The 56,772-nt window shown below is 65.2% G+C and carries 53 protein-coding genes (2 of these 53 running past the window's edge); 34 read left to right on the forward strand and 19 right to left on the reverse strand.

Annotated elements, in window-relative coordinates; all coding sequences use genetic code 11:
- The 4 genes in view from QTI05_RS17215 to QTI05_RS17230 are tightly spaced (at most 17 nt apart) and all read right to left on the reverse strand, a layout consistent with a single transcriptional unit that may run on beyond the window.
- Window positions 1–314 carry the 5' portion of a protein-L-isoaspartate O-methyltransferase family protein gene (locus tag QTI05_RS17215; RefSeq protein WP_286622373.1) on the reverse strand. 370 nt of this gene lie to the left of the window's left edge, so the window shows 314 of its 684 coding nt (coding positions 1–314); the start codon lies at window positions 312–314; its stop codon lies beyond the left edge, outside the window.
- A gap of 17 nt (window positions 315–331) precedes the next feature.
- Window positions 332–3,547, reverse strand: coding sequence for an efflux RND transporter permease subunit (locus QTI05_RS17220; protein WP_286622374.1), 3,216 nt, complete (start codon window positions 3,545–3,547; stop codon window positions 332–334).
- Window positions 3,548–3,562: 15 nt separating this feature from the next.
- The gene (locus QTI05_RS17225) at window positions 3,563–4,741 is read right to left on the reverse strand and encodes an efflux RND transporter periplasmic adaptor subunit (RefSeq protein ID WP_286622376.1); all 1,179 of its coding nucleotides are present in this window, start codon (window positions 4,739–4,741) and stop codon (window positions 3,563–3,565) included.
- Entirely contained in the window at window positions 4,738–5,415 is a 678-nt protein-coding gene (locus QTI05_RS17230) for a TetR/AcrR family transcriptional regulator (RefSeq protein WP_286622377.1), read from the reverse strand. The genes QTI05_RS17225 and QTI05_RS17230 overlap by 4 nt, the downstream gene beginning before the upstream one ends.
- A gap of 103 nt (window positions 5,416–5,518) precedes the next feature.
- Between QTI05_RS17230 and msrA the strand changes: the two genes are divergently transcribed.
- The 4 genes from msrA (at window position 5,519) to QTI05_RS17250 (ending at window position 10,079) form a co-directional block, all read left to right on the forward strand.
- On the forward strand, window positions 5,519–6,070 hold the full coding sequence (gene msrA / locus QTI05_RS17235) for a peptide-methionine (S)-S-oxide reductase MsrA (RefSeq protein WP_286547328.1): 552 nt from the start codon (window positions 5,519–5,521) through the stop codon (window positions 6,068–6,070).
- A 26-nt stretch (window positions 6,071–6,096) separates the two neighbouring features.
- A complete protein-coding gene (locus QTI05_RS17240) occupies window positions 6,097–6,465 on the forward strand; it encodes a hypothetical protein (RefSeq protein ID WP_286657829.1) in 369 nt (122 codons plus the stop codon).
- Window positions 6,466–6,545: 80 nt separating this feature from the next.
- On the forward strand, window positions 6,546–8,639 hold the full coding sequence (locus tag QTI05_RS17245; protein ID WP_286622379.1) for a TonB-dependent receptor: 2,094 nt from the start codon (window positions 6,546–6,548) through the stop codon (window positions 8,637–8,639).
- Window positions 8,640–9,122: 483 nt separating this feature from the next.
- Window positions 9,123–10,079 (forward strand): AEC family transporter, encoded by a 957-nt coding sequence (locus tag QTI05_RS17250; protein WP_286545407.1) that lies wholly within the window; start codon window positions 9,123–9,125, stop codon window positions 10,077–10,079.
- Window positions 10,080–10,190: 111 nt separating this feature from the next.
- Here QTI05_RS17250 and pdxH read toward each other — a convergent pair whose 3' ends face one another.
- Window positions 10,191–10,838, reverse strand: a complete 648-nt coding sequence (gene pdxH / locus QTI05_RS17255) for a pyridoxamine 5'-phosphate oxidase (protein WP_286624928.1) — start codon at window positions 10,836–10,838, stop codon at window positions 10,191–10,193.
- A gap of 28 nt (window positions 10,839–10,866) precedes the next feature.
- Here pdxH and QTI05_RS17260 point away from each other — a divergent pair, with 28 nt between their 5' ends.
- Window positions 10,867–11,433, forward strand: a complete 567-nt coding sequence (locus QTI05_RS17260) for a nucleotidyltransferase family protein (RefSeq protein ID WP_286545408.1) — start codon at window positions 10,867–10,869, stop codon at window positions 11,431–11,433.
- On the opposite strand, the gene QTI05_RS17265 is transcribed toward QTI05_RS17260, so the two are convergent.
- Together QTI05_RS17265 and QTI05_RS17270 are read right to left on the reverse strand one after the other, a co-directional pair.
- Window positions 11,420–11,965 carry a superoxide dismutase family protein gene (locus tag QTI05_RS17265; RefSeq protein ID WP_286545409.1) on the reverse strand — a complete coding sequence of 182 codons (546 nt, stop codon included), beginning with the start codon at window positions 11,963–11,965 and terminating at the stop codon, window positions 11,420–11,422. The two genes, QTI05_RS17260 and QTI05_RS17265, sit on opposite strands and share 14 nt — an antisense overlap.
- The gene (locus QTI05_RS17270; RefSeq protein WP_444812914.1) at window positions 11,962–12,606 is read right to left on the reverse strand and encodes a gamma-glutamylcyclotransferase; all 645 of its coding nucleotides are present in this window, start codon (window positions 12,604–12,606) and stop codon (window positions 11,962–11,964) included. The genes QTI05_RS17265 and QTI05_RS17270 overlap by 4 nt, the downstream gene beginning before the upstream one ends.
- Before the next feature lie 138 nt (window positions 12,607–12,744).
- Between QTI05_RS17270 and QTI05_RS17275 the strand changes: the two genes are divergently transcribed.
- The 16 genes from QTI05_RS17275 (at window position 12,745) to QTI05_RS17350 (ending at window position 35,128) form a co-directional block, all read left to right on the forward strand.
- Window positions 12,745–13,278, forward strand: a complete 534-nt coding sequence (locus QTI05_RS17275) for an OmpA family protein (RefSeq protein ID WP_286545410.1) — start codon at window positions 12,745–12,747, stop codon at window positions 13,276–13,278.
- A gap of 72 nt (window positions 13,279–13,350) precedes the next feature.
- Window positions 13,351–15,183 (forward strand): phosphogluconate dehydratase, encoded by a 1,833-nt coding sequence (gene edd, locus QTI05_RS17280; protein ID WP_286545411.1) that lies wholly within the window; start codon window positions 13,351–13,353, stop codon window positions 15,181–15,183.
- Window positions 15,184–15,225: 42 nt separating this feature from the next.
- A complete protein-coding gene (eda, locus tag QTI05_RS17285; RefSeq protein WP_286545412.1) occupies window positions 15,226–15,861 on the forward strand; it encodes a bifunctional 4-hydroxy-2-oxoglutarate aldolase/2-dehydro-3-deoxy-phosphogluconate aldolase in 636 nt (211 codons plus the stop codon).
- Complete coding sequence (locus QTI05_RS17290; protein ID WP_286545413.1) at window positions 15,858–16,583, forward strand: haloacid dehalogenase type II; 726 nt, start codon at window positions 15,858–15,860, stop codon at window positions 16,581–16,583. Before eda ends, QTI05_RS17290 begins: the two co-directional genes overlap by 4 nt.
- A gap of 152 nt (window positions 16,584–16,735) precedes the next feature.
- Complete coding sequence (locus tag QTI05_RS17295) at window positions 16,736–18,496, forward strand: ShlB/FhaC/HecB family hemolysin secretion/activation protein (RefSeq protein ID WP_444812915.1); 1,761 nt, start codon at window positions 16,736–16,738, stop codon at window positions 18,494–18,496.
- Between the two features lie 23 nt (window positions 18,497–18,519).
- The gene (locus QTI05_RS17300; protein WP_286624927.1) at window positions 18,520–26,466 is read left to right on the forward strand and encodes a two-partner secretion domain-containing protein; all 7,947 of its coding nucleotides are present in this window, start codon (window positions 18,520–18,522) and stop codon (window positions 26,464–26,466) included.
- On the forward strand, window positions 26,453–27,190 hold the full coding sequence (locus tag QTI05_RS17305; protein ID WP_286657830.1) for a hypothetical protein: 738 nt from the start codon (window positions 26,453–26,455) through the stop codon (window positions 27,188–27,190). The genes QTI05_RS17300 and QTI05_RS17305 overlap by 14 nt, the downstream gene beginning before the upstream one ends.
- A 531-nt stretch (window positions 27,191–27,721) precedes the next feature.
- Window positions 27,722–28,990, forward strand: a complete 1,269-nt coding sequence (locus tag QTI05_RS17310; protein WP_444812916.1) for a hemagglutinin repeat-containing protein — start codon at window positions 27,722–27,724, stop codon at window positions 28,988–28,990.
- Between the two features lie 53 nt (window positions 28,991–29,043).
- Entirely contained in the window at window positions 29,044–30,522 is a 1,479-nt protein-coding gene (locus QTI05_RS17315; RefSeq protein ID WP_286624930.1) for a DUF637 domain-containing protein, read from the forward strand.
- A 213-nt stretch (window positions 30,523–30,735) separates the two neighbouring features.
- A complete protein-coding gene (locus QTI05_RS17320) occupies window positions 30,736–31,056 on the forward strand; it encodes a hypothetical protein (protein ID WP_286547338.1) in 321 nt (106 codons plus the stop codon).
- Between the two features lie 92 nt (window positions 31,057–31,148).
- The gene (locus QTI05_RS17325) at window positions 31,149–31,577 is read left to right on the forward strand and encodes a hypothetical protein (protein ID WP_286624925.1); all 429 of its coding nucleotides are present in this window, start codon (window positions 31,149–31,151) and stop codon (window positions 31,575–31,577) included.
- A 297-nt stretch (window positions 31,578–31,874) separates the two neighbouring features.
- Window positions 31,875–32,177: a hypothetical protein gene (locus tag QTI05_RS17330; RefSeq protein ID WP_286547341.1), complete on the forward strand. Its 303-nt coding sequence runs from the start codon at window positions 31,875–31,877 to the stop codon at window positions 32,175–32,177.
- A gap of 1,046 nt (window positions 32,178–33,223) precedes the next feature.
- The gene (locus QTI05_RS17335; RefSeq protein WP_286547344.1) at window positions 33,224–33,424 is read left to right on the forward strand and encodes a hypothetical protein; all 201 of its coding nucleotides are present in this window, start codon (window positions 33,224–33,226) and stop codon (window positions 33,422–33,424) included.
- Between the two features lie 178 nt (window positions 33,425–33,602).
- Window positions 33,603–34,106: a hypothetical protein gene (locus tag QTI05_RS17340; protein ID WP_286624924.1), complete on the forward strand. Its 504-nt coding sequence runs from the start codon at window positions 33,603–33,605 to the stop codon at window positions 34,104–34,106.
- A 66-nt stretch (window positions 34,107–34,172) separates the two neighbouring features.
- Window positions 34,173–34,475: an Imm42 family immunity protein gene (locus tag QTI05_RS17345; RefSeq protein ID WP_286624923.1), complete on the forward strand. Its 303-nt coding sequence runs from the start codon at window positions 34,173–34,175 to the stop codon at window positions 34,473–34,475.
- A gap of 254 nt (window positions 34,476–34,729) precedes the next feature.
- Window positions 34,730–35,128 (forward strand): hypothetical protein, encoded by a 399-nt coding sequence (locus QTI05_RS17350; protein ID WP_286624922.1) that lies wholly within the window; start codon window positions 34,730–34,732, stop codon window positions 35,126–35,128.
- Window positions 35,129–35,182: 54 nt separating this feature from the next.
- Here QTI05_RS17350 and QTI05_RS17355 read toward each other — a convergent pair whose 3' ends face one another.
- The 7 genes from QTI05_RS17355 to QTI05_RS17385 all read right to left on the reverse strand — a co-directional run bounded on the left by QTI05_RS17355 (window position 35,183) and on the right by QTI05_RS17385 (window position 41,091).
- Window positions 35,183–35,710 (reverse strand): DUF1697 domain-containing protein, encoded by a 528-nt coding sequence (locus tag QTI05_RS17355; protein WP_286624921.1) that lies wholly within the window; start codon window positions 35,708–35,710, stop codon window positions 35,183–35,185.
- Between the two features lie 13 nt (window positions 35,711–35,723).
- Complete coding sequence (gene gloA / locus QTI05_RS17360) at window positions 35,724–36,134, reverse strand: lactoylglutathione lyase (RefSeq protein WP_286624920.1); 411 nt, start codon at window positions 36,132–36,134, stop codon at window positions 35,724–35,726.
- A 35-nt stretch (window positions 36,135–36,169) separates the two neighbouring features.
- On the reverse strand, window positions 36,170–36,859 hold the full coding sequence (locus QTI05_RS17365; protein ID WP_286624919.1) for a glutathione S-transferase family protein: 690 nt from the start codon (window positions 36,857–36,859) through the stop codon (window positions 36,170–36,172).
- A gap of 101 nt (window positions 36,860–36,960) precedes the next feature.
- Window positions 36,961–37,644, reverse strand: coding sequence for an ABC transporter ATP-binding protein (locus QTI05_RS17370; RefSeq protein ID WP_286624918.1), 684 nt, complete (start codon window positions 37,642–37,644; stop codon window positions 36,961–36,963).
- Window positions 37,641–39,356: an ABC transporter permease gene (locus QTI05_RS17375; RefSeq protein WP_444812930.1), complete on the reverse strand. Its 1,716-nt coding sequence runs from the start codon at window positions 39,354–39,356 to the stop codon at window positions 37,641–37,643. Before QTI05_RS17375 ends, QTI05_RS17370 begins: the two co-directional genes overlap by 4 nt.
- 5 nt (window positions 39,357–39,361) lie before the next feature.
- Window positions 39,362–40,411, reverse strand: a complete 1,050-nt coding sequence (locus tag QTI05_RS17380) for a Fe(3+) ABC transporter substrate-binding protein (RefSeq protein WP_286624917.1) — start codon at window positions 40,409–40,411, stop codon at window positions 39,362–39,364.
- 137 nt (window positions 40,412–40,548) lie between these two features.
- Window positions 40,549–41,091 (reverse strand): PaaI family thioesterase, encoded by a 543-nt coding sequence (locus tag QTI05_RS17385; protein WP_286624916.1) that lies wholly within the window; start codon window positions 41,089–41,091, stop codon window positions 40,549–40,551.
- A 52-nt stretch (window positions 41,092–41,143) separates the two neighbouring features.
- Between QTI05_RS17385 and QTI05_RS17390 the strand changes: the two genes are divergently transcribed.
- From QTI05_RS17390 to QTI05_RS17400, 3 genes are read left to right on the forward strand one after another with little or no spacing between them, the layout of a single operon-like run.
- Window positions 41,144–41,611, forward strand: a complete 468-nt coding sequence (locus QTI05_RS17390) for a MarR family winged helix-turn-helix transcriptional regulator (RefSeq protein ID WP_286624915.1) — start codon at window positions 41,144–41,146, stop codon at window positions 41,609–41,611.
- On the forward strand, window positions 41,604–42,863 hold the full coding sequence (locus tag QTI05_RS17395; protein ID WP_286624914.1) for an MFS transporter: 1,260 nt from the start codon (window positions 41,604–41,606) through the stop codon (window positions 42,861–42,863). Before QTI05_RS17390 ends, QTI05_RS17395 begins: the two co-directional genes overlap by 8 nt.
- Window positions 42,860–44,266, forward strand: coding sequence for an MATE family efflux transporter (locus QTI05_RS17400; protein WP_286624913.1), 1,407 nt, complete (start codon window positions 42,860–42,862; stop codon window positions 44,264–44,266). The genes QTI05_RS17395 and QTI05_RS17400 overlap by 4 nt, the downstream gene beginning before the upstream one ends.
- A 12-nt stretch (window positions 44,267–44,278) precedes the next feature.
- Here the strand turns inward: QTI05_RS17400 and QTI05_RS17405 are convergent, their stop codons facing one another.
- The 4 genes from QTI05_RS17405 to QTI05_RS17420 all read right to left on the reverse strand — a co-directional run bounded on the left by QTI05_RS17405 (window position 44,279) and on the right by QTI05_RS17420 (window position 46,995).
- Complete coding sequence (locus tag QTI05_RS17405) at window positions 44,279–44,587, reverse strand: hypothetical protein (protein WP_286547362.1); 309 nt, start codon at window positions 44,585–44,587, stop codon at window positions 44,279–44,281.
- Window positions 44,588–44,694: 107 nt separating this feature from the next.
- Entirely contained in the window at window positions 44,695–45,462 is a 768-nt protein-coding gene (locus QTI05_RS17410; RefSeq protein ID WP_286624912.1) for an aldolase, read from the reverse strand.
- A gap of 1 nt (window position 45,463) precedes the next feature.
- Complete coding sequence (locus tag QTI05_RS17415) at window positions 45,464–46,108, reverse strand: 2-dehydro-3-deoxy-6-phosphogalactonate aldolase (protein ID WP_286624911.1); 645 nt, start codon at window positions 46,106–46,108, stop codon at window positions 45,464–45,466.
- Window positions 46,105–46,995, reverse strand: coding sequence for a 2-dehydro-3-deoxygalactonokinase (locus tag QTI05_RS17420; protein ID WP_286624910.1), 891 nt, complete (start codon window positions 46,993–46,995; stop codon window positions 46,105–46,107). The genes QTI05_RS17415 and QTI05_RS17420 overlap by 4 nt, the downstream gene beginning before the upstream one ends.
- Window positions 46,996–47,140: 145 nt before the next feature.
- Here QTI05_RS17420 and QTI05_RS17425 point away from each other — a divergent pair, with 145 nt between their 5' ends.
- The 10 genes from QTI05_RS17425 (at window position 47,141) to QTI05_RS17470 (ending at window position 56,419) form a co-directional block, all read left to right on the forward strand.
- Window positions 47,141–48,115: a Bug family tripartite tricarboxylate transporter substrate binding protein gene (locus tag QTI05_RS17425; RefSeq protein WP_444812917.1), complete on the forward strand. Its 975-nt coding sequence runs from the start codon at window positions 47,141–47,143 to the stop codon at window positions 48,113–48,115.
- Complete coding sequence (locus tag QTI05_RS17430) at window positions 48,112–49,056, forward strand: 2-hydroxyacid dehydrogenase (protein ID WP_286547369.1); 945 nt, start codon at window positions 48,112–48,114, stop codon at window positions 49,054–49,056. The genes QTI05_RS17425 and QTI05_RS17430 overlap by 4 nt, the downstream gene beginning before the upstream one ends.
- Before the next feature lie 7 nt (window positions 49,057–49,063).
- Window positions 49,064–49,810: a FadR/GntR family transcriptional regulator gene (locus QTI05_RS17435; RefSeq protein ID WP_286547370.1), complete on the forward strand. Its 747-nt coding sequence runs from the start codon at window positions 49,064–49,066 to the stop codon at window positions 49,808–49,810.
- A gap of 65 nt (window positions 49,811–49,875) precedes the next feature.
- A complete protein-coding gene (locus tag QTI05_RS17440; protein ID WP_286624909.1) occupies window positions 49,876–51,252 on the forward strand; it encodes an ABC transporter substrate-binding protein in 1,377 nt (458 codons plus the stop codon).
- Between the two features lie 90 nt (window positions 51,253–51,342).
- Window positions 51,343–52,206 carry a carbohydrate ABC transporter permease gene (locus QTI05_RS17445; protein WP_286547373.1) on the forward strand — a complete coding sequence of 288 codons (864 nt, stop codon included), beginning with the start codon at window positions 51,343–51,345 and terminating at the stop codon, window positions 52,204–52,206.
- Window positions 52,203–53,054: a carbohydrate ABC transporter permease gene (locus QTI05_RS17450; RefSeq protein ID WP_286547376.1), complete on the forward strand. Its 852-nt coding sequence runs from the start codon at window positions 52,203–52,205 to the stop codon at window positions 53,052–53,054. Before QTI05_RS17445 ends, QTI05_RS17450 begins: the two co-directional genes overlap by 4 nt.
- Window positions 53,055–53,073: 19 nt before the next feature.
- The gene (locus QTI05_RS17455) at window positions 53,074–54,144 is read left to right on the forward strand and encodes an ABC transporter ATP-binding protein (protein ID WP_286624908.1); all 1,071 of its coding nucleotides are present in this window, start codon (window positions 53,074–53,076) and stop codon (window positions 54,142–54,144) included.
- A gap of 10 nt (window positions 54,145–54,154) precedes the next feature.
- The gene (locus tag QTI05_RS17460; RefSeq protein WP_286547378.1) at window positions 54,155–54,538 is read left to right on the forward strand and encodes a cupin domain-containing protein; all 384 of its coding nucleotides are present in this window, start codon (window positions 54,155–54,157) and stop codon (window positions 54,536–54,538) included.
- A 44-nt stretch (window positions 54,539–54,582) separates the two neighbouring features.
- Window positions 54,583–55,356 carry an SDR family NAD(P)-dependent oxidoreductase gene (locus QTI05_RS17465; protein ID WP_286624907.1) on the forward strand — a complete coding sequence of 258 codons (774 nt, stop codon included), beginning with the start codon at window positions 54,583–54,585 and terminating at the stop codon, window positions 55,354–55,356.
- 28 nt (window positions 55,357–55,384) lie between these two features.
- Entirely contained in the window at window positions 55,385–56,419 is a 1,035-nt protein-coding gene (locus QTI05_RS17470) for an L-idonate 5-dehydrogenase (RefSeq protein ID WP_286622341.1), read from the forward strand.
- A gap of 17 nt (window positions 56,420–56,436) precedes the next feature.
- On the opposite strand, the gene QTI05_RS17475 is transcribed toward QTI05_RS17470, so the two are convergent.
- Window positions 56,437–56,772: the end of an endonuclease/exonuclease/phosphatase family protein gene (locus QTI05_RS17475; RefSeq protein ID WP_286547385.1), read on the reverse strand. 678 nt of this gene lie beyond the right edge of the window; 336 of the gene's 1,014 nt are visible here — the last part of the coding sequence; its start codon lies off the right edge, out of view — the gene reads right to left on this strand; its stop codon occupies window positions 56,437–56,439.

Here is a 56,772-nt window from a genome sequence, read left to right on the forward strand (position 1 = left end):
AGCAGGGCGGCCATGAAGCCGGAGCCGGTGCCGATCTCGAGCACCGTTTCATCCTTTTGCACCTGCAGATCGTGCAGCGTGCGGGCCTCGATCTTGGGCGCCAGCATGGTTTCGCCGGACACGCTGCCGTCGCCCAGGGGCAGTTCCATGTCGAAGAAGGCCAGCGCGCGATGGGCCTGGGGCACGTAGTCCTCGCGCCGGATCTCGCCCAGCAGCGCGAGGATCGCCGGATCGTGCACGTCCCAGGGACGGATCTGCTGCTCGATCATGTTGAAGCGCAGGTGCGCAAGGGTGGGGTTGGCGTTGGGGTTCATGGTCTTTCTCCGTCGGGTCAGGACAAACCCTTGATTTTAGGTGGCGCGCCCAGCGGCAGCGCCGGCGCACGGTGCCAATGCCGTTTGGCCCAGGCGCCAAGGTCGTCGAGATAGCAGTACACGACCGGCACCACCACCAGCGTCAGCAGCGACGAGGTGATCACCCCGCCGATCACGGCCTGGCCCATCGGTGCGCGCTGCTCGGCGCCTTCGCTGAGCGCAAACGCCAGCGGCACCATGCCGAAAATCATCGCCAGCGTGGTCATCAGGATCGGGCGCAGCCGCACGCGCGCGGCCAGCAGCAGGGCCTCGGCGCGCGGCAGGCCGGGCACGCTGCTGCCGTCCGGCGCGATGCCCGGCTCGCGCGCACGGATCGCAAAGTCCACCAGCAGGATCGCGTTCTTGGTGACCAGGCCCATCAGCATCACGATGCCGATGATCGAGAACATCGACAGCGTCGAGCGGAACATCAGCAGCGCCAGCACCACGCCGATCAGCGTGAGGGGCAGCGCGGTCATCAGCGCCAGCGGCTGCAGGAAGCTCTTGAACTGGCTGGCCAGGATCATGTAGATGAAGATGATCGCCAGCGCCAGCGCCGAGACCGCATAGCCGAACGACTCCTGCATGTTCTTGGTGGCGCCGCTGAACTGCCAGCCGTAGCCGGGCGGAAAGGCAATGCCTTCGAGCGCTGCGCGGATGTCGGCCGACACTTCACCGGCCGAGCGGCCGCCGGTGTTGGCATTGATCGAGACCTCGCGTGCCAGCGCGCGGCGGTTGATCTGGTTCGGCCCGGTTGCTTCGCGCACGTCGGCCACCTGCTGCAGGCGCACGATGCGGCTGCTGCCGTCGGCGTTGGCGCCCATCGTGGTGCTCGCGAACGGCAGCCGCGCCAGGTCGGCCGGCGCGTTGCGCACTTCGGGCGCGAGCCGCACGTTCACGTCGTAGGTCTGGTCGTCGGGCGCGCGCCAGTTGCCGACCGTGGTGCCGGCCACCAGCGTGCGCAGCGCGCTCGCGATCGGCGCCACGCCGAGGCCGAGGTCGGACGCCGCGTCGCGCCGCACCACGATGTTGACCGTCGGCTTGTTCGGCTTGAGGCTGGAGTCCAGGTCGACCAGGCCGGGCACGCCGCGGATGCGCTCGGTCACGAGCTGCGTGAGGCGCTCCAGTTCTTTCAGGTCGGGGCCCTGCAGCGAGAACTCGATCGCCTTGTTGCCGCCGACCGAATCGCGCAGGCCCACGTGGGTGACGGTGATGCCGGGCACCGTGCGCAGGCGCTCGCGCAGCACGGCCGACATCGCATCGACGCTGCGGCTGCGATCCTTGCGATCGACCAGCCGCACGTAGATGCTCGCGTACATCTTGCCCTGCGCGTCGCCGGTGTTGATGGTGGAGAGCGTGTAGCGCACCTCGGGCATCTCGCGCAGGATGCCTTCGACCTGGCGCGCCTTGGCTTCGGTCACTTCGAGCGACGAGCCGACCGGCGTGTAGAAGTTGATGGCGGTTTCGGAGAAGTCGGCCTTGGGCACGAACTCGGTGCCGAGCAGCGGCACCATGAACACGCTGCCGACGAAGATGCCGAGCGCAGCCAGCAGCGTGGCGAGCTTGTGGCCGAGCGACCAGCGCAGGATGCCCTGGTAGGCCTCGGCCAGCTTCTCTGTCGCGTCGTCGAACCAGCCGGTGACGCGGCCGATGGTCTTGTCGTAGAAGGTCACGGGCGCTTCGCGCTTGCCCTGCTTGTCGATCGCGGGGTCGTGCCAGATGCTCGAGAGCATCGGGTCGAGCGTGAAGCTCACGAACATCGAGATCAGCACGGCCGCCACGATCGTGATGCCGAACTCGTGGAAGAACTTGCCGATGATGCCGCCCATGAAACCGATCGGCAGGAACACCGCCACGATCGAGAGCGTGGTGGCCAGCACGGCGAGGCCGATTTCCTGGGTGCCGTCGAGCGCGGCCTGGAACGGCGCCTTGCCCAACTGCACGTGGCGCACGATGTTTTCGCGCACCACGATCGCGTCGTCGATCAGCAGGCCGACGCACAGCGACAGCGCCATCAGCGTCACCATGTTGATGGTGAAGCCGAACATCTGCATGAACCAGAAGGTGCCGATCAGCGCGATCGGCAGGGTCAGCCCGGTGATCACGGTCGAGCGCCACGAATTGAGGAACAGGAACACGATCAGCACGGTGAGCAGCGCGCCTTCGATCAGCGTCTGCCGCACGTTCTTCACGCCGACCCGGATCTGGCGCGAGGCATCGCCGATCGGCTCCAGCAGCACGCCCGGCGGCAGTTGCGGCCGGATCTCTGCGATTGCCTTGACCAGCCCGTCGACCACGCCGATGGTGTTCTCGTCCTGCGCCTTCTGCACCGACAGCAGCAGCGTGCGCTGGCCGTTGTAGAGCGCGAGGCTGTCGATTTCCTGTGCGCCGTCGGCCACGCGCGCAACCTGCTCGACGCGGATCGGTGCGCCGCCCTTGCGCGTGACGATGATCTTGCCGAAGTCTTCCGGCCGCTCCATGCGGGCATCGATCTGCACCACGCGATCCTGTTCGAGCGAGCGCACCGAGCCCACCGGCAGTGCCTGGTTTTCGCTGCGCACTGCGCTCACCACCTGGTCGGCGCTGACGCCGAGCGCTTCCATCGCCTGCGGGTTGAGGTAGAGGTTGATCTCGCGCTTGGTGCCGCCCACCAGCGTGACGGAGCCGACGCCGCGCACGTTTTCAAGCCGCTTCTTCAACACCTGGTCGGCCCAGTTGGTGAGCTCCACCGCACTCGGCTGCTGCTTGACAGCCGGATCGGGCAGCACGGCGACCGACCACACGGGGCGCGACGCCGGGTCGAAGCGCAGCACGCGCGGGTCTTTCACCTCGTCGCGGAACAGCGGACGCACCGCGGCCACCTTTTCGCGCACGTCGTCGGCCGCCTTGCGCCCGTCGACGTACAGCTGGAACTCGATGATGACGACCGACTGGCCTTCGTAGCTGCGCGAGGTGAGGGCGTTGATGCCGGCGATCGAGTTGACGCCTTCCTCGACCTTCTTGGTGACTTCGCTCTCGACGATCTCGGGCGACGCACCGGGGTACTCGGTGATGACCACCACCACCGGAAAGTCGATGTTCGGAAACTGGTCGACCTGCAGCCGCTGGTAGGAAAAGATGCCGAGCACCACCAGCGCCAGCATCAGCATGGTCGCGAACACCGGATTGCGGAGGCTGACGCGCGTGAACCACATGGGGGCGGGTGTCGCTCAGGGCGCCGTGCGCGCCGGCCCGGGCGCAGCGGCCGCGGCCAGTTTCACCCGCGTGCCTTCGCGCAGCGGGCCGATGCTGCCGGCCACGACCAGCGCGCCGTCCTCGATGCCGCTCACCGCCACGAAGGTCTGGCCGTCGAGCTGGCCGCGCAGCCCCGTCTGCACCGGCCGGTGCACGATGCGGCCATCGACCACCGCTTGCACATAGGGCGCCGGCTTGTCGATGCGCACCGCGGTGAGCGGCAGGGCCAGCGCCGTGCTGCGCCCGACGTCGATGCTGCCCTGCGCGAACAGGCCCTGGCGAAAGCCGGTGGCGCTGTCGAGCCGCAGGTAGACCAGCACGCTGCGGCTGCCGGCCTGCGCGCTCGGGTTCACGCGCACCACGCTGGCATCGACGCGGCGCTCGGCGGGCGTGGCGCCTAGCGCACTGCCTTCGATCTGCAGCGTGGCGCGCTGGCCGACCCGCACCGCGACCGAGTCGGCCGCGGCCAGCGTGGCCTCGACCTCGATGCGGCTCAGGTCGACTACCTCGATCACGCGGCCCTCGACGGCGATGCGTTCGCCCGGCTGCGCCAGGCGTTGTGCCACCTGGCCGGTGATCGGGCTCTTGAGCACGGTGTCGTTCAGCGACTTGCGCGCCACCTCCACGGCCGCGAGCGCGGCGCGGTGGGTCGAGCGCGCGGCATTGAGGTTGGACTGCGAGGTGTCGAGCGCAGTGCGCGAGATGAAGCCCTGGTCCACCAGCGCCTGGTTGTTGTCGAAGGTGCGCTGCGCCACGTCGGCCTGGGCGGCGGCCGAATCGGCCTGTTCCTGCGCCTGTCGAACGCGGGAGGTGTATTCGACCGGGTCGATGCGTGCGATCACCTGGCCGGCCGTGACCGTGTCGCCCTCGCGCACCGTGAGATCCATGAGCTCGCCGGCAACGCGGGCCTTGACCACGGCCCAGTCGACCGCCCGCAACGTGCCCGACACCGGCAGCGTTTGCGCCAGTGCGCGCGGCCCCGCGCGCACGACTTCGGCCGGGTTCAGCACCACTTCGGTTTCTGCCGGCTTCGCGGCAGCGGTGGCCACTGCTGCCTGCTGCGCCCTGCGCGCCGACACCGCGCGCAGCACCGCGCCGGCAATCAGCAGCAGCAGCAGCGCCGCCAGCATCCAGCGCCACCAGGCTCGTTTCATGCGCCGCTCCCGTCCGGGGTGCAAAGGCCGCCCAGCAGGGTTTCGGCCTGCAGGGTGATGTACTTTTCGGGATCCAGCTCGACCCCGGGATCCATGCAGATGTTGCCCGAGTGCTTGGACAGCATGAGAAAGATCATCGGTGCCAGCACGGTGTAGATCGCGAGGTCGACGTCGACTCCCTTGAACTCGCCGCGCTCGATGCCGCGCCGGATCACGCGGCGCAGCAGTTCATGGCCGGGTTGCACCACTTCGGTCTGGTAGAACCTGGCCAGTTCCGGGAAGTTGCCACCCTCGCTCATCATGAGCTTGGTGATGCCCGACACCTTGGTCGAGCCGACCCGCTCCCACCAGACGCGCATCACGTAGCGCAGCATGTCGGGCGTGCTGCCTTCGAAGGCCTCGAACTCCTGGTTCCACTCGCCAAAGCGACCCGAGAGGTTCTCGCGGATCACGGCCTTGAAGAGTTCTTCCTTGCTCGGGAAGTAGAGGAACAGCGTGCCCTTGGAAACCCCGGCCCGCGCCGCCACCTCTTCGGAGCGCGTGGCGGCAAAGCCCTTCTCGACGAACAGGTCGAGCGCCGCTTCCAGCAGCTCGCCGGGACGCGCCTCCTTGCGGCGTTCGCGCTTGGCGCGCACGGGGCACAGCTTGTCGGCAAGAAAGCGGGGAGTGGGCATGAAAGTTAATGACTGACGGGTTAGTAATGTAGTGAGCGCCATCCCAGCCGTCAAGCCGCCACAATACCGGGCCCGCGCTTTTTACCCTCTCCGGAGTTTCGTCATGTCGTCCCCTGTTCCTGCCACTGAAACCATCGTCCTCGGCGGCGGCTGCTTCTGGTGCACCGAGGCCGTGTTCGACCGGGTGCAGGGCGTGACCGATGTGGAATCGGGCTACTGCAATGGCCAGGTGCCCAACCCGACCTACGAGCAGGTCTGCAGCGGCCGCACCGGTGCGGTGGAAGTGGTCAGGGTCCAGTTCGACACCGCCCAGATCACGTTGCGCGAGATCCTCGAGATCTTCTTCGTCGTGCACGACCCCACTACCCTGAACCGCCAGGGCAACGACACCGGCACGCAATACCGCAGTGGTATCTACACCACCAGCGAGGCGCAGCGCGAGGTGGCTCAGTCGGTGATCCGCGAGATGGTCGAGAGCAAGACCTACCATTCGCCGATCGTCACCGAGGTGGTGCCGCTCGCCGGTTACTCGACCGCCGAGGCCTACCACCAGGACTACTTCCTGAACAACCCGAACCAGGGCTACTGCGCTTTCGTGGTCGGACCCAAGGTCGAGAAGTTCAGGAAGACTTTCGCCGCCAGGGTCAAGGACTGAGCGTTCCCTTGCAAGCCAGCCTCTTCATGTCCCGCAGCCGCCAGGCCGCACTGCTCGTCGCGCTCGCGGTGGCGCTGTGGGTGGCCGGCACGCTGGGGCTGGTGCACCGAACTGTGCATGTGCCCGGTGCGCCGCATGCGACGGTGCAGCAGGCTTCCGCCACCGCCAAGACGCACAGTCACGGCAACTGGGTCGCCGCGCTGTTCGGCCAGCATCATGAAGATGCCGACTGCCGGCTTTACGATCAACTGGCCCACGGCCCGGCCGCGCTCGGCGTGCCGATGATGGTGTTGCCGCTGGTGCTGCCGGTGGCCGTTTTCGACTTTCTCGAGGGCCAGGCACTGGCCCGATGGGTTGCGCTGTTCGACGCGCGCGGCCCGCCTTCTTCTCGCTGAATCCCCTCTGACTTTCCGGTTGCTGCGCCTCCTTGTCTGGGGCCGCGGCCGGCGGCGTATTGATTCAACGAGTTTTCACCATGACCCCCTTTGTCTTCCATCGCAACGCCGTGGGCGTTGCCATCCTGTCCCTCGCCTCGCTGGCCGCCGGCGCCCAGCAAGCCGAACCCGCACCAGCCGATGCGGCGCCCACCCTGAAGGAAATCACCGTCACCGGCAACCCGCTCGGTGGCGCCGAACTGATCGCGCCGACCACCTCGCTGTCGGGCGAGGCGCTGTTGCTGCGCTCGCAGTCCACGCTCGGCGAGACGCTGGACGGACTGCCCGGTGTGAGCAGCAGCTACTTCGGCCCGAACGCGAGCCGGCCCATCGTTCGCGGACAGGACGGCGACCGCATCCGCATCCTGCAGAACGGTGGCGGCGCGCCTGATGCCTCGGCGCTGAGCTACGACCACGCGGTGCCGGTCGACGCGCTGGTCACGGAACGCGTCGAGGTACTGCGCGGCCCGTCGGCGCTGCAGTACGGCGGCAGCGCGGTCGGCGGTGTGGTCAACATCATCGACAACCGCATTCCGAGCGAGCCGATCAACGGCTTCGGCGGCCGTGCCGACCTGGGCTATGCCACCGGCAACAAGGAGAAGAACGGCGGCGTGGTGCTCGAAGGCGGCAATGACCGCTATGCACTGCATGTGGATGCGTTCGACCGCCGCTCCGACGACGTGGCCGTCCCGATCGAGCTCGGCTGCAGCAAGCCCGGCTCGCCCTGGCTGGCGCGCCGCATCTGCAACTCGGCGAACGAGGCACGCGGCGGGGCGATCGGCGGCTCGCTGTTCTTCGACCAGGGCTACATCGGCGCGTCGGCCAGCACCTACCGCAGCACCTACGGCACCGTGGCCGAGGACGATGTGACGATCGGGATGAAGTCGGATCGCTATGCGCTCGAAGGCGAGTGGCGCCCGGGCGGCTTCTTCACGAGCGTGCATGCCAAGCTCAGCAGCACCGACTACCGCCACACCGAATACGAGGGCGGCACCGCCGGCACTACCTTCGCCAACAAGAGCAGCGACCTGCGCATCGAGGCGCGGCACCAGAAGATCGGCAACCTCGAAGGGTTGATCGGTTTCACGAGCGAGCGCAACCGCTTTTCGGCCGATGGCGAAGAAGCCTTTGCGCCGCACAGCCGCACGCGGGCCAACGCGCTGTTCGTGCACGAAGAGCTCGGCATGCCGTGGGGCAAGCTGAGCTTCGGCGCCCGCACCGAGCAGGTCAAGGTCACGTCGCTCGGCTACCCGGCCGATCCGGAGATCACGCGCTTCGCGGTCGGCGAGCGCAGCTTCAACCCGCACAGCGCGGCACTCGGCGCCCTGGTCAACCTCACGCCGCAGTGGCAACTGACGTCCAACCTGGCCTACACCGAGCGGGCGCCGAAGGACTATGAGCTGTTCGCCAACGGCCCGCACGTCGCGACTGCGGCGTGGGAGGTGGGCGATCCGTCGCTGCAGAAGGAGAGGTCGGTCGGGTTCGATCTGGGCGCGCAATGGAAGTCGGGCGCCAACCGCGCCGGCGTCAACGCGTACGTCACGCGTTTTCGCAACTACATCGGTCTGACCGCGAGCGGCAACCAGCGCGACGAGGAGGGCAATGTCGTGACCGACCCTGCTGCCACCGACACGCTGGCCGAGTACGTCTACAGCGGCGTGCGGGCGCGTTTCACCGGCATCGAGGCCAGCGGCAACCTGCAGTTGCTCGGCCGTGATGGTTTCGCCCGCGCCAGCGACGGCTCGACGCTCGACCTCGAATGGCGCGGCGATCTGGTGCGGGCGACCAACACCGACACTGGCGAGCCGCTGCCACGCATCGCGCCGGTGCGGGTGGGCGCCACGCTGGTCTACGGCAACGGCCCATGGAGTGCGCGCTTCGGTTTCGATCACAACGCCGCGCAACATCGAGTGCCGTTGGTCGGCGCACGCGAGACCGATGCGTACACGCTGTGGAACGCATCGATCAGCTACCGCATGAAGGTGCAGCGCGCGGCGTTGACCTGGTATGCGCGTGTCGACAACATCACCAACAAGCTGGCTTACACGGCGACGTCGATCCTGACGACGACGGTGTATCCGGATGCGCCGCTGCCGGGGCGGACTTTGAAGGTTGGGTTGCGGGTGAATTTCTAGTCTGCGGCGTTTCGGGGGTGCGTCGGTGGGCGGTATGCGCTGGGGCGGCCGACGTCACCGGCCGCTTCGCGGCTGCCCTGCGCTGCTCGCGTCAGGCGGGGTCCGCGTGAACTCGCTTCGCTCAAACAGCACGCGGCCCTGATCCGCCTGCCGCTGCGCTGCTCGGCGGTGCCTCAACGGCCGCCCCAGCGCATACCACCCACCGACGTGGACACATTGGGGTTGCATCCGGAAGGCGCGACCTCCGCACCACCCCGAAGCCCGGTGTGCGGTACGGGCTGGCCGATCCCTTCTGCGCCGCCGAGGAGCGCAGCGTTTTGCGGATCAGGGCTCGCAGCTGTTTGAGCGAAGCGAGTTCTGCGAGACCCCGCAAAGCGCGAGCACCGCAGGGCAGCCCGAAGGGCCGGCGCAGCAGGGTCGGCCGGCCCGTACCGCTCACCGGGCGTGCTTCCAGAGAAAACGGCGTGGGCTATCCTCAAAGCAGTGAACGCCTCCGTCATCTCATCACTGCTCCCCGTCGTTCTCCTGATCGCAGCGGGCTACCTGGCAGGCCGGCGCCGCTGGATTAGTGGCGCGTCGGTCAAGGATCTGTCGAACCTGATCTTTCTGTTGCTCGCGCCCGCACTGCTGTTCCGCGCGATGAGCACGGTGCATGTCGAGCAGCTCAGCCTGCGGCCGGTGGCGGCGTACTTCATCGCGGCAGGCCTCATCTTTGCGGCCACGCTGCTCTGGCGCGGCTTCAACCGCACGGCCGCCGTGCTGGCGCTGGCCAACACCTACAGCAACACCGTGATGATCGGCATCGCGCTGGTCGGGCTGGCCTACGGGCCCGAGGGCACGGTGGTGCTGCTGACGCTCATCTCGCTGCATTCGCTGGTGCTGCTCACCAGCGCCACCGTGGTGCTCGAACTCGCGGTGGCGCATGAGCACGCGACCCGTAGCGGCGCCGGCGGGCAAGACCGCAAGGCCATGGCGCGCACCGTCGGCAAGGCCTTGCGAAACGCCATCGTCCATCCGGTACCGCTGCCGATCCTCGCCGGACTGCTGTTCGCGCAAACCGGCTGGACGATGCCGGAGGCCATCGACACGCCGATCCGTCTGATGGGCCAGGCTTTCAGCCCGGTCGCGCTCGTGATGGTCGGCATCACGCTCGCGCTGACGCCCGTCGGGCTGCACTGGCGCGGCGCGCTGGTGCAGGCCGTGGTCAAGAACCTCGTGCATCCGCTGCTCACGGCAGCCCTGGGATGGGCCTTCGGCCTGCGCGGGCTGCCGTTGACCGTGATGGTGGTGGCCGCAGCGTTGCCGATCGGCGCCAACGTGTTCCTGTTCTCGCAGCGCTACCGGACGGCCGAGGAACTGGTCACCGCCAGCGTCGTGGTGTCGACCGTGCTGGCATTGGTCACCCTGTCACTGGTCATGGCACTCGCCGGCTACCTTTGACCCTGTGTTCGAGCGAACACCGCGGAACCGGCTTCGCCGGGCCGCTGGTGTTGCCCCCGGCAGGGGGTTGGCGCAGCGACACGAAGTGCGCGAAGCCTGGGGGCGAGCACATTACGGTGCCAGGCGCTCGCGCCGCCAGGCGTCGTCTTCGCGGCGATAGCGCAGCCGGTCATGCAGCCGGCTCGCGCGGCCCTGCCAGAATTCCCAGCGATCCGGCACCAGCCGGTAGCCGCCCCAGTGCGGCGGCCGCGGCGGCGAGAGCAGGAACTTGGCGGCCGCAATGGCCGCGTTCTTCACCAGCACCTGGCGGCCGTCGATCACTTCGCTCTGCGGGCTGGCCCAGGCGCCGATGCGCGAGTCGAGCGGGCGGCTTGCGAAGTAGGCGTCGCTTTCCGCCGCATCGACCTGTTCCACGCGGCCCTCGATGCGCACCACGCGCTCGAGTTCGACCCAGTGGAACTGCAGCGCCGCGAACGGGTTGCCGGCCAGTTCCTGGCCCTTGCGGCTTTGGTAGTTGGTGAACCAGACGATGCCGCGCGCGTCGTAGCCCTTGATCAGCACGATGCGCGTCGAGGGCCGCAGGTCGCCGGCCACGGTGGCCAGCGTCATCGCATTGGGTTCGGGCACCTTCGCGTCGATGGCTTCGGTAAGCCAGCGTTCGAATTGCTGCAGCGGGTCTTCGGCACTGCGGGTTTCGTCGAGTTCGGCGCGCTCGTAGCTCTTGCGCAGCGCGGCCAGGGAATCGTTCGGTGAGCTCATGCCGGCATTGTCGGTGGATACTGGATTCATGGCCGACCTGCTGCTCCCCACCATCATCGTGCTGGCCTCCGGCCGCGGCGATCGCTTTCGCGCGTCGGGCGGCAGCGGCGCCAAGCTGCAGGCACTGCTGGCCGGCAAGCCGGTGCTGGCGCACACGCTGGCCGCCGTGCAGGCCAGCGGACTGCCCTGGCATCTGGAAGACGCGGGCCACCCGGGCATGGGCGATTCGATCGCGGCAGCGGTGCGCCATACCGCCGAGGCGAACGGCTGGCTGATCCTGCCGGGAGATTTGCCGCTGGTCCAGCCGGCCACCTTGCGGCAAGTGGCGGCGGCATTGGGCGGGGCGATCCAGGCGGCGCAGCCGCACTACCGTGGCGAGCGCGGCCATCCGGTGGGCTTCGCGCGCGAATGCCGGGACGGCCTGCTGGCGCTGGAGGGGAACAAGGGCGCAGCGCCCGTCCTTCAGGCGCTGCGCGCTGTCGATGCAGTCGCAGACATCGCGGTCGACGACATTGGCGTGGTCACCGATATCGACACCGTCGAGGCGCTCGCGCGCGCCGAAGCGCTGCTCCAGTTGCGCCTCAACCCTTCGTGATCACGGCGCAGGCCGTGCGCGGGCCGGAGTTGCCGGCCGGCTGTGTCTTGAAGTCGTCCGGATCCTTGTGCACCACAAGCGCGCGACCGAGCACGCTGTTGGCGGCGCCATCGGTCAGCGAGATCGAATGGTCGTCCACGCTGAAGCGCGCCACGCCGTTCGCGTCGGCCACCAGGCTCGGCAGCTCGCCCGCGTGGCTGCCCGGCGCGCCGAACTTGCCGTGGGTGCCGCCCGTCGGGTTGAAGTGGCCGCCCGAGGCCATCGCGTTGTCGCTGCAGTCGCCTTTTTCGTGGATGTGGAAACCGTGCTCGCTGCCCGGCGCAAAGCCGCGCACTTCGCCCGCAACCCGCACGCCGTGGTCGAGCGCGGTGAAGGTCACCCGGCCCATCGTGGGATTGGGCGAGATCGCCGCGGTGGGCGCCAGGGCGGCGACCGCGCTGGCTTTGCCCATGCTCATGCTGCCGCAGCCGGCAAGCAAGGCGGTGGTGAGCAGGGCGGCGGTGGATGCAGCGGTAGTGAAGCGGATGGTCATGGTTTCTCCAGGAAGTTTTGGCAAGTATCGGGCGGCGCGTCCGAAGGGGATAGCCCGGGGGCCGCAGTGTCGCTGTCGGCCGCGGCCGCAAGATCGGCTGCAGCCAGCCGAACCAGTCGCGCCAGCGCGGCGTCGTGGATCGCATGGCGCTGCAGTTCGAGCAGGGTTTGGCGCGCGTAGTCGATCGAAGTTCCGAAGCGGCCGGTGGCGCTCGCAAATATTTCGCGGTAGCGCGCTTCGCTCAGTTCGCCGGTGAAGTTGGGGCTGCGGCGCGACAGCGTGAAGGCCAGCGCGCGCACCGTGCCGCCGGGCGTGATGCAGTCGAGCCAGCGCGGGTCGTACACGCCCGTGGGCATCTCGCGCAGCCAGAGCCGGCCCAAGGCTTCGAGCCCGTCGGCGGCCGGAATGCGAAACACCATGCCCTGCACGCTGCCGCCCGAGAGCAGCCCGAACACCAGGCCCGGGTTCTGCGGCGTGCCGCGGTTGACCCGGCTCCACATCTTGAGCGCACGGTGCCAGCCATGCACGCGGGCCGGGCGCCGCTCGGTATGGTCGAACTCCGGCCGCCAGATCAGCGAGCCGTAGCCGAACACCCAGAGATCCTCGTGCCCGCCCCATTCCTCGATCACGCGGTCGAGCATGGGCTTGGGGTCGCGCAGCGGCCGGGGCAGCGGATCCAGTCCGGGCGGGCCTGGGCCTTTTTCCCCACCACCTACAATTTGAGACTCATGGTTCACCGCACCATTATTTACCGGCCCCTTACCTACGGAGTTCGCCCGATGGCTTCCCCCAGCGACGACGACAGTCAGCAAAACCTCATTCTCGGCATCGCTGTCGGTGTGATCGCACTCGTGATCTTCCTCGTGGTCGGCATCGCGCTCTACAAGAGCGGCGCTGCCCGCGCACCCGCAAAACCGGTGGTTGCCGCAGCGGCACCGGTGGTGGCCGTGGTGACCGAGACGGTGTCGGTCACCATTCCCGATGGCGCCGGCATCCGGGTCGTGAACGGCATCGTGAATTTCTACTTCGCCACCGGCAGTGCTGACCTCGCGCCGGGTGCCGCCGAGGCGCTGGCCGCGGTGATCAAGGGTGTCGAAGGCGGTCGCAAGGCGGTAGTCTCGGGCTTCCACGACACCACGGGCGACGCGGCCCTCAACGAGCAGCTCGCCAAAAAGCGGGCCGAAATGGTGCGCGACGTGCTGACCGGCCTCGGTGTGCCGGCCGCTAAGGTCGATCTGCAGAAGCCGGCCGTGACCACCGGCACGGGCAACAATGCCGAAGCCCGCCGGGTCGAGGTCAAGCTGCTGGACTGAGCGCAAATCCGTATTGCCCGAAAGCCCGGTTCTGCCGGGCTTTTTCATTTTCGCTTGGTACGATGCTCGGGCATGACCACACACCCCACAGTCCAACAGGTCACCGACCGGATCCGCCGGCGCAGCGCGCCGACGCGCGGCGCCTACCTGCAGCAGCTTGCCGAGATTGCCGACCGAGACCGCGGTTCCGATCGCATGGGTTGCGCCAACGTGGCGCACGCCGTTGCAGGCGTGCCGGCCAACGACAAGCTGAAGATCGTCGCCGAGCGTGCGCCGAACATCGGCCTGGTGACCGCCTACAACGACATGCTGTCGGCCCACGCGCCGTACCAGCACTACCCCGACATCATCAAGAACGAGGCCCGCAAGCTCGGCGCTACCGCACAGGTCGCGGGCGGCGTGCCCGCCATGTGCGACGGAGTGACGCAGGGCACGCCCGGCATGGAGCTGAGCCTGTTCAGCCGCGACCTGATCGCGATGAGCACCGCCGTCGCGCTCACGCACGACATGTTCGATGCGGCGCTGCTGCTCGGCGTCTGCGACAAGATCGTGCCCGGCCTCCTGATCGGCGCGCTGCACTTCGGCCATTTGCCGACCGTGTTCGTGCCGGCCGGGCCGATGTCGTCGGGCCTGTCGAACACGGCCAAGTCCAAGGTGCGCGAGCAGGCAGCACAAGGCCTGGTCGGCCGCAAGGGGCTGCTCGATGCCGAGATGGCGGCCTACCACGGCCAGGGCACCTGCACCTTCTACGGCACGGCCAACAGCAACCAGATGCTGCTCGAAGCCATGGGACTGCATGTGCCGGGCACCGCGTTCATCCAGCCTGGCGACGCGATGCGCGAAGCGCTCACGCGCGAAGCGGTGCGAACGGTGCTGGGGCGCGCTTCCACGCAAGCCTTCCAGTGCCCGCCGATCGGCGTGATGGTGGACGAGCGCGCCATCGTCAATGCCATGTCTGCACTGCTGGCCACCGGCGGCTCGACCAACCATCTGATCCACTGGGTCGCGGTGGCGCGCGCGGCCGGCATCGTCATCGACTGGGACGATTTCTCGCACCTGTCCGATGTGGTGCCGCTGCTGGCGCGCGTCTATCCGAACGGCAGTGCCGACGTCAACGCGTTCCAGCAGGCCGGTGGCCCCGGCTTCGTTATTGGTGAACTGGTCGACGCGGGCCTCATGCATGCCGATGTGCTGACGGTGCGTGCAGGCGGCATCCGCGAGTTCGCAGGCATCCCGGCGCTGGCCGATGCCGAAGCGGCTACCTTGCAATGGAGTCCGGCTGCACCGCTGGCCGATGAAGCGATCACGCGCCCGGTCGCCAAACCGTTCAGCGCCACGGGCGGCCTCAAGCTGCTCGGCGGCAATCTGGGCCGCAGCGTGATCAAGGTGTCGTCGGTGCCCGACGACCGCCACATCATCGAGGCACCGGCCCGCGTGTTCGATTCGCAGATGGCACTGCACAAGGCCTTTACGGCCGGTGAGCTCGATCGCGATGTGGTGTGCGTGGTGCGCTGGCAGGGCCCGCAGGCCAACGGCATGCCCGAGCTGCACAAGCTCACGCCGCCGCTGTCGGTGCTGCAGGGCAAGGGCTTTCGCGTGGCGCTGGTCACCGATGGCCGCATGAGCGGCGCGTCGGGCAAGGTGCCGGCCGCGATCCATGTCTCGCCCGAAGCTGCCGCCGGCGGGCCGCTGGCCAAGGTGCGCGACGGCGACCTGATCCGTCTCGACGCCGTGGCGGGCACGCTGGCCGTGCTGCTGCCCGAGGACGAATGGGCCGCGCGCGAGAATGCAGTGCAACCCGAATCCCAACGCGCCGCCGACGGCCGCGGCCTCGGCCGCGAGCTGTTCGCCGGCATGCGCCGCAATGCGCTCACTGCGGAAGAGGGCGCCTGCTCCTGGCTGTAACCAGCGCCGCCGATCTTCGACAGAACTGAATGGAGCCATGAAATGAGAGACAAACTGACCGCACTGGACGTCATGCGAGACGCCCCGGTGATCCCGGTGATCGTGCTGCACGACGTGGCCCATGCCGTGCCCTTGGCGCGCGCGCTGGTGGCCGGCGGCATCCGCATGCTCGAAGTGACGCTGCGCACGCCGCAGGCGCTGCAATGCATCGAGGCGATCGCCCGGGAAGTGCCCGAGGCCGTGGCCGGTGCCGGCACGATCCGCAGCGCGGCCGATGCCCAGGCGTCGGCGCTGGCCGGCGCGAAGTTTGGCGTGAGCCCGGGCTACACGCGCTCGGTGGGCAAGGCCTGCCACGACATCGGCCTGCCGCTGCTGCCCGGCGTGGCGACCGGCAGCGAGATCATGATGGCGCAGGAAGACGGCTACACGCAGCTCAAGTTCTTCCCGGCAATGCAGGCCGGCGGCCTGCCGATGCTCAAGGCATGGCAGGGTCCGTTCGGCGACGTGACCTTCTGCCCGACCGGCGGCATCAGTCTGGCCAACGCGCACGAGTTCCTGGCGCTGTCGAACGTGGCCTGCGTCGGCGGCTCATGGATCGTGCCGACCGACGCGATCGCCAAGGGCGACTGGGCCCGCATCGAAACGCTCGCACGCGAGGCGAGCCAGCTCGCCCGATGAGCGAAGGTTTCGACAGCAGCACGCTGAAGGTCATCGCCTTCGACGTGTTCGGCACCGTGGTCGATTGGCATGGCGGCATCTCGGCCGAGGTGGCGCAGGCGCTGCCCGAGGTCGATGCCGATGCGTTCGCCACTGCCTGGCGCGCCGGCTACCAGCCGGCCATGCGCCGCGTGATGGAGCGGCTGGCGGCGGGCGAGGGCGGCTTCACGCTGATCGACGAACTGCACCTGGCGATCCTCGAAGACGTGCTGCACGACTTCGGCGTCGATCGGCTCGACAAGACGCAAAAGCGCGACCTCAACCGTGCATGGCACCGGCTGCCGGCCTGGCCCGATGCGGTCGACGGCTTGCGCCGGCTCAAGACCCGCTTCACGATCTGCACGCTGTCGAACGGCAACATCGGCCTGCTCACCGAAATGGCCAAGCGGGCCGGCCTGCCCTGGGACTGCATCCTTTCGGCCGAAGTGTTCAAGGCCTACAAGCCGGATCCGCGCACCTACCTCGGCGTGGCGGGTGTGTTCGACCTGAGCCCTTCGGAGGTGATGCTGGCGGCCGCGCACCACGACGACCTCGAAGCAGCGCGCAATTGCGGACTGCAGACCGGCTACATCGAGCGGCCGACCGAGTTCGGGGCCAGCCGGCCGAAGGACGTGTCGCCGCGCGCGGACAACACGCTGCATGCGCGCGACATCGGCGCGCTGGCGGATGCGCTGGGCTGCTGAGCCGGGGCGTTGGCGGGTTGCAACGCAACGAAACTGCAGTGTGCGGTATCGCACAGACTTGGAGCCGAACCGAGCACTAGTTCCTGTTCTGTAGGTTGAGATAGCACGACACTCCTTTCCGCGCGGCGCCAGACCGCGGTCAGGGAGTTTTCGTGTTTCGTCAGATCCGTGTTCCGGCTTGCCCGCTGCAAGCAACCGCCTTCGCTTGCGTGCTGCTCGCTGCTTCCTTGAGCGCGCAGGCCCAGGTCAATCCCAGCGCCCCCAAACCCTTCGTCGAAGAACTGCGCCAGCAAGAGCGCGAACGCGCCCTGCGCGAGCAGCAGGAACGCACGGTCGATGAGCGCCTGCCCGCAGCCGCCAAGACCGAAGACAAGCGCCTTCCGGTCAACGAGTCCCCGTGCTTTCGCATCGGCCGCCTGCTGCTGACCGGGGAGCGTTCAGAAGACTTCCAGTGGGCGCTGGCTGCGGCTGCCACCGGGCCGGAAGGCGACGACACGCCGATCGGCCGTTGCCTTGGCACCCAGGGCGTCAACACGGTGCTGGCCCGTCTACAGCAGGCCCTGATCGCGCGCGGCTGGGTCACCACCCGCGTGCTGGCCGCCCCGCAGGACTTGAGCCAGGGCACGCTCACCCTGACCCTGGTGCCCGGGCGCATCGCAACGATCCGCTTTGCCGACGATGCAAGCGCCAAGGCCTGGTTGCCATCCTTGCGCAATGCGGTTCCGGCCCGCGCGGGCGACCTGCTCAACCTGCGTGACATCGAGCAGGCGCTTGAGAACCTCAAGCGCCTGCCCACCGCCGAAGCCGACATCCAGATCGAGCCTTCCAGGGCAGCCAACGCAAAACCCGGCGACAGTGACCTGGTCGTCAAGTACAGCCAGAAGCTTCCGTTGCGCGCCACGCTGAGCCTGGACGACAGCGGCACCAAGGCCACCGGCAAGACCCAGGCGGGCGCCACCGTCGCCTGGGACAACCCGTTCGGCCTGAACGATCTCTTCTACGTCAGCCTGAACCACGACGCCTTCAACCACAAGGGCTCCGGCACCAGCGGCCAGACCGTTCATTACTCCATCCCCTATGGCTACTGGCTGCTGAGCGCGACCGCCTCGCAAAGCAAGTACCACCAGAGCGTGGCCGGCCTGAACCAGAGTTACGTGTATTCCGGCGAGAGCCGCAACGCCGAGCTCAAGCTCTCGCGCCTGGTCTACCGCGATGCCAGCCGCAAGACCACGGTGGCTGTGCGCGCCTTCCGTCGCGCCTCCAACAACTTTGTCGACGACACCGAGATCGAGGTGCAACGCCGCATCGTCGCTGGTTGGGAGGCCAGCGTGAACCACAAGGAGTTCATCGGCGAATCGACGCTCGAGGGCACGCTGGCCTACAAGCGCGGCACCCATGCCTTCGGTGCGCTCGTGGCACCGGAAGACGCCTTCGACGAGGGCACCTCGTACATGCGGCTTTTCACGGCCGAGCTCAGTGCCAACGTGCCGTTCAAGCTGGGCGACCAGAAGCTGCGCTATTCAGGCCTGTGGCGCGCCCAGTGGAACCGCACCCAGCTCACGCCGCAAGACCGCTTCGCCATCGGCGGGCGCTACACCGTGCGCGGCTTCGACGGCGAGAGCAGCCTGATGGGCGACCGCGGCTGGCTCATTCGCAATGACATCGGCTGGGCCCTGGGCCAGAGCGGTGCCGAGCTTTATGTGGGACTGGACTACGGGCAGGTCAGTGGTCGATCGACCCTGCAAACGCTCGGCAATCACCTGGCCGGCGGCGCCATCGGGGTGCGCGGGGCCTTCAAGGGCGCGGGCGGCCAGTTCAGCTACGACGTCTTCATGGGCGCACCGATCAGCAAGCCCGAGGGCTACCGCACCGCGAGGGTGACGGGTGGCCTGAATCTGAATTTCAGTTTCTAAGTTTCCCCGGGGAGAGAACAAAAATGAACAAGCATCTTCACCGCATCGTCTTCAACGCCGCGCGCGGCATGCGCATGGTCGTGCAGGAAACGGCCATGAGTGCCGGTAAGGCCAGCGGGGCGACACCCGCCATCGCGGCGGCTGCATTGACCGCCGTGCTGCTGGCGACACCCGGCCATGCCCAGATTGCCGGGGCGCTGAACGTGCCGAACACCCAGCGCCCCACTGTGCTGGTGGCGCCCAACGGCGTTCCGCTCGTCAACATTCAGACCCCGTCGGCTGCGGGCGTGTCACGCAATGTGTTCAGCCAGTTTGACGTCATGGCGAATGGCGTGATCCTGAACAACAGCCGAACCAACGTCTCCACGCAGCTTGGCGGCTGGGTGCAGGGCAACCCGTGGCTTGCCAACGGGCCGGCCCGGATCATCCTGAACGAAATCAACAGCGGCAACCCGACGCAACTGCGCGGCTATGTCGAGGTCGGAGGCCAGCGTGCCGAGGTGATCATTGCAAACCCAGCCGGCATCAGCGTCGACGGCGGCGGCTTCATCAATGCGAGCCGCGCGACGCTCACGACCGGCACGCCGCAGTTCGGCGCACTCGGCAGCCTCGACAGCTTCCTCGTGCGCGGAGGCACGGTCACCATCGATGGTGCGGGGCTCGACGCCAGCACCACCGACTACGCGGCCATCCTGGCGCGCGCCGTCAACGTCAATGCGGCGATCTACGCAACAGACCTCAAGGTCGTCACCGGCGCCAACCAGGTCAGCGCCGACCACAGCCAGATTACGCCCACGGCCGGTACCGGCGCGGCACCCACCTTTGCCCTGGACGTTTCGCGGCTCGGCGGCATGTACGCCGGCAAGATCGTCCTGGTCGGAAGTGAAGCAGGCCTGGGTGTACGCAACGCCGGCAGCATCGGCGCGAGCGCGGGCAACCTGGTCGTCACGGCGGCGGGGCGTTTGGAGAATACCGGCACGCTTGAGGGCCAGAGCGTCCAGCTCAGCAGTGCCACCGACATCGACAACCGCGGCGGCACGATCCGCCAGACCAGCACCGCGGCGCTGACCATCGCGGCGCCCACCCTGAGCAACACCGCGGGTGGCTGGATCGGCAGCGAACCCGTCGCCGCCTCGACGGGCAGCAGCACGGGTACGACGGGAAGCACCGGAACCACCAGCGGCAGCACTGGCGCCACGTCGGGAACCACCACGTCTGGTAGCACCACCACGGGTGCTGGCGCCACCAGCACAGGCACGGGCACCGTCGCTGCCTCCACCCCACCCGCACCCGGCGCCATCACCGCGGGCAGCGCGCTCCTCAACGACGGCGGCAAGATCTACGCAGGCGGCCCCATCACCCTGCAGAGCGCCAACCTCGTGAACAACGGCGGCACCTTGAGCGTGGCGAGCATGACGCTCAACCAGCCGAGCTTCTCCAATGCTGGCGGCACGTTGAACGTCAGCGGTGCCTTCAGTGCCAACGTCGATCATTTCGACAACTCGGCCGGCACCCTGCACGCGGGCAACTTGCAGATCAGCACCACCGGGGATCTGATCAACGTCGACGGCACGCTCACCAGCGACGCCGATGCCAGCCTCGCGGTTGGCGGCAAGCTAGACAACACGCGCGGCACCGTCTCCAGTGTGGGGGCCACGACGGCCCAGGTCACCGGTGCGATCCAGAACACCGACGGCCGCATCGCCAGCGGCGCCAACCTGACGATCCAGGCCGGCAGCGTCACGGGCAGCAAGGGCGCGCTGCAAAGCACCGGCGACCTCGCCGTCACAGCCGCGCAAGGCCTGACCTCGACCGGTACCAACATCGCCAGCGGCAACGCCAGCCTGCAAGGCGCGTTCGTGGACCTCTCCGGCAGCCAGACCGGCGGCACCAACATCGCCATCACCGCGACGCAAGGCGACGTCGCCACCAGCGGTGCGACCGTAGCCACCCCCGGCACGCTGGCCATCACCGCCAACAGCCAGTCCGGCCAGACGCTGGTCAACAGCGCCGGCACGTTGAACGCCGGCCAGTTGCAGATCAACGCCTCGAACATCGCCAACACCAACGGTGGCGAGATCGTGCAAACCGGCACGGGCACCACCACGCTGACCATTGGCGGCACCCTCAACAACAACGCCGGCACCATCGCCAGCGCGGGCGACATCGCTGCCAGCGCCGGTTCGCTGAGCAACCAGGGCGGCAAGCTGCAGGCGGCTGGCAGCTCCAGCCTGAGCCTCAGCGTCGCCAACCAACTCGACAACACTGCGGCCGGCCAGATCCTCGCCGGCGGCAACAGCACGCTGAGCGCCGGCAGCCTCGTCAACGACAGCGGCACCATCATTGCGGTGGGCGATCTCGCGGCAACCGTGACGGGTGCGGCCAGCAACCAGGGCGGCACCCTGGCGGCCAATGGCAACGCGACCGTCACCGCGGGCAGTTTCAGCAACAACGGCGGCACAACCGCCGCGGTCAACGGCAACCTGAACGTCACCACCACCGGCGCGACCACCAATGCAGGCGGCACGCTGCAAGCCGGTGGCGCCACCACCTTGAGCAACGGTGGCCTGGACAACACCGGCGGCAAAGTCTTTGGCGACAGTCTGAGCGTTGACACCCACGGCCAGCAACTCACCAACAGCCAGGGGACGCTGGCGGCCACACAGGCCGTCAACCTGCAGACGGGTGCGCTCGTCAACACGGCGGGTCTGATCCAGTCCGGTGGTGCCATGGTCATTGACACCCACGGCCAGGGCCTCACCAACAACAATGCGGCGGGCTATTCCAACGGCCAGGGCGGGATCGCCAGCGGCGACACGCTCACGCTGAATGCCGGCGGTGTCGACAACACCGGTGGTTTCATCGGTGCCACGGGCGCGGTGGTGGCCAACACGCAGGGGCTCTCGAACACAGGCGGCGGCCAGATCGTCGGCCAGTCGAGCGTCACCCTCAACGCCAACGGCAACACCTTGGACAACAGCGGCGGCCAGGTGCAGGTCGTCGGTGCGCTCACCGTGGCAGCTGCCGGCATCAACAACACCGGCGGCCTGCTGCGCTCGACGGCCACCACCACCCTGAACGCGGCGACCGTCGTCAACGCGAGCACGCAGGGCACGGACCAGGGCATCGAAGGCGACAAGGTCGCGATCACCGCCTCTGACCTGAACAACAATGCAGGCGCGATCCGGGCCAATACGGACGTCACGGTCAATGCCAGTGGCCTTGTGGACAACACCAACGGCCTCATGTCTGCGGGCGGCACACTCGCGCTCAAGGATCCGAACGCGGCCAATCCGGGCGCCAAGACGCTCAACGTCGTCAACACCGGTGGCACGCTGATCGCCAACAACAGCGTACAGATCGATGCCGCCCGGTTCAGCGGAGACGGCTTGCTGCAGTCCGGCAAGGACCTGTCGATCGCGTTGACGCAGGACATCGTCAACAACGCCGAAGTCATCGCCAACGGCAACCTGAGCTACGGCACCACTGGCAACTTCACCAACAACGGCAAGCTGATCGCGGGCGACACGCTCACGGTGAGCGGCAACGTGGTGGAGAACACGGTCAACGCGGAGATGTCTGGCACCGACACCGTCGTGAACGCGGGCACCCTCAACAACCGCGGGCTGATCGACAGCTACGGCAAGACCCAGATCAATGCCGGTGCAGCGGGAGGCCCCTCGGGTAGCGTCAACAACGTAGGCACCGGCCGCATCTACGGCAACGACATCTCGGTGGCAACCGGTACGCTGAACAACGACACGGAAACCATCGGCGGCGTGACCCGGGCGGGCACCATCGCGGCGCGCAGCACGCTCAACATCGGCGCAGGCACGATCAACAACCGCGAGCATGCGCTGCTCTTCAGCGGCAACACCATGGCCATCGGCGGAGCCCTGGATGCCAACCGGCTGGCCACCGGCCAGGGCAGCGTGCTCAACAACCTGAGCGCCAGCATCGAATCGCTCGGCGACATGTCGATCTCGATGGCGCAGGTCAACAACTGGGACACCCACCTCCAGGTCGGGCCTCCCACCACCACGACCAGCAACCTGGTGCAGATTGCTCCGGTGGGTGCAGGTTTCTACGATCTGAACGAGGTCATCTACGCACCCGGCTCGCCGTACGTGTTCCAGCGCAATCCCGATGGCTCGCAGGGTGCCTTGCTCAGCAGCAACGGCTACGGCATCTGGAACACCACCTACCAGGTCACGCAGGACACAGCCATCAATGCCGACCCGGCGCGCATCGTTGCAGGCGGCGATCTCACCATCAACGGCAACCTGCACAACAAGAACAGTCGCGTGGTGGCGGGCGGCACGCTCTCGGCCACCAGCGTCAACAACGAAGCGCTGCAGGGCTCGCGGGTGACCACGGGCAGCACCTTCGTGGTGGACTACAAAGGCGGCACCTACATCGTGAGCACGCCGACCACGACGCAGACGGTTCCGATCGGCGCCTTCGAATACACGCCCAACACCCAGGGCACGAGCGGCTACAACAGCGGCACCGCACCCACCGGCACTGCCAGCGCGAGCGGCGGTGCCGCTGGCGCCAGTGGCGGCACGCGCAACGCCACCATCGTCGAGGTGGCAGCCAATGTGGGCTCGGTGGCCGGCGCGGCCGGCGGTACCGGCCAGTCAGTTCCGATGGTGGTGCGCACCAGCACGCCCAACCTGGGCATTCCGCAGGCCAGCCTGTTCCGCACCACGAGCGGCGGGCGTTACCTCATCGAAACCGATCCGCGCTTTGCGGGCTACCGGCCGTGGCTGAGCAGCGAATACCTGCTCAACCATCTGGGGCTGGATCCCAACAACACCCTCAAGCGCCTGGGCGATGGCTTCTACGAGCAGCAACTCATCCGCGAGCAGATCGCTCAACTGACCGGCTACCGCTATCTGGACGGCTACACCAGCGACGACGCGCAATACACCGCGCTGATGAACGCCGGCGTCACCTTCGCGCAGCAATACGGTCTGCGCCCCGGCGTGGCGCTCACGGCCGCGCAGATGGCGCAGCTCACCAGCGACATCGTCTGGCTGGTGGAGCAGACCGTGACCCTGCCCGACGGCAGCACCCAGCGCGTGCTGGTGCCGCAGGTGTATGTGCGGGTGCAGCCGGGCGACATCGACGGCTCCGGCGCCCTGCTGTCCGGCAACGAGGTGAAGATCGACGGCAAGAACAGCAACTTCACCAACACCGGCACCGTGGCCGGGCGCCAGGTGGTGAGCATCAATGCCAACACCATCGACAACCTGGGCGGGCGCATCGCAGGCGCCAGCGTGGGCCTGAAGGCCCAGCTCGACATCAACAACATCGGCGGCACCATCGCCGCGCGCGACAAGCTCACCCTGGATGCGGGGCGCGACATCAACGTGCGTACCACCACCCAGACCAACATGGGCGTGGCCAGCGGCACCAACATCGACCGGGTGGCGGGCCTGTACGTGACCAACCCGGGTGGCACCCTGGTCGCCAGCGCCGGCCACGATGTGAACCTGATCGGCGCGGTGATTGCCAATGCAGGAACCGGCAAGACCTCGATCACGGCCAAGAACGACATCAACCTCGGCACAGTGACCGAAGCGGGCTCGTCCACCAGCCAGGGCGTGAACGCGAACTTCCAGGGCGGCTATTCGTGGAGCAAGGAGATCGGCACGCAGATCAGCGGCGGCGGCAACGTGGCGCTGGATGCAGGCCATGACGTATCGGCGCGAGCCTCGACGGTGAGCGCCGGAGGCGACCTGAGCGTGCGCGCGGGCAATGACATCACCATCGAGTCGGGGCGGGAAACCTCCGACTTCGGGTTCACGGCCACCTGGGGCACCAAGGGCATCGTCACGCGCACCACCAACACCGTGGCAGGCGAGGCCCATACCAACACGGCCATCGCCAGCACCTTCAGCGGCAACAACCTCGCGATGGATGCAGGCCGCGACATCAACATTGTTGGCAGCGACGTCAATGCCCGCGGCAATGCGACGCTGAACGCGGTGCGCAACGTCAACGTCGTGTCTGCACTCGAAGAGGCTTCGACGAACGTGGAAAGCTCGCGCACCACCAACGGCCTGATCACCTCCGGGCCGCTCGATCACAACCGGGATGTGCAGCGCAGCCACTCCGACAGCATCCAGCAGACAGTGCAGAACGAGCGCGCCGCCAACATCACGGCCGGTGGCAACCTCAGCGTTACGGCTGGCAAGCAGGTCAACGTGTACGCCAGCAACCTCGGCGCCGGACAGGACCTGAACGTCACCGGCCAGGAAGTGACCGTGCTCAGCGGCACCAACTACAGCAGCACGACGGTCGGGAGCAGCAACGATCGGCAGACCGCGGCCGTAACGGGGGTGCCGGTGCGCATGGGGCATGGCTTCAACAACGACAACAGCGTTACCAACACCAGCACCTCGACCACCCTTGCTGCGGCCACGCTGAGCGGGCGCAACGTGAACATCACTGCCACCGACGGCGACATCACGCTGGGGGCGGCCCATATCAACGCCACCGACGTGGCAACGCTGAACGCAACCCAGGGCGACATCAACTTCAACATCGTGCGCACCGGCACCGAGCTCACCCAGACCCGCGGCGAGGGCGACCTGGTGTACGCGCGCAACCGCGACAACGGCCTGCAGACCGAGGCGGCCAACTACACGCAGATCAACGCCGGCCAGCTGACGCTGAATGCGCAGGGCATCAACGTCGAGGTGGGGCGCAATGCGAGCGGCAGCGGTGCCAAGGGGCAACTGGGCTACGTGCAGTCGGTGCAGGACGCGCTGGCGCAGCAGATCGGCCAACCCGGCATGAACTGGCTCAGCCAGATCCAGAACGACCCGGCGCTGGCCAATGTGCCGATCAACTGGAGTTCGGTGCCGCTGGCGAATCGGCATTGGGCAGAGGGCCAGGGTGGGTTGACGCAGGCAGGGGCGGCCGTAGTGGCCATCGTGGTTACTGTCCTGACTTGGGGCGTAGCGAGCGAAGTGGGTGGCGCCGTTGCAACCAGCGCCAGCGAAGGCGTGGCACTCAATGGTGGCGGCTATTTCTTGACTGGAACCGGCACCGTCATGTCTGCAACTGTGGCTGCTGGCGTCAGTTCTATTGCAAGCCAAGCTGCAGTGGGCCTGATCAATCACAATGGCGACATCGGCGCGGTATTAGAGGATCTAGCGTCTAGCCGAGGCGTAAGGTCGATTGTCGCGTCGATGCTATCGGCCGGAGTCGGCGCTGCCTATCCAGCTAGCAGCGGCTTGACTGGCGTGGCCATCCAAACCACCGTGGGGTGTGCGGCCGGAGCATTGACCGGGCAGGGTTGCACGCAGGGAGCAGCCACGTCGGGATTGATCTCTGGTTTGCAAGCTGCGGGGTATTACCTAAGGCAAGACCAAATTCAAAGCTCACAGCTTTTTCAGGGGGTCGTAGACGAAAACGGCAACCTTCTAACCAACACATCAGGATTAAGCGCTGGTATTAATGGGGATGGAATAAAGATCGGCGGCAACCGAGTTGACGTTGGTGAGTTGTGCGGTGTTTCAGGTATTTGCACCAATTTTACCGAGAATCAACCCGTCCCTGCGACTTGGATAAATCCAGTCGATGGCCGTGTTTATTTAAGAGCTGGCATTAGTCTTGAATCGGTTATTACTTCCAACCCTGGCCTGACGCCCAGTCCATTGGGTGGTTTGCAAGGAGGTTTACCGTCTATTGGCGGCATGCCCTATATGCCAGGAAGTTTTTTGGATAAATTGGTTGAATCCTTTGCCGGGCCGCATGATTTCCTCAATGCCGTACATTACTACGATGAATTGGGAAATAATGTTAGAAACGGTGCGTCAGAATTCTGGAATATTATCGATTTACTTCCAGCTATGCCAGTCGGCTTAGCAACCCTCGCGACCCAATATCCTAGTGTTTGGCAGGCGATGGTAAATGCTTACAATAGTAAGCAAAATGAGCAGAATGGACGGCCGTAATATTCCAGTGGTGCAGGAGCTTTCGATGAAGTTTGTATTTTTATTATCTGTGATTATTGTATTTATTTTGGGTGGATGTAGTGTTGAGCGGATAGTGACTGCAAGTGAAATGGATTGGAAGCCCCCAAAATTGACAATGCAAGAGTGTCCCAATCTGAATGGTAATTACACGTACAAGCTAATGCGAAACTACAGCGGAGCATATGAATCCGATCTGATTCATGTCTATGCAGGATCTATATACGTGCTATGGAAAACCGCAAACAATAGCCCCACAACGGGACGACCTCAAACACCACTCAATTATTCGACAGATATTTTGGATTCTCAATCTTATTACATCGAACCTCGCGTAAAAAAGAAAGAAACGACTAATATTGATTCGAAAAATATAACTTACGGAACCCTGCATCTGGAACAGACTGCAACTACTTTAATTCAAGGGAGGCAAGATGAGGCCAGGGTGGTGACAAAACTTGGAACTGAAATGTCTGGCTGCAGTGGGGGGGCTTTAATCCTTAGGCATTTAGAATACAACGGGGGCAACGACTTCGTTCCGCGTACTGCCTCATATGGAGAGTTCGAATTGAGAAAAGGTTCAGACGCCTCATTGATAATCACGGAGCGAAGGCGTCAGAGGGCTATTTCCTTTTCGAGCGGCATGCTTGGTGAGCCCAACGAATACCCTGCAGTGACTCGGTTCTATCAGTTGGCCAACCCGTAGTTGCCCCGTTGTTTCCCAGAGCGGCACGAGCGGTCGGGTTTATTTTGGCAGTATGGACAAACAATGAAATCGGCATCAACGCTTGGAACGACATCAACAGATCGGAGCACGCATCACGGCCAGCGATGCCGCTGTGCTAACCACCAGACGCGACATCAACATCCGCACCACCGCCGGCTCAGACTCCGTCGGTAATAGCAACATCGACCGGGCGGAGAGCCTGAGCTCTTAGCCGGCGAGCCTCTTACTCCGCAGCGAGAAGAAGAGATAGACGAGTTTTGCGGAAGCAGTTGTAGCTTTTCGCATTCTTTCCCAGTGGGCGGAAGGTTACGCTAAGCAACTAGTTGAAGCGGCAGAGGAGTAAATCCTGCCTCTTATAAAAAGATAAGGGAGTAATTAATTTGAAACGCCATTTATTGGCAGCCGCTGCGCTGTCTGCTCCTTTGCTGGGAATCGCCCAGCAATCCCCCACCACCCCCCAACCCTTCGTGGAGCAAGGAGATCGGCACGCAGATCAGCGGCGGCGGCAACGTGGCGCTGGATGCAGGCCATGACGTATCGGCGCGAGCCTCGACGGTGAGCGCCGGAGGCGACCTGAGCGTGCGCGCGGGCAATGACATCACCATCGAGTCGGGGCGGGAAACCTCCGACTTCGGGTTCACGGCCACCTGGGGCACCAAGGGCATCGTCACGCGCACCACCAACACCGTGGCAGGCGAGGCCCATACCAACACGGCCATCGCCAGCACCTTCAGCGGCAACAACCTCGCGATGGATGCAGGCCGCGACATCAACATTGTTGGCAGCGACGTCAATGCCCGCGGCAATGCGACGCTGAACGCGGTGCGCAACGTCAACGTCGTGTCTGCACTCGAAGAGGCTTCGACGAACGTGGAAAGCTCGCGCACCACCAACGGCCTGATCACCTCCGGGCCGCTCGATCACAACCGGGATGTGCAGCGCAGCCACTCCGACAGCATCCAGCAGACAGTGCAGAACGAGCGCGCCGCCAACATCACGGCCGGTGGCAACCTCAGCGTTACGGCTGGCAAGCAGGTCAACGTGTACGCCAGCAACCTCGGCGCCGGACAGGACCTGAACGTCACCGGCCAGGAAGTGACCGTGCTCAGCGGCACCAACTACAGCAGCACGACGGTCGGGAGCAGCAACGATCGGCAGACCGCGGCCGTAACGGGGGTGCCGGTGCGCATGGGGCATGGCTTCAACAACGACAACAGCGTTACCAACACCAGCACCTCGACCACCCTTGCTGCGGCCACGCTGAGCGGGCGCAACGTGAACATCACTGCCACCGACGGCGACATCACGCTGGGGGCGGCCCATATCAACGCCACCGACGTGGCAACGCTGAACGCAACCCAGGGCGACATCAACTTCAACATCGTGCGCACCGGCACCGAGCTCACCCAGACCCGCGGCGAGGGCGACCTGGTGTACGCGCGCAACCGCGACAACGGCCTGCAGACCGAGGCGGCCAACTACACGCAGATCAACGCCGGCCAGCTGACGCTGAATGCGCAGGGCATCAACGTCGAGGTGGGGCGCAATGCGAGCGGCAGCGGTGCCAAGGGGCAACTGGGCTACGTGCAGTCGGTGCAGGACGCGCTGGCGCAGCAGATCGGCCAACCCGGCATGAACTGGCTCAGCCAGATCCAGAACGACCCGGCGCTGGCCAATGTGCCGATCAACTGGAGTTCGGTGCCGCTGGCGAATCGGCATTGGGCAGAGGGCCAGGGTGGGTTGACGCAGGCGGGGGGGCGATCGTCACGATCGTCGTGAGCGTGCTGAGTTGGGGCACGGCCTCAGCCTGGGGTGCAAGTGCAGCACAAGGCGTGGGATTCACGAGCACGGCAGCCGGCACTGCGGGCGGAGCCTTCGCCGGCGCAGTTGCCGCGGGCATCAGCAGCATTGCCAGCCAGGCTGCGGTGAGCCTGATCAACAACAACGGCAACGTCGGCGCCGTGATCGAAGAACTCACGTCGAGCCAGGGCATCCGGCGCATCGTGACGGCGATGGCCACAGCGGGGGCGGTGCAAGGGTTGGATGCCGGACTTGGAATTGGAGGATGGACGGCCAATGGTGCTGCGGCGGGAACCGCGTCCTGGCCGCAAGTGCTTGGACGCAATCTGCTCGACGGGGTCGCAGGCGGCTTGGTATACGCAGCGGTCAATGGCACGAGCGCGGAGGATGCGATCCGCAATGGGTTGCTGAATGGCCTGCTCAATACCGCAGCGTCAGGCAGCGCCCAGTGGATCGGCGGCAACGCGCAGGGCTTCGCCAACGCGTTTGCACATGCCATCGCCGGTTGCGTGGTCGGAGCGGGCAGAGCCAATCTTGGCGGTGCAATCAGCGGGGGCGACGGATGCAGTGCAGGTGCCATCGGTGCAGTGGTGGGGGATCTCGCTGCGCAGTTCTACGATCCGAATCGAACAGGTGGTGCCGCAACAGTCCAGTTCGGCCAGTTGATCGGCGGTCTGGCGGGCGCGCTGGTTGGAGGGAATCAAGCGAGCGCGGACATTGCTTCACAGGCGGCCGGTAACGCTGTTGAAAACAATTACCTCGCGCACAACCCGAACAATGGACGCAGCAGCCAACTCCGTGGTTTTGCAGAAGATCTAGCCCGATGCAAAGCCACTGTAGGGTGCGATGTTGAAGGCGTCTACGCTTACTGGTCGAGCGTTGGGAATACCCAGCAACAATCTGCAAGGGACGCCATCGCCAATTGGGTCGCGACCGGCCAAGCATCCGCCTTGGGTCAAGTCCTTGCGGATACGGCGGGAGCCATGGGGGCCAATCCTGGAGATTACTGCGCTGCTGGTGACGCACGTTGCTATCAGTTCATCCAGCAACAAAACGCGCAGTCGTTCTCTGTTTACCGAGATTTCGCCACCTTGGGAATCTCGATGGAGTATGTGAGCGGCCCGAGGCCGGTAGCAAACATTCCGGGGTTTACCGCGATAGAGTCAGCAACTATTCGTGAAGCCCAATCAATCTTGAGTTCTACCGCCATTGTGCAAATTGAAGCAGCCCATGCCACTGGTCAACCGGCGGCCGTCGTGGTTGGTGGACGGCTTATTCAGTACGAACCCGGATTGCCCGCATCAGGAATGACGTTGTTTGGGGAGAACGGATTCTTGATTGGTCGAGAGGCTTTCGCTTCAGCGCAAGAGTTTCAGCAGACAATCTTGCACGAGTTGTATCGGCTCAACACCAGCGCAGCATCTGCGGGGGTTTCGGGAACACTCGCCACGCGCGAAACGGCGGATGCCGCCACATTCGCGGCGCGTGCCGTTGGTCAGATGAAGAGGTAATCAAGATGATGAGCGTCACAAAAGCGTGGATTGAAGCGGGAAAAATACTAAGTTCAAACGCAACCGCAGAGGTGATTTGCCCAGTCTGCGGTGAAGCTTCGTTGGTCGTCGACGATCGACGCACCGGATCCGTGGTTGAGCGAAATATGACTTGCCCAGTCTGCAAATCTAACAATTCAATCCGATTGTTGCGACCTGAGTCTGAGTAGTTTTATGACTTTAGGCTCCAGATATAACGCTGTTGGCAGCGTAAGCATAAGCAACGCGGTTGTGCTTGATCTCCCGAAAAGCCTCGACGTGAACTCAGCGGAATTGGTGGAAAAACTCGTGGCCGCGCTCGTCGCTCCGTGGGAGCCGGAATGGGCCGTGGTCTGTTCTTCCGCCGTCAGTACTACGCGGCAAACGGATGGCCCATTCCTCCACAAGGCTCTCTACCTTCAGTCGGGCATGGCGTTTTCGCCTGACTTGCCAAGCGACACCGTGATGCGTGATCTGGGTCGGGGACGCTTGTTTCTGCCGGTGCAGGCGCCGTGAGAACGGAACGCCAGTTCAGTGGAGCGTTGCGAAGCCTTTGGCGGTAAATGCCGTACGAGCATTTCGGGATTACCGTTTATCTACGTTGAGATATGCAACTTCAAGGCGAAAATTTTGTCGATCTGATAGAGCCAACAGACGCTCAGATTCAAAAACGACTAGTGGCCCTCCGCAGTTTTGGCAAGCATTCCTATGCGTCACTAACGAATGTAGAAGGCGACTACGTTCAAGTTGCCGGAGGAGGCGTCACTTGCATGGTCGAGCGTTTCAATTTCAAGTCCGGCTGCCGATATCGAGCATTTCACGATAAACCAAGTCCTATCTATCCGGACGGAACTATTCTGGCCTTCGGCGCGGGGAAACTTCGTCTCATGGCAGATGAGTGGTTCATGGTTGACACGGTCGTTGAGATTTTTCTGTGCTTCAAGCATGCGAGGTCCTATTCATCCAATGTGTCATGGCGCGTTGCGCCAGGATTTGAAAAGAGCCCGGATACTCCCCGCGAAAAACGCACTCCATAGTTGCCAAGGACGCGGCGGCGGCAAACCGAGCTAGTGATCTTCTTAGGGCTTCGGTGGCTCGCCGGCTGTCCCCGGCGGCGTTGCACAAGTGGGCAACGGATTTTCAATTGAATCAAATCCCAAGTACGCTCCAGGCAATCTTTGGTGTTCTGAAATCGCCGGCACTGAACCTCGAGACTCATTGGATATATTTCTCATAATTCGGACGGAGAGTTTTCACAACGAGCATGGAGTTGGTTTGAAGCATATCAAGTGCAAAAAATCCGTCTCGCAATAAGTACACGAACGGTCGAATAGGTGGATGTCGGCACGCCGGGTCACCACATCTTTATCGACGTTTTTAAAATGGATCATCTAGATAAAAAGATAGTTGAGGCTGCGCGGCGAAATCGAGCTGCCGGCTATAGCGCTGCGAAGTTGCTGCTGCACCTTAGAGATGAGGCCCATGTCGCAAATGGTCTCGATGCGATGAGGTACTTTATGGAGAGTTTCGGCTGGCCGCTCGCTCGGGCAAAGGCCGTGATGAGTTGGAGTGGTCTAGGCGGCGAGCTCTCGGATGAGCAGATAAATCTGCTAGTGAACCCCTGGCTTCATGAGTAGGCGATTCTCGGACTATCAGACCCAGATCACCAGTGTGACCGCGCAGGCGTACTTCGTCAGTAGCAGCAGGTTTAATGGCGTGGTGAGTAGCAAACGATGAGATTTCGAATCAGAACCGAAGCATCGAAATCTGGAGGCCATCTACGCTACGCGCCCTCTGAATACTCGATCAGGACAGTTGGAGGCCAAGGCGATGCGGTGGCAGCAGCGCTTATAAATGATCTTCAGATTGAACTATCGCTATCAGGACGAGCAATTTCCGTGCGAGGAATGATGCCGCACACAACATGGATTGCTGGCGTAGTTCGCCCACCTGGCGCGCGCACTGGGGTAATCGAAACCACTGATCAACTGACACCTGGGGTCTCGATACGTCTGAATGGGGCTGGACGGATATGGCCTGTAGTTGTTGACGACATATCCGGATGGATTTTTATTGGTTCAGAAAGCGCAGTATCGGTTGACGTCGTGGAGTTTTTGACAGATTGCATCGCTGCAGTGGCTGACCACGCGCTAGTCGGGCTGTGGCTGCGTCCAGAGCGTCCGAGCGCAGCGCCATAAGCCGCGTGCCGTGGTGCATCTAGAATTTCCAAGAATTGATTGATGAAAAAATTCATAAGAGAGCGGGCTTTGATTGTTCTTGGGGCTTCGGTCGTTCTAATAGTTGTTTTGTTTTTAATTTGGCTGTCTAATAGAGGAATTTCAACGAGAAAGGCCCCGGCCCCCTTTGGGCCTGTGGGTATTGAGCTCGAAAAATCTATATCGATCATTGTCGCGCATGACGCAACAACAATGAGTTGTCGCATGTTGTCAAGCAAATTATTACGGTAATTTGTGAGGGATTTTCTATGCCGCTAAAAGAATTGGCCGACGATGCAATGCGCGAGGGATGGGTTTTTCGTCGCGACACAGTCTCCCCAATTTATTTCAAGGGCGCTTATTATTCGCGTGGCTCAGATGCTTTGATTGTCGAATGGGATAACAATGAAATTGTCCGATCTGTTGCAATTATCAGAAATTTCTAATCCGACAGGATCCAGCAGACAGTGCAGAACGAGCGCGCCGCCAACGTCACGGCGGGTGGCAACCTCAGCGTCACGGTCGGCAAGCAGGTCAACGTGTACGCCAGCAACCTCGGCGCCGGCCAGGATCTGAACGTCACCGGCCAGGAAGGGACCGTTCTTAGCGGCACCAACTACAGCAGCATGACAGTCGGGAGCAGCAACAATCGGCAGCCCGTGGCGTGACGGGACGCCAGTACGTTAATGCAAGTGTTGGCAAGCGCACAAGTCTGGCGGCACTGAACGAGAGAGTCGCCGCTGGAGGCAACAGTACCGGTCAACTGCTGACTTCAGACCTTGTTGCCGTGCAACTGGTTTGCCAGCGAAAACCTAAATAATTTGGATGCTGGAGCCGGACGCTAGTATGAATTACACAAGATTTGTGCGCGCTAGCAATGTTGCCAAATATCGAGAATTTAATATGAGTGATGCTGGAAAATCTCTACGTCAATCTCATAAAAACGCATTAATTAACTTGGGATTGGAAGATGCTTCGGCATTGGATTTGTTTCCCGACTACGTTGGAGGGCGATACGGAGATGCTTTGGATGAGTGGCGATTTGCAGTTTCAAAATTCGTGAGGCTGGCTTTATCGGTCAAATTGATGGCGGTAAAAAATGGCCTCGGGTATTTTGATGACGATGCAGATTCTGCCAATATTGAGAATATTTACAAAAACACCTCTATCGACGAGGATGCTTTGTGGATGGGCGTTCAGTTCGTGGCAACCGATATGCTCAGGAAAATATTGACCGAAGAAATAATTTATACTTGGATGGCCTTCAATTATGAAATTAATCAGTCACTTTCTTCAGCGTTGTGGGGAAATTATTCGCTAGTGAGTCGAGAATTGAAGCGCAACGATTGACCGAATGGTGCCCGTACGGTATTTGACTTTCTTCGTGCACCAATTCCAAATATTTTGAGGCGACTGATGATTGCTGGGGATCCCAATACGTTTGCGCTCTGTTGGAACGAAGTGCCTTCGTGGTCGACTGCAAGTTTACAAAATGGGTTGTTGTTGGTTTTGATGGGTGGCGAAATGGTGGGCGGGCAATTTTATCGCGCTACCTTAGGGCCTGAGCTATTGAGAATGCGTGGAGTGGTCGAGAAAATTGCCAATGCAGACGTGATCTTGTCGGCGAGTGTTTGTAAAATCGAGGTTTTTCGTGGTTTTAGTCGGGAATATTGTGAGGGTGGCGAGGATGCCAAAAGCTTCCATCTAATTTCTCCATGATCTTTGATTGACGATGGGAAGTATATTTTTCATGCATTTAATGATGATGGCACGGAGCGGATTGTTTATGCCGACGATGGTGGTCAAGTTAAGCAACTGATCTCGCCTCAAGGAACGGTTAAAAGAGTCTTCCAGTTGGCGATCGAGTTATTTTCTGCATAAGAAGGTTTGCGCGCCACGCCTGCTTGGTTTGGCTCGCTTACCGCGCACCTTGCTTGAGCCCAAGACCATGGACTGACCTAGGATAAGACCCCATGAGCTGGAAAATCATCCTTCTCTCTGCTGTGCTTTGTTCGGATGCGGGTGCGACGAGCATCAGGTTTAGCCAAGACGTGACACTCTTGTTTGAGTCACGTTCGTCAATTGTTGCGGCGTCAGCAGTTCGCAGTCTGGTTGGAGCTCTCGAACAAGTCGCTCAGAAGTGCGCGACTTACGGCGTGGAGGTGGCCGTCTTGGGGGCAGCCATCGATCCGGCGCGCCGCACCATTGCAGTCGACCGAAATGAGTCCGTCCGTCGCGCATTGATTCAACTGGGTGTCACACCACAGCGGATCTATGAAGAGACCTTCGACTTGGGACGTCCGCCCATGTATTTGCGCAGTCAAGTAACTCCCAACGCGGTCGAAATGCAGATCGTTTGCGTCCCCGGGTAAGGCATCGCCTTCGGCCGTTGGTGGCAGTTTGCATCGGCCCGGTTCAGGTCATCCTTACGCGCCGATCAACTTCTCAACCGTACGCAGATTCCGCGTGGTGATGCCGGCCTTGTAGCGGGGCTTCGCAAGGAGCTTGGCCACTGGCGTGTCGGTACTGCTGCCGCGCGGGCATTGCCAGTACAGCACGCCTTTGCCTGCTTTCAGTTGCTCGACGTTCGCATCGACCGTGCCGGCCTGCTCCAGCAATTCCTTCAGCACCGCGGCGTCGGAACTGAACACCACATACGGATGTCGTTCGTCGTCGATGCGCTCGAACGGCCAGGCGGTCGCGACCTTTGCCAGTTGGGCCTGCGTTTCAAGCACGATCCACGCGTCGTAGCCGAAGCGTTCGCGCAAGGCGCTCTCGATGCGTTTCTTGAGCGCCGCCGTGACGCCCGGCGCGTCGAACAACACGTTGCCGCTGGCCAGCACGGTTTGCACCTCGCCCAGGCCGAGTTCGTCGGCAAACAGCTTCTTCAGGTCGGCGCTGCGGAGGGTGATGCCATTCACATTCACCCCGCGCAGCAATGCGACGCAGCGCATCAGGGGCCCAGGCTCAGCGCAGCCCGCCGCCGGCGCCGCCTTCGACGCGCTGGATCAGCTCGATCTTGTAGCCATCGGGATCGGTCACGAAAGCGATCACGGTGCTGCCGCCCTTGACCGGCCCGGCCTCGCGCGTGACGTTGCCGCCCGCCGCCTTGATCTTGTCGCAGGCCGCGTAGGCATCGGGCACGCCCAGCGCGATGTGGCCGTAGGCCGTGCCGAGCTCGTAGCTGTCGGTGTCCCAGTTGTAGGTGAGCTCGATCTCGGCCTGCGCGGGGTTGCCCTCGTAGCCGACGAAGGCCAGGCTGTACTTGTATTCGGGGTTTTCGGAGGTGCGCAGCAATTGCATGCCGAGCACCTGGGTGTAGAAGTCGATCGAGCGCTGGAGGTTGCCAACGCGCAGCATGGTGTGGAGAAGTCGCATCTCGTGTGGGTGTCTGTTGTTGTGGGGAAGAACTTCTATTGTCTGTTTTGCGCGAGCTCGAGCAAGTGCGCCTCGTGCTTGCGCAGAAACTCGCGCAGGTGCTGCGGATATTCCGGCACCACCGCATCGCGCACGCTGGGCCGCGCCGCCAGCGCATGCCGCCATGCATTCACCTTTGGCAGGGCATCGAAGATGTGCGAATTGCTGATGTCGTCGAACACTTCGAAGTATCGAAAGATCGGCGCAAAGACCGCATCGACCAGGCTGAAGTGGGGGCCGGCAAAGTACGGCCCCGCGCCCAGCGCGGCTTCTATGCGTTCGAACTTGGCCGCAAGTGCCAGGCGCTTCTGTTCGAACACTTCGGCGTCGCGCGTGGTTTCGTACCCCCACAGGTCGCCCAGGATGGCCGAGCCGAATTCCATCCACGCGCGGTGTTCGGCACGGGCCAGCGGGTCTTCCGGATGCAGGCGCGGGCCCGGCTGGGTTTCTTCGAGGTATTCGCAGATCACGTTGCTCTCGAACAGCACCGCTTCGCTGCCGTCGGGCCGCTGAAGCCGCAGCAGCGGCACCTTGCCGAGCGGCGAGATCGCAACGAACCAGTCCGGCTTGTTGGCAAGGTCGATCACAACGCGCTCGAAGGGCACGCCCTTCTCGCCCAGGGCGATGGCTGCGCGCTGCACGTAGGGGCACAGCAAGTGGCTGACGAGGGTGAGGGGCTTGGACATGGCGTTCGGGCTGCGGAAAAAGCGGGGTGGATGTGCCGCAATTCTTGCGGCCCCGAACAACCTTTTCCCGGAAAGTCCATTCACCCGATGGGCGCCTTGTGCTATTTGGCGGTGTCCAGCCAATGCGTGACCCGGCCGCCGTGCATCACGCCGATCCGGTCGGCCATGGCGCGGGCCTCGGCCTCGTTGTGGGTGACCAGGATGGCGGTCTGCCCCGCGCGCTTGAGGATGGCGCGCACTTGCGCTGTGAGGCGTTCGCGCGTGCCGCCGTCGAGGTTCGAAAAAGGCTCGTCCAGCAACAGCAGCGCGGGAGAGGGCGCCAGTGCGCGGGCCAGCGCAACGCGTTGCTGCTGCCCGCCCGAAAGTTCATGCGGAAAGCGCTCGCCGGCATCGGCCAGGCCGACCAGCGCCAGCATTTCGGCCACGCGTGCCTGCTGTACTCCACGGCTCGAACGGCGCAGGCCGAAGGCCACGTTCCGGCTCGCGGACAGATGGGGAAACAGCGCGTATTCCTGAAACATCATGCCGACGCGCCGCTGCTCGGGCGGCAGGTGGACTTGGGGCGAGGAGAGCGGCACGTCGCCGAGCCGGATCGTGCCGGCGCGCAGCGGCTCGAAGCCCGCAATGGCCCGCAGCACCGTGGTCTTGCCGCAGCCCGAGGGGCCGAACAGGCAGGCGATTTCGCCCGCGGGCAGGGACAGCGAGAAGTCGTTCACCACGGTGTGCAGACCGCGTGGCGTTTCGTAGTCGAGCTGGATCGATTCGACGAAAAGAGGGGAGCTCATGCTGTATCCGGGCCGGGCAGGGCCGCTGCCGTGCCCAGTTGATTGCGTGCCAGCAACACCACCGGCAGCAGGCCCACCACCACGATGGCGAGCGCGGCGATGGCGCCTTCTTCATAGGTGCCGCGCGCCGCCTCGGCATAGAGCCAGGTGGCCAGCGTGTCGAAGTTCGCGGGCCGCAGCAGCAGCGTCGCGGGCAGTTCCTTCATCGCATCCACGAACACCAGCAGCGCGCTGGTGGCCAGCGCCGGCGCCAGCAGCGGCAGGTGCACGCGGCGCAGCGTGCCGCCGGCCGTTTCGCCCAGCAGGCGCGAGGCCTGCTCGAGCGTGGGCGGGATGCGGCTGAGGCCGGCCTCGATGCCGCCGACCGGCATCGCGAGAAAGCGGATGGTGCAGGCGGTGACCAGCACGATGCCGGCGCCCATCAGCGGCAGGTGGCGCAGACCGAAGGCATCGGCCAGTGCGTTGTCGAATGCGAGGGCCGGCGTCAGCAGTCCGATGGCGAGCACCGTGCCCGGCACCGCATAGCCCAGTGTTGCCAGCCGAGCCGGGCCAGCGCCAAGGCGAGGGGCGCTGCCGGCGCGCAGTGCACGGGCGCTCCAGGCCACCACGAGTCCGGCCACGACCGCCGCGACGGTGACGCCGCCCGCCAGCGCCACCGTGTTGCCGAAGCTCGTGACCAGTGCCGATGAAACGCCATGGCCCAGCCGCAGTCGCTTGGCGGTTTCCCACACCAGGTAGAGCGCGGGGGCGGCGAAGCCGATCAGCACGGGTGCAGCGGCAGTTGCGGTCGCGGCCCAGGCCGCAGCGCCGTGCAGCCGGCGCGGTTGCATCGGCCGCATGCGTTGGCCCGATGCAAAGCGTTGGTGGCGGCGGCCGTGCCGCTCGAGCAGCACCAGCAGCACCACTGCCAGCAGCATCGCGCAGGCGATCTGCGCCGCGCCGGCCAGGTCGGAGCGCGTGATCCAGGTGGTGTAGACAGCCACGGTGAGCGTGTTGACGCCGAGGAACTCCGAGGCGCCGATGTCATTGAGCGTTTCGAGCAGCGCGAGGCTCAGCCCCACGGCCAGTGCCGGTCGTGCCAGCGGCAGCGCAACGCGAAAGAAGGCGCCGCTGCGGCTCGCGCCCAGCGTGCGCGCGGCTTCGAGCAGGTGCGCCGGCTGGGTCATGAACATGGCGCGCGCCGTCATGTAGACGTAGGGGTACAGCACGAAACCGAGCACGAAAATCGCGCCCGGCAGCGAGCGCAGATCGGGCAGGCGGAACTCGCGCGGGCTGTCGTAGCCGAGCAGCCAGCGTATCGCGCCCTGCACGGGGCCGATCGGGTGCAGCAGGTCGAGGTAGGCGAAGGCCACGATGTAGGTCGGCATGGCGAGCGGCAGCAGCAGCGCCCAGTGCAGCACGCCGCGGCCCGGAAAGTCGCAGGCCGACACCAGCCAGGCGCAGCCGGTGCCGATCACCAGCACCAGCACGCCCACACCTGCGAGCAGCAGGGCGGTTTGCAGCGCAGCCGTGGGCAGCACGTACTGCGCGAGGTGGGCCCAGTGCGCGAAGTCGCCGCGCAGCGCGAGCCAGAACAGCGTGGCGACGGGTGCGAGCACACCCAAGGCGATGAGCCAGGCAGCCGACCGCCAGGCCACGCCAACAGGCTGCAGGCCCGCGAGCGGGCGTGCGAAGAAACCCAGCGCGGCCCACGCAGGCAGGGGCCGCGGCAGCGTGGTCACTGGTCGAATCCGACCTTGTCGACCAGCGCGCTGGCCTGTTTGCGGTGCTTGGCAATCTCGGTCAGCGGCAGCGGGTCGACCTTGAGTTCACCGATGGCGTTGGCGATGATCGGGTCCAGCGCCACGCCCTTGCGCACGGGGTATTCGTAGTTGGTCTGCGCGTAGAGCACCTGGGCCGGCTCCGACACCAGGAACTCGATCAGCTTGATGGCGTTGGCCTTGTTCGGCGCACTTTTTGCCACGGCTGCGCCGCTGATGTTGACGTGCGTGCCGCCACTCTTCGCGTTGGCGAAGGTAGGGCGGATCACCTTGATCGCATCGCCCCACTTGCGGCCATCGCTGCCTTCCTTGGAGCTCTTCATCTGGCCGACGTAGTACGAGTTGGCCAGACCGACGTCGCAGATGCCGCCGAGGATGTCGCGCGCCACGTCGCGATCGCCGCCGGTGGCCTTGCGCGCCAGGTTGCTCTTGACGCCGCGCAGCCATTGCTCGGCTTTGGCCTCGCCGTCGTGCGCGATCATCGCGGCGACCAGCGCGGTGTTGTAGGGGTGCTGGCCGGCGCGGATGCAGACCTTGCCCTTGTATTTGGCATTGGCGAGGTCTTCGTAGCGGAACGTCGTCAGCGGCAGGTTCTTGTCGGCATACAGCACGCGCGCGCGCAGCGAGAGCGCGTACCACTGGCCATCGGCGCCGCGCAGGTTGGCCGGGATGGCCGACTCGAGCGCCGCCGACTTCACCGGCTGGGTCACGCCGCCGTCGACCAGTTCGAGCAGGTTGCCGATGTCCACCGTCATCAGCACATCGGCCGGCGAGCGGGCACCTTCGGCCTTGACGCGCTCGAGCAGGCCGTCTTTCACGAACACGGTGTTGACGTTGATCTTGGTTTGCGCGGTAAAGGCCGAGATCAGCGGCTGGATCAGGCCGGCTTCGCGCGTGGTGTAGAGCGTGAGCTCGTCGGCCGCCAGGGCCGGGGTGGCCAGCCACGCGCCCGAAACGGCGAGGGCAAGGCAGGTCAACGCGCGCGCGGGGCGCAAAGAAGCGGTCATCGGATCCTCCGGGGAAGCGGTTGTCGTGAAAGGCATCGGCGCCGCAGTCTGCGCTGATGCGAATCATTATCAACCGTGTTGCACCCCGTAACGGTACATCGGCCCACGCGGGCCAAGGACTTCTGCGGGTGGATCGCTCAGCGCTTGGGCATTTCGAACACGAGGCAGGTCGTGGTGGCATGCGCGTAGAGCGTGCCGTCAGGGCCGACCAGCCGCGCTTCGGCCGTGGCGAGCTGGCGGCCGCAGTGAATGACCTTGCCTTCGGCCCGCACGCGGGGAACCCTGGGCGTCAGGCCTTTCACGTAGTTCACGCTCAGCTCTACCGTGGTGTAGCCGCGACCGGGCGGCATCATGGTGTGCACCGAGCAGCCCAGCGCCGAGTCGAGCATCGTCGCGACCCAGCCGCCGTGGATGGTGCCGAGCGGATTCAGATGCTGCGGCAGCGGCTGGCCCTGAAATATCGCCACGCCCGGTGCGACTTCAATGATCGTGAAGTCCAGTGTCTTGGCGATCGCCGCATAGGGAATCTCGGCGGCCAGCATCATCTGCATCGTTTCGAGCCCGCTCTTGCCTTCGAGCTGTTCGGGCCGCGCGAGGCCGGGGCCGGGGCCCGCGTCCAGACGGGCAGCGATTTCGCTTTCTTCCGCCAGCCAGCGTTCGAGCAGGGAGCTTTGCGTCACGGGAATTTCCTTTAAGGTTGCATATACAATAATTGTAGCTACAATCTTGCGCATGACCACACTCGCCAAGCCGCAAGGCTGTACCAATCTGAGGCTGCGCCGGCTCAGCCGGCTGGTCTCGCGCCACTACGACGCCCACGTGGCGGCGAGCGGGCTCAAGACTACGCAGTATTCACTGCTCTCGCATGTCGTGCAGCTCGGGCCGCTGCGCCCGGTGGATCTGGCGCGAGCCATGAATGTCGAGGCGTCCACGCTCACGCGCAACCTCAAGCCCATGGTCGCAGCCGGGTGGCTTACGCAGGGCGAAGGGCCCGACGCCCGCAGCCGCATGATCGCGGTCACCGACGCCGGCCGCGCGAAGCGCGCGGAGGCGCAGGCCCATTGGCGCGATGCACAACTGGGCCTCAATGATTTGCTGGGTGTCGAGCGGGTGCTGGCGCTGCACGCGTTGCTCGACGAAAGCCTTGAAGTGTTGCAACGCGCCGGCCTGGCGGAAGATCAAGGAGCAAGCCATGAGTGAATCCGGAGCTGCCAAGGCAGCTGGCGCGCCCGCTTACCGCGCGCTCTGGCTGGTTCTGCTGGGCGCCGCCGGCGCATTCGCGCTCACGATGGGTGTGCGGCAGACCATGGGCCTGTTCCTGTCGGCGCTGAACACTTCAACCGCGCTCGGCGTCGGCAGCATCAGCCTGGCCTTTGCGTTCGGCCAGCTCTGGTGGGGGCTGACGCAGCCCTTTGCCGGTGCGGTGGCCGACCGCATCGGCACGGGCCGGGTGATCTTTCTCGGCGTGCTGCTGGTCGCCATCGGCACCGTGATCACGCCGCTCATGACCAGCACGGCCGGTTTGATCTTCGCGATCGGCGTGCTCGCCGCCGGCGGTGCCGGCATGGCCGGCCCCTCGGTGCTGATGGGGGCTACAACACGCCTGGTGCCGCCCGAGAAGCGCGGCCTCGCGACCGGCATCGTGAACGCGGGCGGCTCGTTCGGCCAGTTCGCGATGGCGCCGATCGCCATCGGCCTCACCGCCGCCGTCGGCTGGGCCGGCGCCATGCAGTGGCTCGGCGTGCTGGTGCTGCTGGCACTGCCGGCCGCGTTCCTGCTCAAGGGCAACTCCAACGCGATCGCGGCACAGGCCGCGGCGGCATCGGGCAAGAAAGCGCTCACCGCACGCGAGGCCATCCGCGAGGCGCTGGCCACGCCGAGCTACCGCTATCTGAGCCTGGGTTTCCTGGTCTGCGGCTTCCACGTTGCGTTTCTTGCGACCCATCTCCCGAGCGTGGTCGCGGCCTGCGGGCTGCCGCCCGAAGTCGGTGGCTGGTCGCTCGCGATGATCGGGCTGTTCAACATCGTCGGCAGCCTTGCGATGGGCTGGGCCGTGGGCCGTTGGCGCATGAAGTCGCTGCTGTCACTGCTCTACGCCACGCGTGGTCTCGCCGTGCTGATCTTCCTGATTGCGCCCAAGACCACCGGTGTGATGCTGGTGTTCGCGGCGGTCATGGGCGTGACGTTCCTGTCGACCGTGCCGCCCACCGCGGGACTGGTCGCCAAGATGTTCGGCCCGGCCAACATGGCCATGCTGTTCGGCATCGTGATGCTGGCGCACCAGGTCGGCGGCTTTCTCGGCGCGTTTCTCGGCGGCTACATCTTCCAGGTGACCGGCAGCTACGACTGGGTCTGGTACATCGACATCCTGCTGGCCGTCGGCGCCGCGCTGGTCAACCTGCCGATCCGCGAGGCGCTGTTGCCGTCGCGCACCGCGAAGGCGGGCGCATGAGCCGGGAACTCGATCCCCGCACGCGGCTGCTGCTCGAGGCGCCGATCGTGCCGACCCTGCTGCGCCTGGCCGCACCCAACGTGCTCGTGATGGTGGCGCAGGCCGCGGTCGGGCTGATCGAAACCTACTTCGTCGGCAAGCTCGGCCTCGATGCGCTGGCCGGCATGGCGCTGGTGTTCCCGATCGTCATGCTGATGCAGATGACCTCGGCCGGCGCGATGGGCGGCGGCATCGCCTCGGCCATCGCGCGCGCGCTCGGTGCGGGCCGGCGTGCCGACGCCGATGCGCTGGTGCTTCATGCAATGGTGATCGCGCTCGGCTTCGGTGTCGCGTTCTCGCTCGCGCTGCTGCTCGGCGGGCGCTGGCTCTACACGCTGATGGGCGGCAGTGGGGCTGCGCTCGAGGCGGCACTGACGTATTCACACTGGGTGTTCGCAGGCGCCATCCTCGTGTGGCTATTCAACTCGCTGGCGGCCGTGATCCGCGGCACCGGCAACATGGCGGTGCCGGCCAACGTCACCGTCGTCGGCGTGCTCTTCCTGATCCCGGTGTCGCCGCTGCTGATTTTCGGCTGGGGGCCGATCCCTGGCATGGGCATCGCGGGTGGCGCGATCGCCCTGTTGCTGTACTACCTGCTCGGCACGCTCGCGCTGCTGGCGTACCTGCGCTCCAGCCGCAGCCTGCTCAAGCCGAAGTTCGCGGGCGTCGCACTGCGATGGCCGCTGTTCCGGGACATTCTGCGGATCGGGCTGGTCGGTTCGGTCGCCACCTTGTCGACCAATCTGTCGATCGGCGTCGCGACCGCGCTGTCCGGGCATTTCGGTGCCGGCGCCATCGCCGGCTACGGCACGGCGTCGCGGCTCGAGTACCTGCTGGTGCCGCTGGTGTTCGGCCTCGGCGCACCGCTGGTCGCGATGGTCGGCACCTGCATTGGCGCAGGGCAACGCGAGCGTGCGCTGCGTGCCGCCTGGGTCGGTGCGGCGATGGCCTTCACATTGACCGAGATCATCGGCGTCGCCGCCGCGCTGTTCCCGCGGCCGTGGCTCAGCCTCTTCGGCAGCGATCCGGCCATGCTCGAGACCGGCACGCAGTACCTGCAGGCGGTTGGCCCGCTCTACGGCTTTTTCGGGGTCGGCCTGGTGCTGTACTTCGCGTCGCAAGGGGCTGGGCGGCTGCTCTGGCCGGTGATCGGCAACCTGGCGCGCCTCGCGGTGGCGGCCATCGGCGGCTGGCTTGCGCTGCGCTGGGGCGGGCAACTGAGCCATGTGTTCGCGGCGCAGGCCGTGGCCATGGTGGTCTACGGACTGGTCATCGCGTCGGCCATCGCCGGTGGTGCCTGGTTCGGGCGGGTCGGCTGGCCGCGCACGACGACCGGCTTGCTGCGTCGTCTGCAGCCCGGCTGACCCGCCGCCCGCTCAGTAGCGGTACGGATTGTTGGGACGGCGGTCGTAGCGGTTCGGCACACCGTCGCCGTCGCTGTCGCGGCGGTAGCCACCGCGGCGGTCGTCCCAGCGGCGATCGTGGCGGTCATGCCGATAGTGGCGCGGCGGCGGGGGCGGCGCGTAGTAGCGGCGCTCCGGGCCCTGGTAGTGGTGGGGCGGGGCTGGCACCACATACACCTGGGCGTGAACCGAGGGCCCGAAGGGCTGCGCTTGCGCGGTGGTGCCAAGGGTGCCGAGTGAGAGCAGGGCGGCTGCGGCGATTGCGAAAGAGAGCTTTTTCATGGCAACTCCAGGTGGGTGAAAGGAGCCTCCATCGTCACGGGCCCACGTGAAGCCTGTGTCAACGGCGAGCGAAGTGTCATGAAGAACTGTAAGCCGTCAGGCGCTGCTCAGCCAGCAGGGGGAAGCAATCGTCGCAAGGCATCGAAGAAAAGGTCGGATTGTTCGCGTTCTCCCTGGATCTGCGCTGCCACGCGGGCGGCCAGCGCGGCATCCACCGGAACCAGCGGCCGGCCGGTCGATTGGGCGATGACCTGGTGCAGGCAGGCCCGCTCCAGGTAGTACAGGTCGTCGTACGCATGGGCGATGGTGGCGCCCGCCACCACCACGCCATGGTTCGCGAGGAAGGCAATGTCCTTGCCGGCCATGGCGTTGGCGATGCGCTCCCCCTCGGCATCGTCGAGTGCAAGCCCGTTGTACGTGCCGTCGATGGCGATGCGGTTCATGTAGCGCATCGCGTTCTGGCTCAGCGTCGGATCCAGCGCCCGGTCGACGGTGAGCGTGAGCGCGGTGGCGTAGGGCATGTGGCAATGCAGCACCACCGCATGGCCCGTGATGCGGTGGATGGCGCCATGGATGAAGAGGGCGGTCGGCTCCACGCGATGCCGGCCTGCGAGCACGTTGCCATGCACGTCGATCAGCACGATGTCGTTCGGGCCGATCTCGCTCCAGTGCAGTCCCCGGGGGTTGATCAGGTAGCGGTCTTGCGCGCCCGGCAACAGCACGCTGAAGTGGTTGCAAACGCCTTCCGAAAGGCCGTGGTGCGCGGCCGCGCGCAGTGCCAGTGAAAGGTCCTCGCGCAGGCGCCGAACGCGCGGGCTCGCGTACTCGGCATCGGGCGTGGCTGTGCTGCGCGGCAAGGTCATCTGTTCAGGCATTTCAGTCTCCAGCGGTCGAGCCATGGGTGTAGGCACCAACGAACGCCATGGCCGCTTCACGAACGGCCTGCGCGCTCTTGCCGGGCTTGTAGAGCGCCGAGCCGATGCCGAAGCCGGCGGCACCGGCGGCCCGCCATTCGGCCATGTTGTGCGGGGCGATGCCGCCGACCGGCATCAACGGCGTGCCTTTCGGCAACACCGCGAGCAACGCCTTCACGACGGCCGGCGAAGCCAGTTCGGCCGGGAACAGCTTGAGCCCGGTGGCGCCGGCGGCCAGCGCGCCGAAGGCCTCGGTCGGCGTCATCACGCCGGGCAGGCTCACGAGGCCGAGGCGCGCCGCTTCGGCGATCACTTCGGCATTGAAATTCGGTGACACGATCAGTTGCCCGCCGGCTGCGTGAACCTCGCGCACCTGCTGCACGCTCAGCACCGTGCCGGCGCCTACCAGCGCCTGCGGAAAGCGCGCACGCAGCAGCGCGATGCTCTCCAGCGGCTGCGGCGAATTGAGCGGCACCTCGAGCAGGCGAAAGCCGGGCTCGACGATCGCATCGCCGACGGCGTGCGCCTCGGCGGGCGTGAGGCCGCGCAGGATGGCGACCAGCGGGAGCTGCTGCATCGCAGCGTGGAAGATGGAGATCGGTGTCATGGTGTGCGGATGGTGGCCAGGGCATGCAGCCCGGCCCAGGTTGCTTCGGCGCCCAGTGTGCGCGTAGTGGTGCCGGCCGCGCCGAGCGCGAGTGCGTAGCGCCGGGTGAGGGCGGGGGCGCCGATCAGCACCACCTCGCTTGCGGCCTGCAGCGACTGGGTGCGGAGTTCTTCGCCAATCAGCAGGCCCGAAAGATAGCTCGCGAGTTCGGCCTTCGACATGCGGCTGAACAATGCCAGCGTGCGCGTGCCGAACGCGTTGTGCAGCAGGCCGTGGCCGTTGTCGGCCTGCGCCACGCCCGTCAGGAAGGCCGCTTCGTCCAGCGGCGCACTGGCGTCGAGCGTGCGCGCAAGGATGGAGTGCTGGCTCAGCAGCGCGTAGAACTCACCCGTCATGAAGGTGCGGAAACTGGTGACGCGGCCGAACTGCGTGCGTGCCCATTTGTTGTGGGTGCCGGGCAGCACGAACAGGCCGTCGCGCAGGCCGGTCAGCGCCATCGCGCCGAGGATCTGCACCTCTTCGCCGCGCATCACGTCGGGCACGCCATCGTGCTCGACGCACAGGCCGGGCACGATCGCGATGCGGTGCTGCGAGCCGGGCTCGATGTCGATGATCTTGCCGGCCACTTCGTCGAGCCCGGCCGGGCATTCGCAATAGGGCGCTTCGACCCAGCCTTGCTGGCTGCCCGCCATGCCCGAGATCAGGCAGCGCGTGCCCGCAGGCCGCATCCATTCGGCGAAAAGCGATGCGAACACCTCGGCAAAACCGCCGGGTGCAACGCTCAGGATGCCGCGGGGATGGCTCTGCTCTTCGAGCACCTTGCCATCTGTGTCGAGCAGCGCGCCGCGCAGCGAGCTGGTGCCCCAATCCACTGCGACCAAACGCATCTGCAATGTCTCCGCATGTATCGTTTTCGGGCGTCGGTCATCAGGGTTTGTCCTGCGGGGCCGGCGATTTCAATCATCATATGATAGCCCGACGCGAACGCCCTGCGCTCAGGGTTTTCGCCTGAATTCATCCGGAGACAACCCCATGCAAGACACCTCCCGGGCGCAGCGTCGCCTGGTACTCCAGGGACTCGGCGCCATGCTGTTGCCGTTGCCCTTCGCCGCTTTCGCCGAAGACTATCCGACCAAGCCCGTCGAGCTGGTGGTGCCCGCGTCCGCCGGCGGCGGCACCGATGCGCTGGCGCGCGGTTTTGCCGAACTCGCCAAGAAGCACCTGCCGCAACCGCTGATCGTGAACGACAAGCCCGGCGCCAGCGGTGTGGTCGGCATGAGCGACGTGCTCAACAACAAGCCCGACGGCTACAAGGTTTCGGTGGTCATTGCCGAACTCGTGATCCTGCCGCACCTGAACCTGGCCAAGTTCACCTATGCCGACTTCCGCCCGATCGCACGCCTGAATGCCGACCCTTCGGCCATCACCGTGAAGGCCGATGCACCGTGGAACACGATCGAAGAGTTCCTCGCGGCCGCCAAGGCCAAGCCGGGAGAGATGAAGGTCGGCAATTCGGGCAACGGTTCGATCTGGCATCTCGCCGCTGCCGGTCTGGAAGACAAGACCGGCGTCAAGTTCAACCATGTGCCCTATCAGGGCGCCGCGCCTGGCGTGGTGGCGCTGCTCGGCGGTCACATCGATGCGGTGGCCGTGAGCCCGGGCGAGGTCGCCACGCACGTGCAGGCCGGCAAGCTCAAGATGCTGGCCGTGATGGCGGATCAGCGCCTCAAGGCCTTCGACAAGGTGCCCACGCTCAAGGAACGCAAGATCGACCTGTCGATCGGCACATGGCGCGGCCTTGCCGTCCCCAAGGCCACGCCGACTGCGGTGGTCGACGTGCTGCGCACGGCCACGCGCAAGACCGCCGAAGAGCCGGCGATGCGCGAGGTGCTCGAGAAGCTCAACCTCGGCTTTTCGTACCTCGATGCCGCCGAGTTCGGCCAGGCGATGGAACGCGACCACGAGTATTTCAAGCAGCTCGTTCAGAAAGTGGGAATCAAGTCATGAGCGACAAGGCCGAAGTCCTTGCCGTTGCGCCGCTGATGCCTTTCCTGATGGAATCGTTGCGCGCCGAGTACACCGTGCACGACCGCATCCACGTCAGCGACCCGGCGGCGTTCGCCGCAGTGGCGCCGCGCATCCGCGCGGTCGTTGCCAATGGCGAAGCCAAGGTGCCGCGCGAGCTGATGGCCCAGTTGCCGGCACTCGAAATGATCTCGGTGTTCGGCGTCGGCTACGACGGCGTCGATGTGCCTGCGGCGCATGAGCGCGGCGTTCCCGTCACCAACACGCCCGAGGTGCTGAACGACGATGTGGCCGATCTCGCACTGGGGCTGCTGCTCTCGATCGCGCGGCGAATCCCGCAGGCCGATCGTTTCGTGCGGGAGGGCGAATGGACGAAAGGGCCATTCACGCTGTCGCGCAAGGTTACCGGTGCGCGCCTGGGCATCGTCGGCATGGGCCGCATCGGCCAGGCCATTGCCCATCGTGCGCTCGCTTTCCAGATGGATGTTTCGTACACCGCGCGTTCACCGCGCGCCAACGTCCCGTACACCTACTACCCCGATGCCGCAGCGCTGGCCGCGGCGGTCGATTTCCTTGTTGTCATCACGCCCGGCGGCGCAGCGACGCGGGGGATGATCGATGCCAAGGTGCTGCAGGCACTGGGCCCGCAGGGCTATCTCGTGAACGTGGCGCGCGGCAGCGTGGTCGACCAGCCCGCACTGGTTGCGGCGCTGCAGAACGGCGTGATCGCCGGCGCCGCACTCGATGTGTTCGTCGACGAGCCCAACGTGCCGGCCGAACTGCGCAACATGCCCAACGTGGTGCTCACACCGCACGTCGGCAGCGGTACCCGGCAGACGCGCGAGGCCATGGCCATGCTGACCTTCAACAATCTGCGTGCGCACTTCGCGGGCCAGCCGCTGCTGACCCCGGTAGCTTCCTGAGCACCCCATGATCAAGAACGCCCACGGCCACACCGTCGATCTGCTGGGCGGCGCCATCATTTCCGGCCGCTACGGTGAGGGCGCGATCATTCCGCCGGAGCCGATCCTGGGCGAAGAGCTCGGTGTCAGCCGCACGGTGGTGCGCGAGGCGATCAAGGCGCTGGCGGCCAAGGGGCTGATCGTTACCGGCCCCAAGGTTGGCAGCCGCGTGTTGCCGCAGGAGGTGTGGAACTGGTTCGATCCCGACGTCATTGCGTGGCAAGCCAAGGCAGGGCTCACGCCGGAATTTCTGCGCGATCTTCAGGACTTGCGTCGCGTGGTCGAGCCCGCTGCGGTGCGGCTCGCGGCCGAGCGCGCGAGCGCCGAGGACATCGCCGAGATCGAGGCTGCGTATGCCGGCATGAAGAACGCCATCGAGCATGGCGGCGACTACGTGACGAGCGACCTTCGCTTTCACCACGCGCTGCTGCGCGCGGCGCGCAACCGCATGCTGACGCAGATGAGCAAGGCGCTGAATGCGCTGCTGCGCACCAGCTTCGAAATCTCCACCGCGCGCAGCAATGGCCCTGCGCTGTCGTTGCCGATGCACCGCGCGGTGCTCGACGCGGTGAAGGCGCACGAGCCTGCCAAGGCAGAGCGCGCCATTCTCAAGTTGATCGACAGCGCCCGCATCGACATCGAAGACGTGCTGGGCTCGCGCCGGCGCCTGCCGCGCCTGGGCCGGCCACCGCCCCGACTCAAGGCCACCGCCTGAAACATCTGTTCCGATTCCGTTCCCAACCGTGTTCCCGCAGTTCCAATACAAGGAGACAACTCACTATGAAAATCAAATCACTGATTGCCCCGACGCTGATGGCGTTGGGGCTCGTGGTCGCCGGCCAGGCGAACGCGCAGGAGAAGCTCACCGTCTGGTGGGTCAAGGGCTTCTACAAGGCCGAAGATGACGCGCTCTTCGCCGCCATCAAGAAGTACGAGGAAAAGCACAAGGGCGTCAAGGTCGAGCTGTCGCAGTACCCGATCCAGGACATGATTCCGAAGACCGTGTCGGCGCTCGACTCCGGCAGCCCGCCCGATGTGGCGTATGCCGACGTGTACGACTTCCAGGTCACCGGCAAGTGGGCCTTCGAAGGCAAGCTCGAAGACATCAGCAGCATCATCAGTCCGATGCAGGCGCGCTTTGCGCCCAACACGGTCGAGACCACCTTTCTCTACAACGACCAGACCAAGGCCAAGGCCTACTACGCGTTTCCGATCAAGCAGCAGACGATGCACATCGAATACTGGATCGACATGCTGACCGAGGCGGGCTTCAAGGAGTCGGACATTCCGGCCACCTGGAAGGAATACTGGTCGTTCTGGTGCGAAAAGGTTCAGCCCGCCAGCCGCCAGAAAAGCGGCAAGCGCAGCTTCGGCATCGGCATGCCGATGGGCGTGGACTCGAGCGACTCGTTCTATTCGTTCCTGACTTTCATGGACGCCTACAACGTGCAGCTGGTCAACGACAGCGGCAAGCTGCTGGTCGACGACCCGAAGGTCAAGGCCGGCCTGGTGGCAGCGCTCACCGACTACACCACGCCCTACACCAAGGGCTGCACCCCGCCATCGTCGACCAGCTGGAAGGACCCGGACAACAACGTCGCCTTCCACAACAAGACGACCGTGATGACGCACAACGCCACCATCTCGATCGCCGCGAAATGGCTGGACGACATGAACAACGCGACGCTCACGCCCGAGCAGCGCGAAGAGGCCAAGAAGAACTTCACCGAGCGCATCCGCACCGCCGGCTTCCCGAGCAAGCCGGACGGCAGCAAGATGGTCTACCGCACGGCGGTCAAGACCGGCGTGGTCTTCAAGGAAGCCAAGAACAAGACGCGGGCCAAGGAGTTCGTGGCCTTCCTGATGCAGGAGGAGAACCTCACACCCTACGTGGAAGGTTCGCTCGGCCGCTGGTTCCCGGTGACCAAGGCCGGCCAGGCGCGTCCGTTCTGGAAGGCTGATCCGCACCGCCAGTCGGTGTTCAACCAGTACGCCAACGGCACGGTGCCGTTCGAGTTCACCAAGAACTACAAGTTCACCATTCTCAACAACGAGAACGTGTGGGCCAAGGCCATGAACCGCGTCGTGACCGACAAGGTGCCGGTCGACAAGGCGGTCGATGAACTGATCGAGCGCATCAAGACCGTCGCCCGCTGACCGGCCCGCCGGCCCCGCTTCGCGCAACTTGCAGGCGCGATGCGGGGCCGGCGCCCGGCGATCCGCCATGAACCATATCGGGGAGCTCCCATGACTACCGCCGCAACCGCTGTCGCCAGCGCGCCGCCGCTCCAACGGCGTGACCGCTGGCAATTCTGGGGCCGACTGATGGTCGTGCCCTATCTGCTGATCTTCCTGATCTTCGTGCTGTATCCGGTGTGCTACGGGCTTTGGCTGGCACGGCATCCGGAAAGCTATGTCAAGCTGGTCGAAGACCCGATCTTCTTCCGCTCCGTGGTCAACACCTTCGTGTTTCTGGTGGTGGCCATCAATATCAAGATGCTGCTGGCGCTGGTGCTCTCGGGCTTCTTCGTCACGGCGCGCTGGTGGATCAAGATCGTCTCGGCGCTGTTCATCCTGCCGTGGGCGATGCCTTCGATCCCGACCATCCTCTCGGTGCGCTTCATGCTCAACCCCGAGTGGGGCGTGATCAACGCCACCATCTTCCGGCTGACCGGCCTCGATGGCCCCAACTGGCTCAACGACCCGACGCTGGCGCTGAGCTTCGCGATGCTGATGCACGTCTGGAAATCGTTGCCGTTCTGGACGCTGATTCTGGTGGCCGGCCGGCTCGCTATTCCGAGCGAGCAGTACGAGGCGGCCTCCGTCGACGGCGCCACCTCCTGGCAGAAATTCAAGTTCATCAGCTGGCCGGCGCTCAAGACGCTCTATCTCACGTCCACCATCCTGTCGATGATCTGGACACTGGGCGACTTCAACAGCGTCTACCTGCTCACCGGCGGCGGCCCGGCCGACCTGACCCACGTGCTCGCCACGCTCGGCATCCGCTACCTTCGGCTCGACCAGGTCGACTTGTCGATGGCGTCGATCGTCGTCGCCATGCCGCTGGTGCTGCCACTCGTGTACTTCATGATGAAGAGGCTCTCCAAATGAAGCGCTGGACTCCCAAGGCCATCGCCACCGAGGCCAAGCTGCTGCTGATCGGCATCCCGGTGGTGCTGTGGACCCTCATTCCGGTCTATCACATGGTGCTGTTCGCGATCTCGCCGCGCGACTCGGCCACCTCCGGCCGCCTGTGGCCGGATCACCCGACGCTGCAGAACTTCAGCATCGTGTTCCAGCAGAAGCACTTCTACCTCGACCACTTCTGGCGCCAGCTCGGCAACTCGTTGCTGATTGCCGTGTCGGTCGGGGCGCTGACGCTGTTCGTCGCCACCACGGCGGCCTTTGCCATCAGCCGGCTGCGCGTGCGCGGCGGCCGCACGGTGATGAACATGGCACTGTTCACGTACTTCATCCCGGCCGCGTTCCTGGCGGTGCCGATGTACAAGACCATGGGCAACTACGGGCTGCTCAACAGCCAGTGGTCGCTCATTCTGGCCATGGTGACCATCGCCTCGCCGTACTGCATCTGGGTGCTCAAGCAGGCCTCCGACAAGCTGCCGTACGAGCTCGATGAGGCGGCGCGCATGGACGGCGCCTCGCCGCTGCAGCTGTTTCGCCTGGTGTACTTGCCGCTGATGGTGCCCTCGCTGGTGGCCGTGGGCACCTATGCGCTGCTGCTGGCCTGGAACGAGTACCTGTATGCCTTCCTGCTCCTGTCCAACGACACGCAGGTCACGCTGGCAGTGGCGCTGGGCAACTTTCTCTCGGCCGATGATTCGCCGTGGGAGTTGCTCATGACCACCGGCCTCATCTATGCGCTGCCACCGGCGGCTATCTACTACACCTTCAAGCGCTACATGGTGGGCGGCCTCACGGCCGGCGCCGTCAAGAGCTGAACAATAAGGAGGAGACTTCATGGCTTCCGTCACTTTCCGCAATATCCAGAAATCCTTCGGCAAGGTCGACATCCTGCGCGGGCTGGGCTTCGACATTTCCGATGGCGAGTTCGTGGTGCTGGTCGGCCCTTCGGGCTGCGGCAAATCCACGCTGCTGCGCATGCTGGCCGGCCTGGAAGACATTACCGGCGGCGAGATCCTGATCGACGGCCGCGTCGTGAACGATCTGGAATCGAAGGATCGCGACATCGCGATGGTGTTCCAGAGCTATGCGCTCTATCCGCACATGACAGTGGGCGAGAACATGGCGTTCAGCCTGCGCCTGCGCGACGCCGACAAGGGCGTGATGGCAGAGCGCGTAGACAAGGCCGCCAAGATCCTCAACCTCGACAAGCTGCTGGCGCGCTATCCGCGCGAACTCTCGGGCGGCCAGCGCCAGCGCGTGGCCATGGGCCGCGCGATCGTGCGCGACCCCAAGGTGTTCCTGTTCGACGAGCCCCTGTCCAATCTCGATGCCAAGCTGCGCGTGGCGATGCGGGCCGAAATCAAGGCACTGCACCAGCGCCTGAAGACCACCACGGTGTACGTGACGCATGACCAGATCGAGGCCATGACCATGGCCGACCGCATCGTGGTGATGCACGACGGCATCATCGAGCAGATCGGCACGCCGCTCGAACTGTTCGACCGGCCCGGCAACCTGTTCGTCGCCCAGTTCATCGGCTCGCCGTCGATGAACGTGCTGGCCGGCACCGCGCGGCGGGCCGATGGCCAGCAATGGGTCGAGGCTCAGGGCGCGCGCTGGCCATTGCCGGCCGACGCAAAGACTGTCGATGGCCAGGCCGTCTACTACGGTGTGCGCCCAACCGACCTGTTGTTGTCGGCCACAGGGCAGGGCATTCCGGCCCAGGTGGTGGTGGTGGAGCCGACTGGCGCCGAGACCGAGCTGCTGCTGCAGGTGGGCGAGGAAAAACTGGTTCTCGTGATGCATGGCCGTGCCGATGTCGGGCCCGACGACACGGTGCACCTGACGCTCGACCCGGCCAAGGCCCACGTGTTCGACGGTGCCAGCACCGCGCGCCTGGTCTAGGGGGAGGGGCATGACGTCGTTCACCCAGGTTGTCCTGTTCACCGACGCCGACGGCAAGGCGCGCTTCCGGGAAGATGCCATCGCGCTGCCCGAGGGCACGCCGGCCGCGCAGCTGTCGAAGCTGTTCGCATCGCCCGGCTGCCAGCTGCGGTACAGCCCGGTGGGCTTTCGCAGCGAGTTCCATTGCACCATCACGCCGCAGTGGGTGATCATCCTGCAGGGGCAGATGGAGATCGGCCTGCAGGACGGCAGCTCGCGCGTATTCAAGCCGGGCGATCATTTCTATTCGGACGACACCTTGCCCGCAGGCGCCAGTTTCGATGCCGCGGTGCATGGCCACTGGAGCCGGCAGGTCGGCGACTCGCCGCTGGTGACCATGTTCGTGCGGGGCTGACCGCGCGAGAACCCGACTCGCCAACGATTGAAGGAAATCCTGTCTTGAACCCCGTTCTTGAAAGCTTCAACCTCGCCGGGCGCACGGCGCTCATCACCGGCTCCAGCGCCGGCATCGGCTTCGCCCTGGCGCGCGGGCTGGCCCAGGCCGGCGCCCGCGTGATCCTGAACGCACGCAACGCTGGCAAGCTCGAATCCGCAGCCGAGGTGCTGCGCGCCGAAGGCCTCGAGGTGCTCACCGCCGCATTCGATGTCACCTCCGGCGAAGCCGTGACCGCCGCCGTGGCCCGCATCGAGGCGGAGATCGGCGCCATCGACATCCTGGTCAACAACGCCGGCATGCAGCGCCGCGCACCGCTGGACCAGTTCGCCGAGGCCGACTGGCACGAGCTCATGAAAACCAACGTCGACAGCGTGTTCCTGGTCGGCCAGGCGGTGGCGCGCCACATGATCCCGCGCAAGCAGGGCAAGATCGTCAACATCTGCTCGGTGCAAAGCGAGCTGGGCCGCCCCGGCATCGCGCCCTATACCGCCAGCAAGGGGGCGGTGAAGATGCTCACCAAGGGCATGGCGATCGACTGGGGCCAGCACGGCATCCAGGTCAACGGCCTGGGCCCGGGCTACTTCAAGACCGAACTCACCCAGGCCCTGGTCGACAACGCCGAGTTCACCGCCTGGCTGGTCGGGCGCACCCCCTCGCGGCGCTGGGGCGACGTGCAGGACCTGGTCGGCGCGGCCGTGTTCCTGGCCAGCAACGCCTCCAACTTCGTCAACGGCCACATCCTCTACGTGGATGGCGGCGTGACCGCAACCCTCTGAGATAGAGATAGAGAGAGAGACCCTCCCCATGGAAGCCCTCGTCATCCACGCCCCCGGCGACCTGCGCGTCGAAGAGGTGGCCACGCCCGCGCTCGGGCCCGACCAGCTGCAGGTGCGCGTGCGCTGCGGCGGCATCTGCGGCTCCGACCTGCACTACTACCAGCACGGCGGCTTCGGCACCATCCGCATCAAGGAGCCGATGGTGCTGGGCCACGAGGTGGCGGGCGTGATCGAGGCGGTGGGTGCCGACGTGAGCGGCTTTGCGGCCGGCGAGCGCGTGGCGATCAGCCCGAGCCGGCCGTGTGGCCTGTGCAAGTTCTGCCAGCAGGGCCTGCAGAACCACTGCCTGGACATGCGCTACTACGGCAGCGCCATGCGCACGCCGCACGTGCAGGGGGCCTTCCGCCAGCAGATCGTGGTGGAGACGCACCAGGCGCACCGGCTGGCCGATTCGGTGAGCGACGGGGAGGGCTCGATGGCCGAGCCGCTGTCGGTGGCGCTGCACGCGGTGCGCCGGGCCGGCTCGCTGCTGGGCAAGCGGGTGCTGGTGACCGGCTGCGGGCCGATCGGTGCGCTGGCGATCATTGCGGCGCGGCGCGCCGGTGCGGCGCACATCGTGGCCACCGACGTCGGTGCCCACACGCTGGGCAAGGCGCTCAAGGTCGGTGCCGACGAGGTGGTCAATGTGGCCGAGGAGCCCGAGGGGCTGGGGCGCTTCAGCGCGGACAAGGGCAGCTTCGACGTGCTGTTCGAGGCCAGCGGCAATGCGCGTGCGCTGGTGGGCGCCTTCGATGCGCTGCGCCCGCGCGGCATCATCGTCCAGCTGGGGCTGGGCGGGGAGATGACGCTGCCGATCAACACCATCGTGGCCAAGGAGTTCGAGCTGCGCGGGGCGTTCCGCTTCCATGAGGAGTTCGCGGTGGCGGTGGAGTTGCTGAACAAGGGGCTGGTGGACGTGAAGCCCCTGATCTCGGCCACGCTGTCGTACCGCGATTCGGCGCGTGCCTTTGCCCTGGCGGCTGACCGGTCGCAGGCCATGAAGGTGATCCTCAACTTCGATTGAGCCGCGCGGCGCGGCCCTCAGGCCGTGCGCAATCGCAGCAGCGCCCGCACGAAGCCGTGGTCCGAGCGCGACCGGTCGCGGCCCTCGTGCAGGTGGTCGTTGAAGTAGTCGACACGGCGCACATCGCCAAGGCTGTGGCGGCTGCCAGGCACGAACTCCTCGCTCACGAAGATCTGGTCCAGCACCTCGGGGTAGCCCTGATGGATGTGCGAGTACGCCACGTCCTTCTTGAGCGCCGACTCGCCCTGCATCTCGTAGGCATTGAACAGCGCGACGTCGCGCGCCGCCTTGTCGTAGGCCACGTCCGAGGTGGCGGCGATGAGCTGCGTCGTCACGCTGTGCGGGTTGTCGTT

This window comes from Variovorax fucosicus (genome assembly GCF_030316825.1).
GTDB classification, from domain to species: domain Bacteria; phylum Pseudomonadota; class Gammaproteobacteria; order Burkholderiales; family Burkholderiaceae_C; genus Variovorax; species Variovorax fucosicus.

What these genes read in the sequence shown, in the direction of transcription:
- QTI05_RS17410 (WP_286624912.1), bottom strand. Translation starts at nt 45,462, where the DNA reads ATGCCTGAACAGATGACCTTGCCGCGCAGCACAGCCACGCCCGATGCC.
- QTI05_RS17395 (WP_286624914.1), top strand. Translation starts at nt 41,604, where the DNA reads ATGAGTGAATCCGGAGCTGCCAAGGCAGCTGGCGCGCCCGCTTACCGC.
- QTI05_RS17365 (WP_286624919.1), bottom strand. Translation starts at nt 36,859, where the DNA reads ATGTCCAAGCCCCTCACCCTCGTCAGCCACTTGCTGTGCCCCTACGTG.
- QTI05_RS17405 (WP_286547362.1), bottom strand. Translation starts at nt 44,587, where the DNA reads ATGAAAAAGCTCTCTTTCGCAATCGCCGCAGCCGCCCTGCTCTCACTC.
- QTI05_RS17415 (WP_286624911.1), bottom strand. Translation starts at nt 46,108, where the DNA reads ATGACACCGATCTCCATCTTCCACGCTGCGATGCAGCAGCTCCCGCTG.
- QTI05_RS17325 (WP_286624925.1), top strand. Translation starts at nt 31,149, where the DNA reads ATGCAACTTCAAGGCGAAAATTTTGTCGATCTGATAGAGCCAACAGAC.
- QTI05_RS17455 (WP_286624908.1), top strand. Translation starts at nt 53,074, where the DNA reads ATGGCTTCCGTCACTTTCCGCAATATCCAGAAATCCTTCGGCAAGGTC.
- QTI05_RS17425 (WP_444812917.1), top strand. Translation starts at nt 47,141, where the DNA reads ATGCAAGACACCTCCCGGGCGCAGCGTCGCCTGGTACTCCAGGGACTC.
- QTI05_RS17435 (WP_286547370.1), top strand. Translation starts at nt 49,064, where the DNA reads ATGATCAAGAACGCCCACGGCCACACCGTCGATCTGCTGGGCGGCGCC.
- QTI05_RS17225 (WP_286622376.1), bottom strand. Translation starts at nt 4,741, where the DNA reads ATGAAACGAGCCTGGTGGCGCTGGATGCTGGCGGCGCTGCTGCTGCTG.
- QTI05_RS17400 (WP_286624913.1), top strand. Translation starts at nt 42,860, where the DNA reads ATGAGCCGGGAACTCGATCCCCGCACGCGGCTGCTGCTCGAGGCGCCG.
- QTI05_RS17230 (WP_286622377.1), bottom strand. Translation starts at nt 5,415, where the DNA reads ATGCCCACTCCCCGCTTTCTTGCCGACAAGCTGTGCCCCGTGCGCGCC.
- QTI05_RS17300 (WP_286624927.1), top strand. Translation starts at nt 18,520, where the DNA reads ATGAACAAGCATCTTCACCGCATCGTCTTCAACGCCGCGCGCGGCATG.
- QTI05_RS17355 (WP_286624921.1), bottom strand. Translation starts at nt 35,710, where the DNA reads ATGCGCTGCGTCGCATTGCTGCGCGGGGTGAATGTGAATGGCATCACC.
- QTI05_RS17240 (WP_286657829.1), top strand. Translation starts at nt 6,097, where the DNA reads ATGTCCCGCAGCCGCCAGGCCGCACTGCTCGTCGCGCTCGCGGTGGCG.
- QTI05_RS17265 (WP_286545409.1), bottom strand. Translation starts at nt 11,965, where the DNA reads ATGACCATCCGCTTCACTACCGCTGCATCCACCGCCGCCCTGCTCACC.
- QTI05_RS17420 (WP_286624910.1), bottom strand. Translation starts at nt 46,995, where the DNA reads ATGCGTTTGGTCGCAGTGGATTGGGGCACCAGCTCGCTGCGCGGCGCG.
- QTI05_RS17460 (WP_286547378.1), top strand. Translation starts at nt 54,155, where the DNA reads ATGACGTCGTTCACCCAGGTTGTCCTGTTCACCGACGCCGACGGCAAG.
- QTI05_RS17245 (WP_286622379.1), top strand. Translation starts at nt 6,546, where the DNA reads ATGACCCCCTTTGTCTTCCATCGCAACGCCGTGGGCGTTGCCATCCTG.
- QTI05_RS17440 (WP_286624909.1), top strand. Translation starts at nt 49,876, where the DNA reads ATGAAAATCAAATCACTGATTGCCCCGACGCTGATGGCGTTGGGGCTC.
- QTI05_RS17380 (WP_286624917.1), bottom strand. Translation starts at nt 40,411, where the DNA reads ATGACCGCTTCTTTGCGCCCCGCGCGCGCGTTGACCTGCCTTGCCCTC.
- msrA (WP_286547328.1), top strand. Translation starts at nt 5,519, where the DNA reads ATGTCGTCCCCTGTTCCTGCCACTGAAACCATCGTCCTCGGCGGCGGC.
- eda (WP_286545412.1), top strand. Translation starts at nt 15,226, where the DNA reads ATGAGAGACAAACTGACCGCACTGGACGTCATGCGAGACGCCCCGGTG.
- QTI05_RS17220 (WP_286622374.1), bottom strand. Translation starts at nt 3,547, where the DNA reads ATGTGGTTCACGCGCGTCAGCCTCCGCAATCCGGTGTTCGCGACCATG.
- QTI05_RS17275 (WP_286545410.1), top strand. Translation starts at nt 12,745, where the DNA reads ATGGCTTCCCCCAGCGACGACGACAGTCAGCAAAACCTCATTCTCGGC.
- QTI05_RS17390 (WP_286624915.1), top strand. Translation starts at nt 41,144, where the DNA reads ATGACCACACTCGCCAAGCCGCAAGGCTGTACCAATCTGAGGCTGCGC.
- edd (WP_286545411.1), top strand. Translation starts at nt 13,351, where the DNA reads ATGACCACACACCCCACAGTCCAACAGGTCACCGACCGGATCCGCCGG.
- QTI05_RS17430 (WP_286547369.1), top strand. Translation starts at nt 48,112, where the DNA reads ATGAGCGACAAGGCCGAAGTCCTTGCCGTTGCGCCGCTGATGCCTTTC.
- QTI05_RS17370 (WP_286624918.1), bottom strand. Translation starts at nt 37,644, where the DNA reads ATGAGCTCCCCTCTTTTCGTCGAATCGATCCAGCTCGACTACGAAACG.
- QTI05_RS17260 (WP_286545408.1), top strand. Translation starts at nt 10,867, where the DNA reads ATGGCCGACCTGCTGCTCCCCACCATCATCGTGCTGGCCTCCGGCCGC.
- QTI05_RS17340 (WP_286624924.1), top strand. Translation starts at nt 33,603, where the DNA reads ATGAATTACACAAGATTTGTGCGCGCTAGCAATGTTGCCAAATATCGA.
- gloA (WP_286624920.1), bottom strand. Translation starts at nt 36,134, where the DNA reads ATGCGACTTCTCCACACCATGCTGCGCGTTGGCAACCTCCAGCGCTCG.
- QTI05_RS17345 (WP_286624923.1), top strand. Translation starts at nt 34,173, where the DNA reads ATGATTGCTGGGGATCCCAATACGTTTGCGCTCTGTTGGAACGAAGTG.
- QTI05_RS17445 (WP_286547373.1), top strand. Translation starts at nt 51,343, where the DNA reads ATGACTACCGCCGCAACCGCTGTCGCCAGCGCGCCGCCGCTCCAACGG.
- QTI05_RS17350 (WP_286624922.1), top strand. Translation starts at nt 34,730, where the DNA reads ATGAGCTGGAAAATCATCCTTCTCTCTGCTGTGCTTTGTTCGGATGCG.
- QTI05_RS17290 (WP_286545413.1), top strand. Translation starts at nt 15,858, where the DNA reads ATGAGCGAAGGTTTCGACAGCAGCACGCTGAAGGTCATCGCCTTCGAC.
- QTI05_RS17305 (WP_286657830.1), top strand. Translation starts at nt 26,453, where the DNA reads ATGGACGGCCGTAATATTCCAGTGGTGCAGGAGCTTTCGATGAAGTTT.
- QTI05_RS17450 (WP_286547376.1), top strand. Translation starts at nt 52,203, where the DNA reads ATGAAGCGCTGGACTCCCAAGGCCATCGCCACCGAGGCCAAGCTGCTG.
- QTI05_RS17320 (WP_286547338.1), top strand. Translation starts at nt 30,736, where the DNA reads ATGACTTTAGGCTCCAGATATAACGCTGTTGGCAGCGTAAGCATAAGC.
- pdxH (WP_286624928.1), bottom strand. Translation starts at nt 10,838, where the DNA reads ATGAGCTCACCGAACGATTCCCTGGCCGCGCTGCGCAAGAGCTACGAG.
- QTI05_RS17470 (WP_286622341.1), top strand. Translation starts at nt 55,385, where the DNA reads ATGGAAGCCCTCGTCATCCACGCCCCCGGCGACCTGCGCGTCGAAGAG.
- QTI05_RS17270 (WP_444812914.1), bottom strand. Translation starts at nt 12,606, where the DNA reads ATGCTCGACCGCGTGATCGAGGAATGGGGCGGGCACGAGGATCTCTGG.